The organism is Leisingera sp. ANG-M1 (genome assembly GCF_000813745.1).
In the GTDB taxonomy this organism is placed as follows: Bacteria; Pseudomonadota; Alphaproteobacteria; order Rhodobacterales; family Rhodobacteraceae; genus Leisingera.
This window is the reverse complement of record NZ_JWLC01000025.1, coordinates 56,727-111,634: the sequence shown is the minus strand read 5'-3', so window position 1 is coordinate 111,634 and position 54,908 is coordinate 56,727. Positions and strand designations below refer to the sequence as shown.

The window sequence follows — 54,908 nt, the reverse complement described above, 5'->3', positions numbered from 1 at the left end:
TGGTCACATAATTCAGGTCCAGATACTGCCAGTCGGTGACATTCGGCACAGCCATGCCGATGAAGTCCTGCGTGGAGGTGTAGCCCTTCTCATCCATCCAATTGGACAGACCCGAAATCATCTCCTTCACCACGTTGAAGCCATAGGTCATCGCGGCGGTGCAGACTTGCACGTTGCCTGCGCCCATCGCCATGAACTCAGCCGCATCGCGCCAGGTGGTCACGCCGCCAATGGCAGAGATCGGCAGGCCATGGGTTTGCGGGTCGCGGGCGATTTCGGCGACCATATTCAGCGCAATCGGCTTCACCGCCGGGCCGCAATAGCCGCCGTGCGTGCCCTTGCCGCCGATGGTCGGCTCCGGCGCCATGCTGTCGAGATCCACCGAGGTGATCGAGTTGATGGTGTTGATCAGGCTGACCGCATCGGCATTGCCCGCATTTGCAGCCCGCGCCGGGTGGCGGATGTCGGTGATATTCGGGGTCAGCTTCACAATCACCGGCTTGGAGTAGTATTTCTTGCACCACTCGGTGACCATCTGGATGTATTCCGGCACCTGCCCCACAGCAGAGCCCATGCCGCGCTCGGCCATGCCGTGCGGGCAGCCAAAGTTCAGCTCGATTCCGTCGGCGCCGGTGGCCTCCACCTGCGGTAGGATATCTTTCCAGGCCTGCTCTTCGCAGGGCACCATGATCGAGACAATGACGGCGCGGTCCGGGTAGTCCTTCTTGACCCGGGTGATTTCCTCAAGGTTGGTCTGCAGCGGCCGGTCGGTGATCAGCTCGATGTTGTTGAGGCCCAGCAGACGGCGGTCAGCCCCCCAGATCGCGCCGTAGCGCGGACCGTTCACATTGACGACTGGCGGACCTTCAGAGCCCAAGGTTTTCCAAACCACGCCGCCCCAGCCAGCTTCAAAAGCGCGGCGGACGTTGTATTCCTTGTCGGTTGGCGGCGCCGAGGCCAGCCAGAACGGGTTGGGGGATTTGATCCCCAAAAATTCTGTTGTCAGATCAGCCATTTGATCTCTCCTCTTAAGGCTAGCTTGGGTCGCAGCTGCGCTGCGCCCGAGCTGGCTCAGCCCATCAGGCTGGAGTGAATGTCCATTGCAGCATCGCGGCCTTCGGCCACGGCGGTCACGGTGAGGTCCTCGCCGCCCGAGGCGCAGTCACCCCCGGCCCAGACCCCGGCCAGCGAGGTGCGCCCGGTCTCCGAAACCTTGATCTTGCGGCCCTCAAGCTTCAGCGCATCGGGCTGGCCCTCCAGGGTCTGGCCAATTGCCTTGAACACTTGATCGGCGGCCAAACGCACGGTCTCGCCGGTGCCGGAGACCTTGCCATCTGCAACCGCAGTATACTCCAATTCGATTTCGGCGGCTGCGCCATTTCCGTGCACCGCCTTGGGCATGACGTTGAACATCAGCTTCACGCCCTTGGACGCGGCCAGATCCTGTTCGAACCGGCTTGCGCCCATGTCATCGCGGCTGCGGCGGTAGGCGATGGTGACGTTTTCGGCGCCCAGCAGTTTCGACTGCACCGCGGCATCCACAGCGGTCATGCCGCCGCCGATCACCACCACATTGCGGCCCACCGGCAGCATGGTCAGGTCCTCGGCTTGGCGCACATCGGCGATGAATTCCACCGCGTCGCGGACGCCATCCTTGTCCTCGCCCGGGGCGCGCAGGGCGTTGACCCCAGCTAGGCCAATGGAGAGGAACACGGCGTCATACTCCGCTGTCAAGGCGTCCAGTGACAGTTCCGCGCCCAGCTTCTTGCCGTAATCCATTGTAATGCCGCCGATTTGCAGCAGCCACTCAACTTCGCGCGCGGCAAAATTATTGGTGGACTTATACGCGGCGATGCCGAATTCGTTGAGACCGCCGGCCTTGGACTTGGCGTCATAGATCACCACGTCATGGCCCAGCATGGCCAGCCGGTGCGCTGCCGCCAGGCCTGCGGGTCCGGCGCCGACCACGGCGGCCTTCTTGCCGGTCGAGGCAGCGCGGGTGAAGGGGTGCTCCCCCTTCTCCATCAGCGTGTCGGTGGCGTAGCGCTGCAGGCGTCCGATCTCAACCGGCTTGCCTTCGGCGGTTTCGCGCACACAGGCCTCTTCGCAGAGCGTCTCAGTCGGGCAGACCCGGGCGCACATGCCGCCCAGGATGTTCTGCTCCAAAATGGTGCGGGCGGCGCTTTCGGCGTGACCTGCCTGGATCTCCCGGATGAACTGGGGAATGTCGATGCTGGTCGGACAAGCGGTCATGCAGGGCGCGTCATAGCAGAAATAGCAGCGGTCCGCCGCCACCGCGGCCTCATGCGCGTCATAGGCTGGATGCAAGTCCGAGAAATTCTCGGCGATCCCGGCAGCGTCCAAACGCGCTGCCTGAATGCCGGATGCCTGATGGCTGGTCGCCATTGGGTGTCTCCCTGATTGTCTGTTCTTCTTGCCTATCAGAGTGCCACAGTCTGATTTTTTATCAACTGGTAAAATTTTGATCATGGCAAAAAATAAGCCGCCCCGGCAGGAGCGGCTTGCAAGGATTTGTTTTTACGCCAGAAACTTTTCGGCGCTTTAAGCACCCATTTGCGCGAGATGACCGGTTTTCATCCAGACTTGCGCCCCTTCCGGGCCTGCAATGGCGTTGAACCGGCTGCCGGGCGGCAAGCGCAGCCAGTCCCAGCGGCTGAACTCCTCGCCGTTTTCACGGTAGCTTCCAGCCACCACAAAGGCCTCAATCCCGCCGGGCGCGCCTAAGCTGACCGCCTGCCCCGGCCCCCAGTTTTGCAGCGTCACGGCCTCGGCGGTATCCTGGAACAACTCCTGCACTGGAGTACTGGCGCTGGTGGCAACGGTGACTTCGGTTCGGTCATCCGGATCGAACTGATGCAGCTTCACCAGGATCACCGCCCCCTCTGCGGCGGCAGGCGTGTGGCTGGTGGTTGGAGGATTGCGGACGTAGGTGCCGGCCGGAAAGTCGCCGTGCTCATCCTGGAACACGCCGTCGAGCACCAGAAACTCCTCGCCGCCATCATGCACATGCGGTGCGAAAGCGGATCCCGGCGCGAAACGGACAATGGTGGTGGCCCGGGCCACCTCCTCGCCGATCCGGTCTAGCATCTTGCGCTCCACCCCGGGTGCCGGGCTCGCCACCCAAGGCGTGTCGTCGAAATGCACCGCGGCACGTTTGCTGAAATCGGCGTTGATCCGCATGTGGCTCTCCCTTTGCTGCCGCAAGACATGTGGCGGCTTGCACAGCCCGGCGGAAGAGCGATCACGAAACCGTGTGATCCAGGATTTAGAACGGCAGTACCGCTGTTGCCTCAATTTCCACCTTGGCTTCATCCTCGACCAAAGCCGAGACCACGACCATGGTCATTGCCGGAAAGTGGTAGCCCATCACTGCGCGGTAGGCTTGGCCGACCTCGGCCTGATGAGCCAAATACTCTGCCTTGTCAGTCACATACCAGGTCAGCCGGGTGATATCCGTGGCACTGCCCCCTGCCGCCTCAACCACCTCCAGGATGTTGCGCAGCGCCTGGCTCATCTGGCCGATAAAGTCCTTCGCCTCAAACACCTGGTCCGCCGTCCAGCCGATCTGACCGCCGACAAACAGCAATTTGCCTTCGGCCACCATCCCATTGGCATAGCCCTTGGCTGGCTTCCATCCTTCGGGATGCACGCTAATGGCCGGCATGGAGGGCTCCTTTGTGTTGATGCTCCTGCGGCTGACCTTACCTGCAGGGCCGGATTTATTTCAAGCTTAAAATTTATTCCGGCGGCAGCCCAAATGAAAGGGGCCGCGCAGGTCACCCCTGCGCGGCCCGATATCCGGTAAGGTCAGGCTGGATTACATCCCCAGCGCTTCCTTGTACATTTCCAGCACCGCCTCTTCTTCGGCGATATCGTCCTGGTCACGCTTGCGCAGCGCGATGATCTTGCGCATCACCTTGGTGTCATAGCCGCGCGCCTTGGCTTCTGCCATCACCTCTTTCTGCTGCTCAGCGATGGTCTTTTTCTCTTCATCCAGCCGCTCGAACCGCTCGATAAACTGGCGCAGTTCGCCCGCGGTCACACGGTAGTTTTCGCTTTTTTCGTCTTCGGTGATATCCATCCCGGGCTCCGTCGGCAGGTGCTGAGTTGTTGTCGTCGGAGCAAGGGGATAGCGCCCCGTCCGCCGCGCCGCAAGCGGGGAAAGCAGAACCGGAACCCCGGGCAGCAAAATCCGGCACGCCGGGCAGGACAGCTTGCGCCAGCCGCCAGGATCGGCTAGGCGCGCTTGAACTTATGAACCCGCAGGAGCACGCTTATGTTCGATCTCATCGTCTGGACCGGAGCCGCAGTGTCCGTCGCGGGTCTCCTGGGGCTGATCTGGTGCATCATCAAAGTTGCCAAGGCCCGCCGCCAGAATCTGGGCGACGAGGCCTTGCGCGCTGTGGTGCAATCGGTGCTGCCCTATAACCTGGGGGCGCTGTTGCTGTCGGTCCTGGGGCTGATGCTGGTGATGGTCGGCATCTTCCTGGGCTAAACCCGGCGATGCCCGGCCGATACTTCAAACCGGCATGTTGTCAAACATTTCCTCGACCGCCTCTTCGCAAAGCGCCGCCTCCAAGCGGCGGAACCGCCCGGGAACCTCTTCCCCTTTCTTACGCATGTAATCGAGCAGCCGGATGAATTCTGGCCGCATCGCCAGCCGGTCCGCGCCAGTCTCACTCAGAATCCGGGTCTCCAGCGCTTCTACGGTATGCAGCAGTTCTTCCTTGGTCATGAGCAGTCCTCCCTACGTCATGCGATTGTGCCAGTATTTCGCAACAGGAATACGAAAACCCGCGAAAATTGAGTGCAATGCTTCATATTTGCGCAGGTTTCCCGGCCCTTTGACGGTTTGACGGGCAATTGCTGCGGTGCGGCCAGGATACCGCAATGCAGCAACACCCTGCCTTGACACATATCATGCCGCTGCGATGATTTCCGGAAGCGCCAGCCGGTGCCATCGGAGGCTTGCAAACACATTCCTGAATTTATATATGTATTTTCGAACTAAGGGAGAGTGACAGATGACCCCCGCCGTCAAGGCCTTCTTCGACGAAGCAACCAACACTGTTTCCTACGTGGTGCGAGAGCCCGAAGGCTCTGCCTGCGCCATTATCGACTCGGTGCTGGATTATGACCAGGCGGCCGGGCGCACCTGCACCGCTTCGGCGGATGAAGTCATCGCCTGGGTTAAAGCTGCGGGACTGCGGGTGGAATGGATCCTGGAAAGCCACGTGCATGCCGACCACCTGTCCGCCGCTCCTTACCTGCAGGAACAGCTGGGCGGCAAAATCGGCATCGGCGACCAGATCACCGTAATCCAGGACACCTTCGGCAAGATCTTCAATGAAGGCACCGAATTCCAGCGCGACGGCAGCCAGTTCGACCAGCTGTTCCGCGAAGGCGATATCTTCATGATCGGCCAGTTGCGCGGAGAGGTACTGCACACGCCGGGCCACACGCCTGCCTGCCTCACCTATGTCATCGGCGACGCGGCCTTTGTCGGCGATACTTTGTTCATGCCGGACTTCGGCACCGCCCGCTGCGATTTTCCGGGCGGCTCCTCCGAGGATCTCTACAACTCGATCCAGAAGATCCTGGCGCTGCCGGACGAGACCCGGATCTTTGTCGGCCACGACTACAAGGCGCCGGGGCGCGATGACTATGCCTGGGAAACCACCGTGGGCGAACAAAAGGCGCTGAACGTGCATATCGGCGAAGGCCGCAGCATCGAGGAGTTCACCGAAATGCGAGATGCCCGCGACGCGACGCTGGGAATGCCACGGCTGATCCTCCCGTCGCTGCAAGTAAACATGCGCGCAGGCCAGATGCCGGAACCGGATGAGCAAGGCGACGTGTTCTTGAAAATCCCGGTCAACAAGATCTGACCGGAGCGAGCGGGGAAATCACATGGAATCGGATTGGATCTGGGGGCTCGCCGGCGGCGGGCTGATCGGGCTTGGCGGCGCGGTCTACCTGCTGGGCAATGGCCGCATCATGGGCGCCAGCGGAATCTTAGGCGGTCTGGCGGACCGCAGCGGCTGGAGCACAGCGGCTGAGCGGATCGCTTTCCTCGCCGGAGTGGTTCTGACGCCGCTGCTGATCATCTCGCTGACTGGCAGCACGCCAGCCACGCACGTCACTGGAAATGCTGCAGTGCTCATTATCGCTGGGCTGCTAGTGGGCATCGGCACCCGGGCCGGCAGCGGCTGCACCTCCGGCCACGGAGTCTGCGGTATCTCCCGCCTGTCGCTGCGCAGCATTACGGCCACACTTGGCTTTATGCTGGCAGGCATCCTCACCCTGGCAGTGCTGCGCCAGCTGCTGGGGGTGATCTGATGCTGCGGATGTTTTTTGCCCTGACCGCTGGAAGCCTGTTCGGCGCCGGACTGATGCTGTCCGGCATGACCGACACCGCCAAGGTACAAGGCTTTCTTGACCTGTTCGGCGCCTGGGATCCTACTCTGGCCTTTGTTATGGGCGGCGCCCTGCTGCCTATGGCGCTGGCCTGGCGGCTAGCAAAGTCGCGCGCGCCGCTGACCGGCGGCAGCTTTCCTGCCCCACCGCAGGCTGGACTGGACCGGCGGCTGATTCTCGGCGCCCTGCTGTTTGGCGCGGGCTGGGGGATGGCCGGGCTTTGCCCAGGGCCGGCCATTGCCTCGCTCAGCTACAACGGCTGGCAGGGCGCGCTGTTCCTCGCCGCGATGATCTGCGGCATGATTGCCGCCCCTGGGCTCATCCGGCATCTGGACCGGCGCCCCGCAAACGCGTAAAGGGATTGGCATGGATGCACGCGTAATCACCCCCCGCTATTCGGTCTCGCCGCAGATCTCGGCTGAGGACCTGCCCGCCATTGCCGCCGCAGGCTACAAGACGGTGATCTGCAACCGTCCGGACGAGGAAGTGCCGCCCAGCCATCAGGCTGAAGCCATCCGCGCCGCCGCCGAAGCCGAGGGGCTGCGGTTCGAGGTGCTGCCGCTGACCCACCAGACCATGACACCGGATAACGTGGCGCTGCAGCGTGAACTCTACGAGGGCTGCGAAGGCCCGGTTCTGGCCTATTGCGCCTCTGGCACCCGCTGTTCAGTTGTTTGGGCGCTGAGCCAGGCCTGCGATATGTGCGCCGATGATATCCTCGAAAAAACCGGCGCAGCGGGCTACCAGCTGGATGGCCTGCGGCCGGCGCTTGAAACACTGGCGGAGGACTGATCCCCGCCAGCGCACGCCGACTGCCTGCCCGGGCAGCCGGTGTCCACTGCAGGACGCCTGAACAATCCCTGCCCTCGGAGCGTCTTCGCCGCTCGCATGTGTTCTAAAAACAGTGCCGCTATTCTTCCTGACTAAACCGGAACACAATCGAGGCTGAGCCAGCGCTCCAAACCCGGCGAAATACTTGAGTTTGTCCGTGCTGTATCCGGGGCACTGCTAGCAGGCGCTGCGCCGCACTTCACCCGGAGCAACCCGGCACCGGCGTGGCAATGTCTGCGCAGCTGTACTGCCGGATCAGCTGTTTTCCGGCAGGACCCCGTCCAGCCCCGCCAGTTGCGAGATTTCCGCAGCTGCGTCGCCAGCATCGAAATCACCCATTCCGCCGCCCGGCAGGTCAGGCAAATCGGGGAGGCCGCCATCCAAGCCATCCATGGCCAGCGCGCCGTCACCGCCAAGCCCGCCCAGATCCATCGGATCCATGGCTCCATCCAGGCCGCCGTCCAGCCCGCTCATGAGATCCGCAGCACCGCCGTCAAAATCCATGCCGCCGCCCAGTCCCGGTGCAGCCTCCAGCACAGGCAAGCCCGCATCATCCATCGGGTCCTGCAGCCCTTGGGCCGCGATTCCCATATCAATGGCCGGAGGCATCGCCGCGGCCGGCTCCGGCCCTGCTCCGTCTGAGAATCCGGCATCCAGCGCACCCGCATCACCTACAAGCTTGGTCCTCGGCTGATTCAGCCGCACCGCCCGTGATCCGTTCATCTGGCCCAGGCGCCCCTGAGCAATCGGCTGGCCGCCAATGGTCAGCAGATCGGTTTCATAGAGGAAGGCCTGATCCAGCGGCAGGGTGTCGCCAACTTTCAGACCCGCGAATTCGTTCAGCGGCACCCGCATCTTGCACAGAACTGCCGACAGCTCTGCGCGGATCGATCCCATGTTACCGCCCAGCGAGGGGCCATTGGCACCGTTGCCGCTGCTCTCCTGCAGCTCTTCGGCGGTAGGTTCGGGAAGAATCAGCTTCATCACGCCCTGCATGGCTCCGCAGGCGAGATCCAGGGTCAGCTCGATCACCCGGTAATCCTCGGCCTCCATCCCCAGCACCAGGCTGCGCACATTCTCGACCTGGGCGCCAAAGCGGTAGCCGGTAAAGATTGCCTGATCCGCATGCCCGTCCAGCATCGCCACCACCTTGGTAAAGGTGCGTTCCAGGAACTCGGACGTCATTGCCGCGTCAGTAGGAGTATAGTTGCGTTCATCCGGGGCTTTGCCCATCACGGTGCCAATCGTCTGCTGCTGGATCAGCGCCGTCACTGTTGCGGCATCCATGCTGGCCGCGCCCATACGTCCATGCGGGCAATCCAGCACTACCAGCAGATCCTTGTCCGACAGGTTCTGGGCAAGATCTTCGGGAATACGGTTGGCCTGGCGTGCCGCCAGCACCGCCATCGGCAGATCGCACAAGTCGGCTGCTGCGCGCGCAACAGAGCGGCGCAAAGCCTTCAGCGTCAGGGAACTGCTGAGCGCCCCTACGCCTTCCTTTGTCGCTGCGAGCTTGCGTGCCAGCACTCCCTGCTTGCCGCTGCCCGCCTCTGCTGCTTCTGTTTCAGACATAGTCTGGGTAACCTGCCTAATTTAGCGCCCCGTTTTCATGGTTTTACCTGAAAGGAGGTTAACAACTTCTGTACTTTGGAGCGCCTCACGCCGCCTTTTCACTCGCTGCAGGTATGGAAACCCGGAAAGCGCCGCCATTGTGGCCGGGCAAATAGAAAACATCGCCTCCCAACCGCTGCATCACTTCGCGGCAAATCGCCAGCCCAAGCCCGGCACCGCCGGCGCGCTCAGGGCTAACCCGCGAGAATTTCTCAAAAATCATCTGCTGGAAATCCGCAGGCACGCCGCTGCCGTTGTCAGTGAAGTCGATCAGCAGCTGGCCGCCGGCGGCCGTGGCTGTGATGGTCAGCTCCGGCTCCTCCGCATCGCAGTATTTTTGCGCATTTGCGATCAAGTTGATGAAGACTTGCGCCAGCCGGTCGAGATCCGAAGAAATCCGGAACCCCTCTGCCTCGGGCGCGCGGCGGACCTTGAGCCCGCGTTCCGATCCGGCCAATGCGGTAGAGACCGCATGATCCAGCACTTCTGTCAGCGTGCCTGCCGTCATGTTCAGGCTCACCTGGCCGTTTTCCAGTACACTGAGGTCCAGCAGATCGTTCAGCAGCCGCGTGAGCCGCAGCGTTTCGTCATGAATGATGCCCGCATAATGGCGCTGCTCCTGCGCATTCAGCTGGCCGTCATCGCGCAGAATCTCGGAAAACGCACGGATCGACGTCATCGGTGTGCGCAGCTCATGGCTGACCTGGCTCAGGAAAGCATCCTTCTGCTCGGAAATCTGAGTGAGCTTCTCGTTTGTTTCCCGCAGTTTGCGGGCCGTAGCGGATAGCTCGGCGGATTGGGCTTCAAGGCGGCTGGAATATTCCAGCATCTGCGCGGTCTCATCCGCCACCGCCAGCAGGTCCTGCACCGAAACCGAGGAGCCGCCAACAATCTGGCCGATCATCGCGTGTGCCGCAGCGGCGCCAATGGAGGCGCTGAGTTCACGCTCCAGCCGCTCCAGAAAGGCTGGTGTTGGTTCCGGCAGCGGGCCGCGGCCGCCCTGGCGCAGCCGCTCGCGCTGGAAAAAGGCCTGCGCCTCATGGGCGCCCAGGATGCGCTGCGACATAATCATCAGGTCTTCGCACTGCGCCACCGAGCCGGTCCAGCCGCGCGGACCTGCGGAATGCTCAAACACGTTGACGAATTGCGCGCCTTGCAGCCGTTCGATCGGGCTAGGGAAGCTCATCAGCGAGACCAGACAGAAAGACAGCGCATTGAGGCTCATCGACCACATTACCGCATGCACGGTCGGATCCAGCCCTTCGATCCCAAACAAAGCCTGCGGGCGCAGCCAGCTGAGCCCAAACAACCCCTCCCGCAGGATGTGGTCCGGCAGCAGGCCTCCGCCCAATGCCGGCAGCAGCATGGTGTAAAGCCAGATCGCGAACCCCACGGTCAGCCCGGCCAGGGCACCGCTGCGGGTGGCGCCGCGCCAGAACAGCCCGCCCACCAGAGCCGGCAGGATTTGCGCCACACCGGCAAAGGAGATCAGGCCAATGGCAGCCAGCGCCGCGGCACCGCCGGAGAGGTGGTAGTAGAAATACCCCAGCGCCATAATCACAGCGATCGACACCCGGCGCGAAAACAGCACGATATCGCGCACATCGCCCGAGACCGAGGCTTGGCGGCTCTGCAGCCGCAGCCACAGCGGCATCACGATATGGTTCGACACCATGGTCGACAGTGCCATCGCCGCCACGATCACCATCGAGGTCGCCGAGGAGAACCCGCCCAGGAACGACAGCACCGCCAGCCCCTGCTGCCCCTGCTGCAAAGGCACCGTCAGAACAAACATGTCCGGATTGGCGCCCGCGGGCAGCAGCTCCAGCCCGACGACGGCGATCGGCACCACAAACATCGAGATCAGCAGCAGATACAATGGAAACGCCCAGGAGGCGATCCGCAAGTGGCGCTCGTCCTCGTTCTCGACCACCATCACCTGGAACATCCGCGGCAGGCAGACAAAGGCCGCCGCTGCCAGGAAGGTGATCGTGGCCCATCGGCTGCCGTCCACATTCCACTGACCGATCTGCGAGGCATCAATGCGCTGCAGGGTTTCGCCTACACCGCCGGCCACGCCCCAGACCACAAAGACGCCGACCGCCAGCAGTGCCGCCAGTTTGACGATGGCCTCCAGCGCCACGGCGGTGACTACCCCATGGTGGCGCTCGTTCGCATTAAGGTTGCGGGTGCCGAACAGGATGGCAAAGACCGCAAGCCCCACCGCCACCCAGAGGACGGTGGAGGATTCATTGTAGCTGCGCAGCGGATCAGCCTCAGCAAAGATTGCAAAAGACAGCGTAATCGACTGAAGCTGCAGAGAAATATAAGGGGTGACACCAATCACCGCGAGGATGGTCACGCCGGTCGCCAAAAGGTTCGACTTGCCATAACGCGAGGACAAGAGGTCGGCGATGGAGGTGATCCGCTGGCTGCGCCCGATCCGCACCAGCTTGCGCAGACCCCACCACCAGCCGATCATCACCAGCGACGGGCCAAGGTAGATGGTCACAAACTCCAGCCCCGAACGTGCCGCGTATCCCACTGCCCCGTAGAAGGTCCAAGCGGTGCAATAGATCGAAAGCGACAGCGTGTAGAGCAGCGGAGAGCGCATCCAGGCGGCGCTTTTGCCGCGGGTTGCCATGCGGTCGGCCCAAAAGGCGATAAAGAACAGGAAGGCCACATAAGCCAGGCAGACAAAGGCAAGCACGTTGAGGGAGGCCATCAGCTGTCCTCCGTCCCGCCGGGCGCCCCTGCCCCGTCCGGCCCGCCGCCCGTCCAATGATCAGCCCATTTCTGAACTGCCAGGCTGAAGGCGAAACAGGCACCGATCAGCGCAACCCACACCGCAAAGACATAGATGATGGCAGTGGACATACTGACGCCATCGCGCGCTGCCGGATGAGTCGAGGCTTCGGGCCACAAAAGCGGCAGTGCCAGCAGCACGGCGCCCAGCACCGGCAAGAGGCGGGCAATATCCATCAGCCTGCGGCGGCGGTAGGTCTGGCGTTCCGCGCGGGTGCCGGTCTGCTCCTCGCCGCCGGTCCGGGTCATCCCTGGCTGGCCTGGGCGTGCAGATCACGCACCGCTGTCAGCACCTCGGCATTGGAGAAGGGTTTGGTCATAAAGCGGGTAACGCCGGCCTTTTCGGCCATCTCGCGGTCGCGCATCTGGCCGCGGGCGGTCAGCATCAGCACCGGCAGCGCCTGCATGTCCTCTTGCGCGCGCAACTCCCGCACGATCTCCAGCCCGCTTTTGCCCGGCAGCATCAAGTCCAGAATCACCAGGTCGGGATCGGCGTCCTGAATCACTTCGACCGCCGTGGCGCCATCGGTATGCGCATCCACGCTCCAGCCGTCGCGCGTCAGCAGAAACCGGATGGCCTCAGTGATATTCGGCTCATCCTCGATCAGAACAACATGCCTGCCCATCAGCAGAATTTCCTCCCGGCGCTGTCCCCCGGCCTCGCCGGTCCGCAGACGCATTCAATTTCACGCAGGTTACCCGCGAGGCCTTAGTGCTGTCAAAACTCTTCCTTCAGAATCGAAGGCTCGCGCCGCGCGGCACACCCCTGGCGCGGGCAGATCCGGCAGCTGGCGCCAACCGGCTGCGGATCCTCCGCGTCCTTGCCGCCGGGCAGGATCAGCATCACTGCCCGGTACATCGGGTCCTGACCGAAATCCGGTATTTCCTGCGCCCAGGCCACTGCCATGCAATCAAAGGCAGCTGCATTGCGGCCATGCTGCACAACGTTGCGCCGCACCGGCACATTCGGATGCACCAGCGCAGTATACAGCGGCCAAAGCGGACAGGAGGCCCCGAACCGCGGCATCGCAAAACCGGTCACAGGTTTACGGAACAACAGGGTGCCGGAGGCATCACAGATGACCATCCCGGCCTCCTGCCCCAGCATCTCCTCCGGCAGCGCGGCCAACCGCCGCAGCACCTGGGGCAAGGTGCAACCAAAGCGCCGCGCCAGCGACACCGGAGCAATACCCTCGCTGGCAAGCGCCTGCCCGAGATCTTTCAGCGGCAGAGCCCGTGCATCGGCCTGATATTGCTCCAATGCCGCTAGCGCCAGGCTGCGGGCGGCATCGCTGACCAGCAAGGGCGCCTCCTGCAGCAAATCTTCCGGCGCTGCAACTGCTTCCTCCAAAGCCGGGAAATGAAATCCATTTTCCTGAAAGAACGCTTCCGCCTCTTCCTGCGGCATGCCGCGGCGGTCCTCACCGGTGTCGCCCTCATCAAGGAAGTTCACCAGCTCCCGGCTGCTCTCAGCCAGCCGCAGGGAGTCCTCGTTGAGGTTCTTGTGGAAACGGTCCAGCCACTCGGCTTCCAGCTCGCCGGTCTCCGCCAGGATCGAGGCGGTGGAGCGGATCGCGGCGGCGGTGGACAGCACCTCATGCACCGAGGCCGCCAGATTAGGGTCATGGGTCAGCCGGTCCGACAATGTTTCCACTGTGCGCTCAAGCGTGGCAATACGCCGGTGGCCGGTGGCCAGCACCTCGGCCCAGCCGGGGAACCGTCCCGCAAATTCATCCACCCGGTCCAGCTCCGCCACCGGCACGCCGCTGTCCGCCGCCGCCTCGCGCAGGGTCGAGATCAGCGCCGCCTCCGCCCCTTCGCTCAGCATCGAGGGCTCCACCCCCAGAACACCGGCAATATCGACCAGCAATTTCCCGCCGATTCTGCGCCGGTTGTGCTCAATCAGGTTGAGGTAGGAGGCCGAAATCCCAGCCTCCCGCGCCAATTCGGCCTGACGCAGTCCAAGAATGAGCCGCCGCTCGCGGATCCGGCTGCCGGTCAGGGTGTCGCGTGCCATTCCGCTGGCTCTCCCAAAACACTTCCAATTCAAGGGCTTTCTGCAACGCAATATAAGTTTGTTTACAGAATGCCACAGAATACTGTTCAGTTATTTACAGAATTTTCAAGTGATAAAAGGGTTTTATTGCCTGAATTTACATGACCCCCGCATACTGATTTTGCACGAATTGTGCTGGTACCGCGCAGAAGTGAGGAGCTGCAAGGGACCAATCATATTAGGGAGGAATACATGTCTAAACTCGACGTTTCGCGCCGTGGTCTTTTGCGGACCGGTGCCGTGGCAGGCGCAGGGCTTGCGCTGCCGACAATCTTTACAGCGCAAAGCGCGCACGCATTTACCAATGAACCGACCGGCGGCACCGTCACACTCGGCTTCAACGTTCCCCAGACCGGCCCCTATGCCGACGAAGGCGCCGACGAGCTGCGCGCCTATGAGCTGGCGGTCGAGCATCTGAACGGCGGCGGCGACGGCGGCATGATGAACACCTTCAGCTCTAAGGCGCTGCAAGGCAACGGCATCCTGGGCAAGAAGGTGCAGTATGTCACCGGCGACACCCAGACCAAGTCCGACGCCGCCCGCGCATCGGCAAAGTCGATGATCGAAAAGGACGGCGCCATCATGATCACCGGCGGCTCGTCCTCCGGTGTGGCTGTGGCGGTTCAGGCGCTCTGCCAGGAGGCAGGCGTGATCTTCATGGCGGGCCTGACCCACTCCAACGACACCACCGGAAAGGACAAGCGGGCCAACGGTTTCCGCCACTTCTTCAACTCGTACATGTCCGGCGCCGCTCTCGCGCCGGTATTGGCCAATGCCTATGGCAAGGACCGCAAGGCCTATCACCTGACTGCGGACTACAACTGGGGCTACACCACCGAGGAAGCGGTCAAATCTTCGACCGAAGCCATGGGCTGGGATACGGTTGCTGCAGTAAAAACCCCGCTGACCCAGACCGACTTCTCGTCTTACATCGCTCCGGTCCTCCAGTCGGGCGCCGACACGCTGGTTCTGAACCACTACGGCGGCAACATGGTGAACTCGCTGACCAACGCAGTGCAGTTCGGCCTGCGCGACAAGCAGGTGAACGGCAAGGACTTCCAGATCGTTGTGCCGCTCTACTCGCGTCTGATGGCCAAGGGCGCCGGCGCCAACGTGAAAGGCATCTTCGGCTCCACCAACTGGCACTGGACGCTGCAGGATGAGGGCTCCAAGGCGTTTGTCCGCTCCTTCGGCACCAAATACGGCTTCCCGCCGAGCCAGGCCGCGCACACCACCTATGTGCAGACCCTGCTCTATGCTGATGCGGTGGAACGCGCCGGTTCCTTTGCACCCTGTGCTGTCGCCGAAGCGCTCGAAGATTATGAGTTCGACGGACTGGGCAACGGCAAGACGCTGTATCGCGGCGCCGACCACCAGTGCTTCAAGGACGTGCTGGTCGTGAAAGGGAAAGAGAACCCGACTTCGGAATTCGACTTGCTCGAAATCGTCGAAGTCACCCCGGTTGAACAGGTCACCTATGCGCCTGACCACCCGCAGTTCTCCGGCGGCGCCCTGGGCACCTGCAACAACGGCGCATAAGCGGCCGCTTGATCTGCACCTGAACAGACGGGCGGCGGGCTTTCCAAGTGATAGCCCCCGCCCCCTGCTGCTCCCGCAAAAGCCGCCCTGTGACGGGCCCTACCGCTTTATGCACTCACACTTTCAGAGGGTGGGACAATGGACGCCATAATCCTCCAAATCCTGAACGGGCTCGACAAGGGCTCAGCCTACGCGCTGATCGCGCTGGGCCTGACACTTATTTTCGGCACTCTGGGCGTCGTGAACTTTGCCCATGGCGCATTGTTCATGATCGGTGCCTTTTGCGCCGTAACCCTGAGCCGCATCCTGACGCTCAGCCACACAATCATAGACGAAACACAGAAGGACTTCCTCGGCAATCCGCTGAAAGTTGAGGTCCCCTACGTGCACGACATGTTCGGCCAGGCCACAGGTGATGCAATCATCGATTGGGCAGTGCCGCTGTCCGTGCTTTTTGCCATTCCGATCATGATCCTGGTCGGCGTGGTGATGGAGCGCGGCCTGATTAAGCATTTCTACAAGCGCCCCCATGCGGACCAGATCCTTGTGACCTTTGGCCTCGCCATCGTGCTGCAGGAAGTCATCAAGTACTTCTACGGCGCCAACCCGATCCCGACCCCGGCCCCCGCGGCCTTCAAGGGCTCGCTGGACTTTGGCGCAATGCTGGGCTTTGACCCGAACCTGATCATCTATCCCTACTGGCGGATCATCTACTTCGGCTTTGCCGCAGTGATCATCGGCGGCGTCTTTGCCTTCCTGCAGTTCACCACCTTCGGCATGGTGGTCCGCGCAGGCATGGCCGACCGCGAGACCGTCGGCCTGTTGGGCATCAACATCGACAAGCGGTTCACCATCATGTTCGGCATCGCCGCCGCCGTCGCGGGCCTGGCCGGTGTCATGTACACGCCGATCAACTCCCCCAACTACCACATGGGCATGGACTTCCTGGTGCTGTCCTTCGTCGTCGTGGTTGTCGGCGGCATGGGCTCTTTGCCCGGCGCGGTGCTGGCAGGCTTCCTGCTGGGCGTGCTGGAAAGCTTTGCCTCGATGCGCGAAGTCATCGACATCATCCCGGGCATCAACCAGATCATCATCTATCTGGTCGCCATCATCATTCTGCTGACCCGCCCGCGGGGCCTGATGGGCCGCAAAGGCGTGATGGAGGACTAAGACCATGTTCAACCTGAACAAAAAAGACCTGAGCCTCCTGATCATCGTCGCGGTGCTGACCCTGTTCGCACCGTTCATCCTGAACCCCTTCCCCGCCGGCAGCGCGATGGCACAGTTCAACGCGGGCTATCCGGACCTGATGCAGCGGTTTGTGATCTTCGGGATCTTCGCGATCGGCTTCAACATCCTCTTCGGCCTCACCGGCTACCTGTCCTTTGGCCATGCGGCCTTCCTGGGTGTCGGCTCTTATGCAGCTGTCTGGATGTTCAAGCTGCTCAGCATGAACGTCATCCCGGCGATCCTGCTGGCGGTGATCGTCTCCGGCCTTTTCTCGCTGCTGATCGGCTTTGTCTCGCTGCGCCGCTCGGGCATCTACTTCTCGATCCTGACGCTTGCTTTCGCGCAGATGATGTTTGCCCTGGCCTATTCGGTGCTGACGCCCATCACCGGCGGCGAGACCGGCCTGCAGCTGGCCCTGAATGACCCGCGGATCCTGGGCGTGAGCCAAACCGCAGAAGGAAACATCCCGGTTCCCGGCCTGTTCGGGCTGGAGATGCGCGACAGCGCGGATCTTGTCATCGGCGGCTGGGTTTTCACCTTCAATGTCGGCTACTACTTCTGCGCACTGGTGCTGCTTGCCTCCTTCTACCTGGCGATCCGCATCTTCCGCTCACCCTTCGGCATGATGCTGCGGGCGGTGAAATCGAACCAGCAGCGGATGAACTATACCGGCCTGAACACCCGGCCCTACACGCTGGCAGCCTTTGTGATCTCCGGCATGTATGCAGGCCTGGCAGGCGGGCTGATGGCCTCGATGGACCCGCTGGCAGGCGCTGAGCGTATGCAATGGACCGCCTCCGGCGAGGTAGTGCTGATGACCATCCTGGGCGGTGCCGGCACGCTGATCGGCCCGGTGCTGGGCGCAGGCTTCATCAAGTACTTCGAGAACATCTTCTCCAAGATCAACGACAACGTCCTGCACAGCTGGTTCAGCTTTCTGCCGGACGGCCTGGAAGATGCGGTGGTCTTCATCATCCATCCCTTCATCGGCAAAGGCTGGCACCTGACCCTGGGCATCCTGTTCATGCTGGTGGTGATCTTCCTGCCCGGCGGCCTCGTCGAAGGCGGACAGCGGATCCGGAGCTGGCTCAAGAACCGCAAGACCAAAGACAACGGCTCGGCCTCCCATGAAACCAACCCTGCGGAATAAGGAGACAGACAGATGAGTATCCTTGAAGTCAAAAACGTGGGGAAACGGTTCGGCGGCCTGCAGGCGCTGTCCGAGGTGAACCTCAGCGTAAAGGAAAACTCGGTGCACGCGATTATCGGGCCGAACGGCGCGGGCAAGTCCACCCTGCTGAACTGCCTGGTGGGCAAGCTGATCCCCGACACCGGTTCGGTCATGTTCGACGGCCAGTCAGTGCTGGGCCGTGCCCCGTACGAGATCAACCAGATGGGCATTTCCCGCGTGTTCCAAACGCCTGAGATCTTCGGCGATCTGACGGTGCTGGAAAACATGATGATCCCCTGCTTTGCTAAGCGGGACGGCGCGTTCGAATTGAATGCCCTCTCCGCAGTGCTGAGCCAGAAGGACATCCTGGAGAAGGCCGAGCACATGCTGGAAGAGATGAACATGGCGGACAAGCGGCACATGCATGCCGCCGCCATGTCCCGCGGCGACAAGCGGCGGCTGGAGATCGGCATGTGCCTGAGCCAGGAACCGCGCCTCTTGCTGCTGGACGAGCCCACCGCCGGCATGGCGCGGGCCGATACCAACAACACCATCGACCTGCTGAAGCAGATCAGCGACGAGCGCGACATCACCATCGCCATCATCGAGCACGACATGCACGTGGTGTTCAGCCTCGCCAACCGGATCACCGTGCTGGCCCAGGGCACGCCGCTGGTCGAGGACGACCCGCAGAACATCCGCGGCAACCCCAAGGTGCGCGAAGCCTATCTGGGCGAGTCGGCGTAAGGAGGAACCAAAATGAACGTCAAACCCGATTTCTCCAAGAACGCCAATGTGGCCTCCACCGCACCGGCTTTTCTGTCAGTCTGGGATGTGCACGCCTACTACGGCGAGAGCTACATCGTGCAGGGCATCAACTTCAACGTCCATGAGGGCGAGATCCTGGCTCTCTTGGGCCGCAATGGTGCCGGCAAGACCTCAACCCTGCGCTCGATCGCCCGCACCGGCTCGCCAATGGTGACCCGCGGCGAGATCTGGCTGGACCACAAGCCGCTGCACAAGATGTCCTCGTATGAGGCCGCCGCCGCGGGCCTGGGCCTGGTGCCCGAAGACCGCCGCATCATCCCCGGCCTGACGGTGGAGGAAAACCTGCAGCTGGCGCAGATCGCGCCACCCATCGGCTGGTCGCTGGAGCGTCTCTATGACCTGTTCCCGCGCCTTGGCGAACGCCGCAAGCAGGAAGGTGTCACCCTGTCCGGCGGCGAACAGCAGATGCTGGCAATAGCCCGCGCCCTGGCCCGCGACATCAAGGTGCTCTTGCTGGATGAACCCTACGAGGGCCTTGCCCCGGTGATCGTGGACGAGATCGAAAAGACCCTCATCCACATCAAGGAACAGGGCATGACCACCATCATCGTCGAGCAGAACGCGGTGCGTGCGCTGGAGCTGGCCGACCGCGCGGTGATCCTGGATACCGGCGGTATCGTCTTTGACGGCACCGCCGCCGAGGTGCTGCTGAACGAAGAACTGCGCTCCGAATACCTAGCGATCTGAACCTTTAAAGAATTCATCTCCGTCGTGCCGGCCACCCGCGTGCCGGCACTGGCTGACTGAGGCCGGCTCTTCCCAGGGCTGGCCTCTTTTTTCGCCTGAGCTGCCCAGGCGTCTGCAATCACCTGTTTCCGCGCCATAAACCCTGGTTATACGCACCTGATTTGCGGCCTTCTGCAACCCTGCGCCTATTCCGCTCTGCCGCCGCTGCGCCGAAGTCTCTGACACGGCCCGCGGGTTTTGCTGCGGGACCACGACCAACGCAGAAAGGACCATACCATGCGCACTTCCCTGAAACTCCTCGCCCTGGCCATTGCCCTGCCCGCAGCTGCCGCTTCTGCGTCCGGCGGCTCCGTCAGCCCTGAAGCCGAAATCAAGCTCCGCGACCTGCTGACCGGCCAAGGCTATGAGGTGACCGAGATCGAAGCCGAGGACGGTATGTTCGAGGCCGAAGCCACCAAGGACGGCAAGGCCTATGAATTCTACATGAATGACCAACTCGAAATCGTGAAGATCGAAGAAGACAGCGACGACGACTGATCCCAGCCCACTGCTCCGGGCACCTGCAACCGGCGCCCGGGGCGGGAAGGATAGACCATGCACAATTCTTATGTCTGGGATCCCCTGGTGCGGCTGTTTCACTGGCTGCTCGCCGGCAGTTTCATTGCCAACGCCCTGTTCACGGATCCCGACGGCACCCTGCACCAAAACATCGGCTATTTCATTGCCGCCCTTGTCGTCGCCCGCATCCTATGGGGGCTGATCGGCAGCCGCTACGCCCGGTTCTCCAGCTTCCCGCCAGACTTCAAAGCGGCAGCCGGGCAGCTGGAAGACATTGCCGTCTGGCGCAGCGGCTGCCGCAAGGGCCACTCGCCCCTGGGCGCCCTGATGATCTACAATCTGCTGGCCACCATACTGGGCATCGCCCTGACCGGCTGGCTGCTGACCTTCGCCCCTTTAAGCACCGCTGTCTGGCCGGAAGCGCTCCACGAAATCCTGGTCCATTGGGCCGAGGCCTCGGTGCTGCTGCACGTCGCTGCGGTGCTGTTCGAAAGCCGCCGCACCAAAGTCAATCTGGCGCGGGCCATGGTCACCGGCTACAAGGAACTGCCTGACACCAAAGCGGAGCCCAGCCAATGAGCCAGAACCGGCAAGACCCGGCCAAGCCCTGGATCCTGATTGCCGTCATCGCCGTGCAGGCCCTCTGCGCGGCGGTGTTCCTAGGCGACATGTTTGCTGATCTCGGCGGGCTCGAGGGCGCTGAGCCGGAACAGGGCGAAGGGCCGCACGCCTATGTTGAGGGACTGGCTGCCATTGCCCTGCTGGCCGCCATCGTGATCGAGGTCCGCATCCTGCTGTGGCTCTTGCGGCGCAAGGCGCATCTGGAGGAAAGCCTGAGTTCCGCCCAGGCCGCGGTACAGGATGTGATCGACGCCGAATTTGCGAACTGGGGCCTGACACCGGCTGAGCTTGACGTGGCCAACTTCCTGGTCAAAGGCCTGTCGACGGCCGAGATCGCCGCCATGCGCGGCAGCGCCGAGGGCACTGTCAAGGCGCAGCTCAACGCCATTTACCGCAAGTCCGGCACCAGCAACCGCTCCGAACTGATGAGCCTGATGATTGACACCATGATGGGGCAGCGCCAAGCGGATCCGGACGCAGGGGAAGCCGTCCGCTCGGCCTGACGTCCCCTACAGCATTTTGCGCAACTCTGTCTTCAGTACCTTGCCATAGTTGTTCTTGGGCAGCGCCTTGATGCGGAGATAGGCCTTGGGCCGTTTGAACCGGGCGATCTGAGTGTTGCACAGCTCATCCAGTTCACCGTCCGGCGCGCCGCCGACGACAAAGGCCACCACTTCTTCGCCCCAATCCGCGTGCGGACGCCCCACGACCGAGACTTCCTGCACATCCGGATGCATCAGCAGCACCTCCTCTACCTCGCGCGGGTAGACGTTTGAGCCGCCGGTGATGATCAGATCCTTGGACCGGTCCTGCAGCGTCAGATAGCCGTCCGCATCCAAGACGCCCATATCGCCGGTCATCAGCCAGCCATTTACCAGAGTTTTCGCTGTCGCCTCAGGGTTATTCCAATAGCCGGGCATCACTGCATCGCCGCGAACCATGATCTCGCCATGACTGCCCGCGGGCAGCAGCTCGCCCTCTGGCGTGCCGATACGCACCTCAACCACGCTCTGCGCTGTGCCGACGCTGGCCAGGCGTTCCTTCCAGCGCGCATGAGTACGGTCCTGTACATCGTGCCGCGAAAGCGCAGTAATCGCCATCGGGCATTCCCCCTGGCCGTAGACTTGCACGAAGACTGGGCCAAAATGCTCCACCGCCTCCATGATATCGGCCACATACATCGGACCGCCGGCATACACCACGGTGCGCAACCCGTCGCCTTTGCGGCCCAGTTGCTTGGCCACCGCCGTCATCCGTGTGACCATCGTCGGCGCGGCAAACATGTGGACCCGGCCAAAATGCGCGGCGAGGTCAAAGATCTCTGCTTCGTCAAACCCGCCCGACACCGGGCAAATGTGGGCGGCGCCCGCCAGCACATGCTGGATTGCATAGATCCCGGCACCATGACTCATAGGTGCCGCATAAAGCGCATGATCCTCGGCACTCACCTGATCCACGTCCGCGAAATAGGCCAGCGCCATGTTCATCAGCATACGGTGGGTGATCATCACCCCCTTGGGCCGCCCGGTGGTGCCCGAGGTGTAGAACAGCCAGGCCAGATCTCCGGGCGCGCGGGAAACCGGATCTGCTACTGGGTCAGACCGCAAGGCAGCCGCGTAGTCCGCGCCGGTGATATCCACGCAGCGGGCGTCAGCCTCTGCATGCGCAACCGCATCGGTCAGCCCAGGCGAAGTAAAAACCAGCCGAGCGCCCGAGTTCTGCAGGATGAACTCGGCCTCCTTGCCGTGCAGCTTGGCATTGATCGGCACCGCCGCCGCGCCGGCCGTCCAGATGCCATAAAGCGCAATCAGATAATCCGGGCAGTTCTTCATGAAGATGCCAACCCGGTCGCCGGGCCGAATACCCTGCGTCTGCAGCCAGCCCGCCACCGACGCCGCTCGCGCACGGAAACCGGCATAATCCGCCACCAGGTCCTGACCAAGGTATAGCGCAGGCCGCGCACCCTCTGCCGCTGCAACACGCTGCAGCCATACTGCCAAGTTCATATGCCCATCCTCTCCGACTTGCCCCGCGCCGCGCAACGTGGCACGCAGAGGCAGCCCCCTTCAATTCCGCAGAAATACCCGGGTAGAACTACCATATGAGCGATCTTGCCTTTGACCACGCCCCTGTGGGCCTCGCGGTGCTGGAACGCCGCGTCATCACCCGGTGCAACCTGCAGTTTGCCGCGACCTTCGGCGGCGACCCCGGTGAATACACCGGAATGCCGGTGGCAGAACTCTACCCCAGCCGGGAGGATTACCAGCGCATCGGTGCGGTGCTGCAGCAGCCCGAGGCGCAATCCGGCAGCTACAACGACGAGCGCATCATGCGCCGCCGCGCAGGCGAACTGTTCTGGTGCCGGGTGCGCGGCCGCTCGGTCACGCCCGAGGCGCCATTTCAAACCGGGGTCTGGTCCTTTGCCGATATTTCCGAGGACCGCCCGGTTGTCTCGCTCACCCCGCGCGAGCGTGAAGTGGCGATCTTCACCTGCAAGGGCCTCTCGGCCAAGGAGATTGGCAAGCAGCTGGATCTGTCCTACCGCACGGTGGAAAGCCATCGCGCGCATCTCTTGCAGAAATTCGGTGCCCGCAAGCTGCCCGAGCTGGTAGCCAAGCTCACAGGCATGCCGCTCTGACACAAAAAACCGGCGGGCAATTGCAAATCCGTCAATCTGTCTCCATGTTACGCCATGCATCGACAGCGCTTCACTTGCAGGAAAGCTTGCCGTATAAGCGCGCTAATTTCCTGCCTGGCGGGCCTTTCAGGCCCAATCAGGCGCGTCGGAACCGGCTTGAGGACAAAATGACGAACAAATCTCACGAAGCGGATGTGGCCTTCATCAAGGCGCTGGCGGAACTGCTGCGCGACAACGACCTGACCGAACTGCAGGTGAAGCGCGAATACGGCGAAGAGGACAGCCTGAATGTGCGCGTCTCCCGCCAGACCGCCATTGCCGCGCCGGTGCAGGTTGCCGTGCCTGCCGCTGCTGCCGCGCCGGCCCCTGTTGCCGCCGCTGCAGCCCCCGCCGCTGCTCCGGCTCCGGCAGCAGCTGCCGCCACTGACGATCCCGCCAGCCACCCCGGCGCCGTGACTTCGCCGATGGTCGGCACCGTTTACCTGGCCCCGGAACCCGGCGCCGCTGCCTTTATCTCGATCGGCCAGCAGGTCAGCGAAGGCGACACCCTGCTGATCGTCGAAGCCATGAAGACCATGAACCACATCCCGGCGCCGAAATCCGGCACCGTGAAGCGCATCCTGGTCGAAGACGGCGCCGCCGTGGAATTCGGAACCCCCCTGGCCATCATCGAGTAAGGATCTGCAATGTTTGACAAGATCCTGATTGCCAACCGGGGCGAAATTGCCCTGCGCGTGATCCGCGCCTGCCGGGAAATGGGCATCAAGTCGGTTGCGGTGCATTCCACTGCTGATGCCGACGCGATGCACGTGCGCATGGCCGATGAATCGGTTTGTATCGGCCCGCCGTCGGGCACCCAAAGCTACCTGTCGATCCCGGCCATCATCTCGGCCTGCGAGATCACCGGCGCCCAGGCGATCCACCCGGGCTATGGCTTCCTGTCGGAAAACGCCAACTTCGTGCAGATCATCGAGGACCACGGGCTGACCTTCATCGGCCCCTCGGCCGAGCATATCCGCATCATGGGTGACAAGATCACCGCCAAGGAAACGGCCAAGAACCTTGGCATTCCGGTTGTTCCGGGTTCCGACGGCGGTGTTCCGGACGTGACCACCGCCAAGAAGGTGGCCGCGGACATGGGCTACCCGGTGATCATCAAGGCCACCGCCGGCGGCGGCGGCCGCGGCATGAAGGTTGCGCTGAACGAAGCCGAGCTGGACATTGCATTCTCCACCGCCCGTTCCGAGGCCAAGGCCGCCTTTGGCAATGACGAAGTCTACATGGAGAAATACCTCCAAAAGCCGCGTCATATCGAGGTGCAGGTTTTCGGCGACGGCAAAGAGACCGGCATCCACCTGGCAGAACGCGACTGCTCGCTGCAGCGCCGCCACCAGAAGGTCTTTGAGGAAGCCCCCGGCCCCTGCATCACTCCGGAAGAACGCGCCCGCATCGGCAAGATCTGCGCCGATGCCATTGGCAAGATGGGTTATGCCGGCGCCGGTACCGTCGAGTTCCTCTATGAGGACGGCGAGTTCTATTTCATCGAGATGAACACCCGCCTGCAGGTGGAGCATCCGGTGACCGAGGCCATCTTTGGCGTCGACCTGGTGCGCGAGCAGATCCGGGTGGCCGAAGGCCTGCCGATGTCCTTCACCCAGGACGATCTGGAGATCAACGGCCACGCCATCGAGGTCCGGATCAACGCCGAGAAACTGCCGAACTTTGCCCCCTGCCCAGGCAAGATCACCGCATTTCACGCCCCCGGCGGGCTGGGCGTGCGGATGGATTCGGCACTCTATGACGGCTACTCGATCCCGCCCTATTACGACTCGCTGATCGGCAAGCTGATCGTGCACGGCCGCGACCGGACCGAGGCGCTGGCGCGTCTGAACCGCGCCCTGGGCGAGCTGATTATCGACGGCATCGATACCACCGTGCCGCTGTTCCATGCGCTGTTGCAGGAGCAGGACATCCACACCGGCGACTACGGCATCCACTGGCTGGAGCGCTGGCTGGAAGAAAACACACCGGGGTAAAACCTCACGGGGCGCGCCGCTGGCAGCGCCCCGTTTTACATTTCCGCTCATTTTCCGTTTATACTGCCCGCTACCATGAGCTTGACTGCGGATCTCTTGCTGCACGCCTATTCCGCCGGTGTTTTCCCGATGGCCGAACACCGCGACGATCCCGAAGTGTTCTGGGTCGACCCCAAGCGGCGGGGAATTCTGCCATTGGACGGCTTCCGCATCTCCCGTTCGCTGGCCAAACGCATCCGCAATGGCGGCTTCCAGGTCACCGTGAACCGGGATTTTGCCGGCGTGGTGGACGGCTGCGCCGACCGCGCGGAAACCTGGATCAACAGCGAAATCCGCAACCGCTATCTGGACCTGCACCTGATGGGCAACGCCCATTCTCTGGAGGTCTGGCTACACGGCGAATTGGCAGGCGGCACCTATGGCGTCTCGCTTGGCGGCGCCTTCTTCGGTGAAAGCATGTTCTCCCGCCAGCGCGACGCGTCCAAAGTGGCGCTTGCCTATCTGACAGACCGGCTGGTGCAGGCGGGCTATGTGCTCTGCGACACCCAGTTTCTCACGCCCCACCTGGCCTCATTGGGCGGGATTGAAATCACCCGGGCCCGCTACCGCGCCATGCTGCGCGAAGCTCTGTCTAAAGATGCGGATTTTGCCAGGCCTGCAGTGCCAACGCCTCAGCTGCTGCTGCAGCGCATGACCCAGACATCGTAACGGCTGTGGTCCAGCGCATTCAATGCCGGGCTGGAGGCAATCATCCAGCCCTGGAAATGGGTTGCGCCATCGTTGGGATCACGGACCGACAGGAACGCAAACGCATCCCCGGTCGGGTTCTCCGCCGGATAGCGGCAGTCGGCCACGGTGACCAGCAGGCCGAACATCTCGGCGCTGGCGCCAATGGCCACCTCAGCGTCCATCGTGTGGCCGTTGACTTTGTCCAGTGCCCGCAGAACCGCAGCATTGCCCTGCGCCGCCTGTTCCTGCCCCCAGGCAGGCACAGCCAGCAAAGCAGCCGCGAATGCAGCGGCAAGACGCCTCAAGACTCGTCCCCGCTTCCGGCCACAAATTTCACTAGCAGCGAAATCAGGCTGACAGCGCCCTGGGTGTCCTCGATCTCATCGCCCGCCTCAAAGGCAAAGGGCGAGCCGCCCGGCATGATCTCGACGAAATTACCGCCCAGCAGGCCTTCGGAAGAGATGACAACTGCGCTGTCGTCAGGGATCTCGATACCGTCCTGCACCGCAAACCTAGTGTCTGCGCGGAAAGTCTCGGGGTTCAGGTCGACACCGGTCACAGTGCCGATCTTGACCCCGGCCAGCCGCACATCGGTGCCCACGCTGACCCCTTCCAGCGAGCGGAACGAGGCACTCAGATCATAGGTTGCGCCTGCGCGCGACAAGCCGGCCGCCTGGCCGGCATATACGGCAAAGCCAATGGCTGCAGCCAGCACAACACCGCCGGCAAAAACTTCAGTAGGATTGTGGGACATGTAACCAGCCTTCTGGCAGATGTTTTATTCGGGCACCCAGGCTTCGTAATCGCTGCGTTCCTTGGGCGCACCGCCTGCCCGGATCGAACCTGCCGGCGCATAGGCCATCATGGTGCCGGTCAGGTTTTCCTGATGCGGCTTTTCCCAGGCCTTGTGCTTCAAGGGCTTTTCGCTCGGCACTTCGTCAAAAGTGCGGTGCAGCCAGCCGTGCCAGTCAGGGCTCACCCGCGAAGCCTCGGCCTCGCCGTTGAACATCACCCAGCGCTTGCTGTCATCCGCATTGCGGTAGAACACGTTGCCCTGGTCATCCTCACCCACCTTGACGCCTTTACGGCGGGTATAAAGCGCCGTGTTCAGGGTGGAGCCGTTCCACCAGGTCACAGCGCGCAGAAGAGAGTTCAGGATTCCCATGGGTGCCTCCGGATTTTTCCAGCTCTGATATGGCCCAATTTCCCGCCGGGGTCCAGTGGCTTGCGCCCCGGCCGCGCGATGACGCAAAACTTCTCCGGTTGTTGCACATTCAGGCCACAATACCCGCGCATCTTCCTCGCGATTAGTTAATTTCTTGTATCGGAAAAATTATGAGACTCATTCTCTCCCTTGTCGCGTCACTGGCGATGACCGTTGTTATCGTGGACCTGACCGACGCCACCCAGTTGCTGATTAAGAGCGGCACCGCCCAGCATCAGGGCGCCAAGACCATCAAACTGCAGCAAGAAGAGGAAGAAGGGTTCTTCACCTCGGCAGCCGCCAAGACAGTGCGCGCAGCCAAAGTCATGCTGGGCATTCGCGATGAGGAACCCCCAAAAAGCGAATTGCAGCAGTTGATGGACCGCCGCCGCAAGGAAACCACGCCGAAACAGGGCTTTTTCTTTTAACTGATTTGGCCGCAAGGCAGAAGTCCGCCGTATTGCCCGCCCGCACTGCAACCCGCTGCAGGCCGTCCACGCGCAAAGCCGTCTTGGCCGTCCGTGGCGAATCTCTCCGCAACCGGCTCTGGCAGTGAATGGGGATAGTCGTAAGTCAGAGGGCCTTCGCGATGCAGGACCTAAGTCCTGGAGCCCGCCAGGGCGGCCAAAACCCGTGCAACCGTTTCCTGCTGCAGCCCGAAGGCCTTACCAGTTTATCTTTGACGGCAGCCCAGACCTTCCTGGCACCGCCCCAAAAACCCATCGCTGCGGCAATCCTGGCGACGAGCGCAGCGGGCAGCTTCTGCTACGTTAGCTTGGCCCGGCTTGTCCACCGGGCCAGTGTAAGTGCCGGTGTCACCCTTGCGGCGCCAGCGCGGTCACTTCGATCTCAATGCGGAACTTGGGATCGATCAGATTGCACTCGATCATTGTCGCCGCCGGCGGGTTGGCGCCAAAGGCCTCTGCCAGAACCGGCCAGCAGGGTTCGAACTCGGCCGCATCCGGCAGGTAGTAGTTGACCCGCACCACATCGGCAAAACCGGCACCCGCTTTCTCCAGCGCGGCGCCAATGGTTTCCAGCGCCGACTTGCACTGGGCCACAACATCGTCGCCCTGCCCCACGGTGCCCGCCACATGCACAAACCCGCCGGCCACAACAGCCCGGCAATAACCAATCTTGGCCTCGAATTCTCCACCGGAAGAAATCCGCTTGATCATGTCTCTCTCCTCAACATGAAAACGGCGCGGAAATGACCGCGCCGCTTTGATAAAACGTTCTGCCTGTCAGCCCGCCGAAGCCGGCTCCTTCTCGGCATCCGCGTGGATCATCAGCGGCTGCGCGTCCGAGGTCACCGCCTCTTCGTTCACAACCACCTTGGTCACGCTGTCCATGCCCGGCAGGTCGAACATGGTATCCAAGAGGATATCCTCCATGATCGAGCGCAGGCCCCGCGCGCCGGTCTTGCGTTCGATCGCCTTGCGGGCAATTGCCTTCAGGGCCTCGTCGGTGAAGTCCAGCTCGGTGTCTTCCAGTTCGAACAGGCGCTGGTACTGCTTGACCAGGGCGTTTTTGGGCTGGGTCAGGATGATCACCAGCGCGTCTTCGTCCAGGTCTTCCAGCGTTGCCAGAACCGGCAGGCGGCCGACAAATTCCGGGATCAGGCCGAATTTCAGCAGATCTTCCGGCTCAAGGTCCTGGAAGATCTCACCGACGCCGCGCTCGTCATTGTCGCGCACATCGGCGCCAAAGCCCATCGCAGAGCCCTTGCCGCGCTGCGCGATTATCCGGTCGAGGCCTGCGAATGCGCCGCCGCAGATGAACAGGATGTTGGTGGTGTCCACCTGCAGAAATTCCTGCTGCGGATGCTTGCGGCCGCCCTGCGGCGGAACGGAGGCCACCGTGCCTTCCATCAGCTTCAGCAGCGCCTGCTGCACACCCTCGCCCGAGACGTCACGGGTGATCGAGGGGTTTTCAGACTTGCGGGTGATCTTGTCGACCTCGTCGATGTAGACGATGCCGCGCTGCGCCCGCTCGACGTTGTACTCAGACGCCTGCAGCAGCTTCAGAATGATGTTCTCGACATCCTCGCCCACGTAACCGGCCTCGGTCAGTGTGGTCGCATCCGCCATGGTGAACGGCACGTCCAGGATCCGCGCCAGCGTCTGCGCCAAGAGCGTCTTGCCGCAGCCGGTCGGGCCGATCAGCAGGATATTGGATTTCGCCAGTTCGATGTCCGAGCCCGCTTTCTGGGCGTGGTTCAGACGCTTGTAGTGGTTGTGCACCGCAACCGACAGCACCCGCTTGGCAGTGGCCTGGCCGATCACATAGTCATCCAGCACCTGGCAGATGTCCTTGGGCGTCGGCACACCGTCGGTGGCCTTCAGCCCCGAGGCCTTGGTTTCTTCGCGGATGATGTCCATGCAAAGCTCTACGCATTCATCGCAGATGAACACGGTGGGGCCTGCGATCAGCTTGCGTACTTCATGCTGGCTCTTGCCGCAGAAGCTGCAATAGAGAGTGTTTTTGCTGTCGCCGCCTGAATTCGTCGCCATGGTCTACCTTTCAGTCCGCCCAGTCTTCTGCGCCTGTGCTTCTGCGCCCGCGCTTTGGAGCAATCCATCTTTCGGCCAGCTTAAGCCACTGCTTAGGCCGCCACAATGTGAAAGTGTGCCCCAATTATTCCGCAGGGGCACACGGGTGTTCACAAAAGAAAGCTTACGCTTCCTGGTCATCGCCCTTGGCACGGTTCTCGACGATCTCGTCGATCAGGCCGAATTCCTTGGCGTCCTCGGGCGACATGAAGTTGTCCCGCTCCAGCGCATCGACGATGGTGTCGTATTCCTGGCCGGTGTGCTTGACGTAGATCTCGTTCAGGCGCTTCTTCAGCTTCAGGGTTTCCTCGGCGTGGATCATGATGTCGGTCGCCTGGCCCTGGAAACCGCCCGAGGGCTGGTGCACCATCACGCGGGAGTTCGGCAGCGAGAAGCGCATGCCCTTCTCACCGGCCGTCAGCAGCAGCGAGCCCATCGAGGCCGCCTGGCCGATCACCAGGGTCGAGACCTTGGGCTTGATGTACTGCATGGTGTCATAGATCGACAGGCCCGAAGTCACCACGCCGCCAGGGCTGTTGATGTACATCGAGATTTCCTTGGACGGATTTTCCGCCTCAAGGTGCAGCAGCTGCGCCACGATCAGCGAGCTCATCCCGTCGTGAACCGGACCATTCACAAAAATGATCCGCTCCTTCAGCAGGCGGGAAAAAATGTCATAGGCCCGTTCGCCCCGGCTGGTCTGCTCAACCACCATCGGGACCAGGGTGTTCATGTATGTTTCTCTGGGATCAATCATTTCGACCTGCCTGCGTTGATTTATGTCCGGCACCATACCCGACAGAGTATTACCCGAGTCTTAGTATCGCCACTTTTGACCTGCAAGGGGCGGCGGGCAATTTCACGCTGCCGCAAACCTGCGTCCGGTGTCGCAATCCGCTGGAACGCTGTCGCTATTCTCGGGCTGCGGGACGCATCGGCGCCTTAGGAACCTCAATCAAGTCTGAATTCCGTGCCGGGGTCCCGCCATGACCGATGACAGTTTCGTTCAGAAAGGCGCCGCTGCCAATCTCGCCGTTCCGTTCGAAGGCGAGCCGCAGGATTTTTATTTCCTGCTTTTGCCCAAAGCGACCATGCTGCCGGTGGCCGCCGCCATCGAGCCGCTGCGCATTGCCAACCAGGTAACCGGCACCCGCCTGTACCGCTGGTTCATCATGACCGAGGACGGCGCGCCAGTGCATTGCTCCAACGGCATGGTGATCACACCGGATCAGCCGCTGCAGCCGCTGCCCTCAGATTCGCTGGGCTTTGTTTGCGCCGGCGTCGAGCCGCATAACGCGGCCAGTGAAGTCACCCTGAACTGGCTGCGCCGGGAAAGCCGCTTTGGCCGGTCCATCGGCGGCGTCTGTACCGGGGCCTTTGCGCTGGCCCAGGCCGGTCTGATCAAGAACCACAAGTTCACCCTGCACTGGGAGAACCAGCCCGGTTTCCTGGAGAGCTACCCCAGCCTGACGCCATCGCCCAACATTTTCGAAATCTCCGGCCCCCTGATGACCTGCGGCGGCGGTAATGCCGCGACCGACATGATGCTGCACCTGATCGAGGAGCGCCACGGCAAGCAGCTGGCAATCATCGTCGCCGACATGTGCCTGCACGTGCGCTCAGGCGGTCAGGCGGCGCCGCAGAAATCGAACTATGCGGTGGCCATCGGCAGCCGCAACCAGCGCCTGCTGAACGCGCTGCAGCTGATGCAGGAGTCGATCGAGGAGCCACTGTCGATCGGTGAGCTCTGCGATAAGCTGGACATTTCCCGCCGCCAGCTGGAGCGGCTGTTCTCGCGCTACCTGAACCAAAGCCCGATGCATGTCTATTTCGACATGCGCCTCAGCCATGCCTTTGCACTGATGAACGAAACCTCGATGAGCGTCACCGAAATCGCGCTGGCCTCCGGCTTTAACTCAGCCACGCATTTCTCGCGCCAGTTCAAGCGAAAGTTCGGCGCTTCCCCGCATTTCTTCCGCAAGGGCTGGAGCTGACGGCGCCGGTTTGATCCAGCGCAAATCGCATCCGGTTCAGCCGGCGTAAAGGAGCACCTCAAACACTCCTTTACGCCAGGCCTGACTGATGACCACCAAGCGCTCTGAACTGCTGATGCCCGCGGGCAATCTGCGCAAACTGAAGATGGCCGTTCTATACGGGGCTGATGCCGTCTACCTCGGCACCCCCGACATGTCCCTGCGCACCAAGTCCGAGTTCTCGCTGGAAGAGGTGATCGAAGGGGTGAAGTTCTGCCACCGGCACGGGCGGCGCGCCTATCTGACGCTGAATCTGTTCTCCCACAACAAGGACATCCCCAAGTTGGACGAGTACATCGAGACCGTCCGCAAGGTGCAGCCGGACGGGCTGATCATCGCCGACCCGGGCGTCTTCCAATATGTGAAGGAGCGCGCGCCCGAGATCCCGCTGCATGTTTCCACCCAGGCCAATATCTGCTCCTGGCTGTCGGTGAAATTCTGGCAGGACCAGGGCGCCGATCTGGTGGTTCTGGCGCGCGAAGTCTCCTATCCGGAACTGGTGGAGATCCGCGGAAAATGTCCGGATATCAAGCTCGAAGCCTTTGTGCATGGCGCCATGTGCATGACCTATTCGGGGCGCTGCCTGCTGTCTAATTTCATGGCTGAGCGCGGTGCCAACCAGGGCAACTGCGCCAACTCCTGCCGCTGGAACTACGGCGTCCGGATGCGGCTGAAGGACGGCACCGTGCAGGAGCTCGACATCAACGAGAGCAACGCCGGCATGTTCGAATTCCTGCTGGAGGAAGGCTGCCGCCCCGGCGAGCTGATGCCTATCGAAGAGGACGGCCGCGGCTCCTACATCCTCAATTCCCGCGACCTCTGCATCATGCCGAAACTGGACGACTACCTGAAAATCGGCGTCGACAGCCTCAAGGTCGAGGGCCGCGGCAAGTCGGAGTATTACGCCGCCATCGTTGCCCGTGCTTACCGCATGGCGATTGACGACTACTATGCCGATCCCGAGCGCTGGGACCCCAAGCCCTACATGCGGGAGCTGGAGGCCGTCGGAAACCGCGGCTACACGCTGGCCTTCCACGACGGGCGGCTGAACAACCTGGCGCATGACTACGAACACACGGCATCACTGGCGCAATGGGAATATGCCGCCGTGGTGACCGAAGTGGCCGAGGATGCCTTCCACGTTCTGGTGAAGGCCAAGCTGACGGCGGGCGAAGTGCTGGAGTTTGTCTCACCCATCGCCCGCGAAACCGTGCTGCTGCGGGTCTATGACTTTGAGGCTGCCAAAGACGGCACCCGCACGGAGGTGGTGCACGGCAGCACTCAGACCGTGATCCGCCTGCCATTCTCCCTGTTCGATCACGAGGACATCGAGGTCCTCAAGGCCCGTTTCCCGGCCTATACCGTCCTGCGCAAGGAACGCGCCCTGACCGAGGAACAATGGAATCGCATCCGCTTTGACAAGCTGACGCAAACCATTGAAGTATCAGGCAAAGGCAACCCAAAGGCCTACGCCCGCCGCCGTGACGCGCTGGCAGACAGCATCGCGCAGGACAGTAACGAAAAACGCTTCAAGACCAACCGCATCGGCACTGAGGGCTGCTGCGGCAAGGGCTGCAACGGCTGCCTGATCTTCTGGCAGGACCCGCAATATGAGCTGGCCCGCATTGCTCTGCAGAAACGCAAGCAGGGAGAAATGCTCAGCCGGGCCGAAGCCTCTGAATTAAAGCTGGCAGCAGGTGAAACCATGTGACGGGGGCGCCAGCAGCGCCCCCTTTCAATCCATGGTCAGCCGAACATGTCGGAGGTAATCCCGGCATACCAGCCGATGCTTTCCTCATAAGTCGCCTGGCGCAGCTCAGCGTCTTCGCCGGTCTGGCTGATGAACCCGTCCACCTTGGCAATCTTCTCATCCGTCGCCTGATAGGTCGCCCCCACCTTCACACCGTCATTGGTGCCGATCAGCGACCAGCAGGTGTTGGAGAATTTCGCCGGGAACACTTTGCTGTCAGTCAATGCCCCGCGCACCGCCATCGCCGCCACCTTGGCCTGGGAATTGGCCGAGAAGCCGGATTTCGGCATGTCGCCCTGCGCGCAGGCATCGCCCAGCACATGGATATTCTCATCCAGCCGGCTCTGCATCGTGTGGCCGCTGACCGGCGCCCAGTTGCCCTCGGTGATGCCGGCCATCTCGCAGATCCGCCCCGCCTTCATCGCCGGGATCACGTTGCAGGCATCCACCTTGGTCACTTCGCCGTCAATGGTCACCGTCATCGCATCCGGGTCCACCGAGACATTGCCGCCGCCGAACTCCTCGCCGATCCAGTCGATCATGCCGTCGTAATGGCTGCCCCAGCCCTCCTGGAACAGCGCCATCTTGGAGAACTTCGGCTTGGGGTCGGCAACAATGATCTTGGCCGTGGGGTTCCGCTGCTTCAGCACATGCGCCACCATCGACACCCGCTCATAAGGTCCCGGCGGGCAGCGGTAGGGGTTGGGTGGAGCAACCATCGCAAAGGTGCCGCCTTCCGGCATCGCCTCGATCTGCGCTTTCAAAAGTTCCGACTGCGAGCCCGCCTTATAGGCATGCGGCATCTTGTTCTGGGAAGTGATGTCCCAGCCCTCCACCGCGCCGTCGACAAAATCTATCCCCGGCGACAGGATCAGCCGGTCGTAGGGCAGCATCCCGCCGCCCGCCAGGCTGACGGTCCTTGCATCCCGGTCGATCCCCACCGCCCAGTCATGCACCACATTGACGCCGTACTGGCTGGCCAAAGTGCCATAGCTGTGGGCAATGCCCGCCAGGTCCTGAAAACCGCCGATATACAGATTGGAGAAGAAGCAGGTGTAGTAGGTCCGGGTCGGCTCCACCAGGGTGACGTCAATCGCGCCCTTGCTGTCCTTGGCAATATAACGCGCCGCAGTCGCACCGCCTGCACCGCCGCCGACAACCACGACACGCGGCTTGCCCGCGCCCAGAACCGCCGGCGCCTGCAAGGCCGCCGCCGCAGCCGCTCCGGTGCCAAGAAACTTACGTCTGTCTACAGCCATTTTACTACCCTCCCTTTCAAAACAACAAAGCGCCGGAGATCACTCCAGCGCACCAAAATACGCGGCCAGTGCTGCGATCTCCTCGTCCGACAACCGCCCCGCCATCATCTGCATCACCGGATGGGGCCGGATCTTGCGTTTGTAGGCGTGCATGGCGATGACAAAGTCCTCATTCGGCCAGCCGATGACCGAAGGGATGCCATCATAATCCCCGTCGGTCTGGTGGCAGGTGGTGCATTCGCTTGAGAGATACTCGCCATAGTCCCGGTCCCCCACAATGGCGAGCGTCTCAGGCGGCAGCGCCACTTCAACCTTGCGCACAGTCGGCTCGGCCTCCGGTATGTCCTGCGGGTTGTCCGAGAACCGGCGCAAGTATGCCAGCACATCCCGGCGGTCCTGCGGTTCCTTGAGGCCGCGGAAGGCCATCCGCGTGCCGCTCACCAGCGCCTTAGGGTTTTCCAGATAGGCGTCCAGATGCTCCAAGTCCCAGACCATCCCGTCCTTGCGGGCACGCACGATGCTATTGGAATACTTGAAATCCTCGAACTGCGCCACCTTGCGGCCGAAAACCCCGTTCAGCAGCGGCCCGTTCTTGTGGCGGGCCCCTGGCCCGACCTCATGGCAGGACGCGCATTGCTCAAACACGTTTTCGCCCCGCTCTGGATCGCCGATCGGCACGGCGCCCTCGCTGGCCTGGGCCGCGCCTGCCAGCGCAGCCCAGACCGGGATAACCAACGCCAGACGGCGCTGCATGTTACTGGGAATAGGACTTGAGGTAGGCAATCACCGCCTCGATGTCCCCTTCCTTCTTCAGTCCTGCAAAGGACATCTTGGTCCCCTTCATGTATTTCTTCGGTTTCGCCAGAAAGGCCGCCAGTTCGGCCTCATCCCAGACCAGCCCGCCTTCGGCCGCAGCCTTCATCGCCTTGGAGTAACGGAACCCCTCCACGTAGCCGGCAGGCGCTCCGATGATGCCGTTCAGGATGGGCCCGGTCTTGGACTTGGCCCCGTCGCCGACCTGGTGGCAGGCCTTGCACTTCTTAAAGGTCTTCTCACCTTTCGCCACCAGTTCCGGGTCTAGAACAGCTGCCACTTCGACAGGCTCCTCCGCCTCCTCAACCGGCGCGGCATCACCCGAAGCCGCGGCGCTCTCTTCCTCCGGCGTCACGTCCAGCACCATGGCGCGCATGGTGATCTCGACGTCGTCCTTGCAGTTCTCCATGCACGGCTCCGGGTTCCAGAAGTGCTTCTCCGCCTCCAGCCGGTCATCCAGGATGAAGCCTTCCGCATTGGGCAGCTCCACATCTGCAAAAGTCCCGTCCGACAATACGAACTCGTCATCCACCAGATCGTTGGAATAGAGGATATAAGCCACAATAGCATAAACCTCGTCCGCGGTCAGAGACTGCGCATCGCCAAACGGCATCGAGCGGTTCACATAGTCCCAGGTGGTCGAGAGATACGGCCAGTAGCTGCCCACTGTCTTCAGCGGATCGTCATGGTCCAGCGTGTCCTGCCCGCCCGCGAGCTTGGGCCAATTGCCGACACCTTCGGCAAAGTCGCCGTGGCAAACGGCGCATTTCTCGGCAAAGACCTCTTCGCCGGTGAACACATCGCCCGAGCCTGCGGGCAGGCCGGTGCCATCGGGGGCCACATCCAGATCCCAGGCGGCAATTTCCTCCGGCAGTGCAGGACGGCCCAGGCCGAACTTCTCTGCAGCCGCCGGTGAAACAACTGCCAAAGAAAAAATAGCAGCTGCAACAACGTACCGCCCGGCCGAAAGGCCGGGCAGCGCCCGTCCGCCCCCCCGGGCGGGCGCTACGCTTTCCGCCCGCGGACGGGAGCTGCCCTCAACGCCCATTTTCACCCCATTAAGATACTTCGACATTTTCCGCCTCCCCGTTAGCCTTGACCCACCAGGTCTGGATGGCGTTGTTGTGATAGATCGAATTCAAGCCGCGCACCTCGCGCAGCTGCGCCTTGGAAGGCTGGACGTAACCGGTGGAATCCTTGGCACGGGCTTGCAGCAGCATCTCGGAACCGTCCCAATTGATGTCCAGGTAGAACCGCGTCAGCGCCTTGTCAGTGCCAGGCGCGGCCAGCCGCGCCTCCTGCCAGCTCTTGCCACCGTCCAGCGAGACATCCACGCCGGTAACCGCACCACGCCCCGACCAGGCCAGCCCGGTGATCACCAGCGGCCCCGGCCCATGTTTGATCGGCGCCTGCGGGCTGGGGCTGGTGACAACGGATTTCGCATCCATCTCCCAGGTCCACTTGCGACTGACGCCGTTGGCCAGCGTGTCGGTATATTTCGAAGTCTCCTCGCGGCTTTCAACCGGCTGGTCCATGACCTCAACCCGGCGCAGCCATTTGACCCACATGTTGCCTTCCCAGCCCGGCACCACCAGCCGCACCGGATAGCCATGCTCCTTGCGCAGCGCCTCGCCGTTGGCCTTGAAGGCGACCAGCACGTCGTCCATCGCCTTTTCCAGCGGGATCGAGCGCCCGTTCGAAGACGCATCCGCACCCTCCACATAGACCCACTTGCCCTCGGGGCTGACGCCGGCCTCTTCCAGCAGCGTCCGCAGCGACACGCCGGAGTATTCCATATTGTGGATCATTCCATGGGTGAACTGCGCGCCGTTCAGCTGCGCACCGGCCCATTCCATGCCTGAGTTCGCGGCGCATTCGCAGAAATAAACGCGGTTTTCGCGCGGGAAGCGCTCCAGGTCTTCATAGGTGAACACCAGCGGCGTCTCGACCAGCCCGTTTATCATCAGCCGGTAGTCTTCCTTGCGCAGCTCGATGGCGCCCGAATGGTGGCGCTCAAAGGCACAGCCCTGCGGCGTGATTGTGCCGTCCAGCGCGTGGATCGGGGTGAAGTTGATCGAGCTGATGGTGTCCGCCGTCAGCCACTCCACGTTGCGGCGCACCACGTCGCCCTCGTATTGGATCGGCATGCCGTAAGGCGTGGCATCCACACCCTCGCCGAGGCCTGAGGCCCATTCCTGCACTTCTGTAATCAGCGGATCGGGCGTGGCCGCCTTAGCGGCACCGGCGGCAACAGCCCCTGCCCCGGCAGCCGCCGCTCCGGTCAGGAACTGGCGGCGCGAGGGCGCCAGGCTCTTGGCGTCATCACTCATCTTTCTTTGCCTCCTTATATCGATAAATTCACTTTCGTGAATTCAACTGAGCAAAATTTTTTACGGTTCCCCGTCAGGGGAAGATTGTCCTGCCCCGCCGGGGCGGGCGCCGCTTAAGCGCCTGCCACCTGCACGGAAGTGTTCGGGTTCAGGGTCACGGTGCCAAGCTTGCGGATATGATCCTCGACCACATCCCAGATCATCGGCCCTTCGGTGCCCTCGTTCACGCTGGCCCAGCCGGCCACGACGTAGGATTTCGCCGGATCGATCGCCTCGCCGGTCTTCAGAAGCGTCATATCGGTGATCCGCTCGCCTTGCGGCTTGGTGATGTCGATCCGGTAACCCATGCCGCCGATCCGCACCATGTCGCCGCCCTGCTGGTAATAGGGGTCCGGGTTGAAGATGTTGTCGGCTACATCCTCAAGGATCACTTTGATGAACTCGCCGGTCATCTCCGACCGGTAGGCCTGCCCGTAAGACATCGAGGTCACGTTCCAGATATCCTCGCGGGTGATATTGTCGCCCGGCACCAGCGACGGTCCCCAGCGCACGCCCGGCGACATGGCAATATCCGCCTCCCGCTCGCTCAGCAGCGCATCGCAGATCAGGTCGTCCCAGGTGCCGTTGAAGTTGCCGCGGCGGTAGAGCAGCGTATCGGTCTGGCCGATCACCTCCTCCAGCTGCGCCTTAAAGGGCGCGCGCTCCGCATCAATCAGCTGCGCCACTGCCGGGTCCGGCGCGATCACATCCGAGAACACCGGGATCAGCTTGTGCCGCAGCCCCATCAGCTGGCCGTCGCGCACATCCAAATCAACACGGGAGACAAATTTGCCATTAGACCCAGAAGCAATGATATGGGTTTTGCCCACCAGGACCGGCTCGGGCAGCGCGTCATGGGTGTGGCCCGACAGGATCACGTCAATCCCCTGCACCTTGCCGGCCATCTTCTTGTCGACGTCAAAGCCGTTGTGGCTGAGCACCACCAGCAGATCTGCGCCGGCCGCGCGCACCTCATCCACCATCGCCTGCATGTTCTCATCGCGGATACCGAACGAATACTCCGGGAACATCCAGCCCGGGTTGGCAATCGGCATATAGGGGAAGGCCTGGCCGATTACCGCCACCTTGGCACCGCCGCGTTCGAAGAACTTGTAGGGTTTGAACAGTTCGGCCGGCTCGTCCCACTCGGCGTCAAAGATGTTCTGGCCAAGCGCCGCAAAAGGCAGGCCCTCGACGATCTCATTGACCCGCTCAGAGCCCAGAGTGAACTCCCAGTGGAAGGTCATCGCATCCGGTTTCAGCGCGTTCATCACATTGACCATGTCCTGGCCTGCCGTGTGATGGCAGGTGTAGGAGCCGTGCCAGGTGTCGCCGCCGTCAAACAGCAGCGCATCGGGGCGGTCGGCGCGGATGGCGTTGATGATCGTTGCCATCCGGTCCAGCCCGCCGACGCGGCCATAGCCCTTGGCGAGCGACGAGAAGTCATCATAGGTCAGCGCATAGGCCGAAGGGCTGCCGTCAGCGATGCCATAAGCCTTGCGGAAGTCGGCGCCGGTGATATGCGGCACATGGCCCTTGTTGCCGCCGACACCCAGATTGATCGACGGCTCGCGGAAATAGATCGGCTTCAATTGCCCATGAATATCAGTCACATGGATCAGGCTGATGTTGCCGAAGGTGTCAAACTCCAGAAGCTGGTCCTGGGTCAGCGACTGCTGCGCAGCCAGCCGCGCCCAGTTGCCAAAGCCTGACGCCCCCACCATGGCCGAGGCGGCCATGGAAACCTGCAGAAAATCGCGGCGCGAGATCATGTGTACCGGTATCCTGTGTGCTTGCGCGACATATTCGCACAAATGAATGTTTCAAAAGAGACACGCCCCGCGCCTGTCAACAGGCGCGGGGCGCAAAGATCAGTTGCGGACAGAGGGTGCTTCGACCGACAGCCCGTTGCCGCGCGAGGCCACATAGAGCTCCAGCGCCACGAAGTCCGCCGAACCCGGCTTGTAGGTCTCGGCGCGGGTGTCGCGCACGCAGCCCTTGAAGCGCGCATGGGCGGTATTCAGCTTGGTGTTCTTCAAGCGGTAGACCGGGAAGCCGTTGATCTGGCCCTGGCTCAGGTGGTCGGCGCGGATCATGTTGCCATAGTTGTCTTCATGGCAGTTCGCACAAGACAGCTCCAGCTGGCCGGTGCGGGTGTAATACATCTCCTTGCCCTTCTCCCAGGTCGACTGGGCCGGGCCGTCGATGGCCACATCCACCGGCATACCGCGCGACTGGACCGAGATCAGCGCTTCCATCGCCGACATCTTGCCGCCTGTGTACTTCCACTTCTCGGCACCCATGTGGTTTTCGCGGCAGTCGTTGATCTGCATGTTCAGGGTGCGGACTTCACCGGCGGCCTCGCTCCATTTAGGATAGACCGCGCGCACGCCTTTCATGCTTTCCTCGACATCATCGTGGCAGGAAGCGCAGGACTTGCCCTCGGAGCCTTCGACAGTGCTCCAAGCATCCAGGGCCTGATCGACAAAGATCATCGCCGGGTTTTCAAAGTCGTCCATCTGCAGGGCCTGGGTTTCATCCTTGCGGAAGTGCCAGCCCGACATCACCTCGTCCATCACATCCGCGATATGCGCAGGTGCGGCGGCCTTGGTGACCATCTCGATTTCCTCGTTGACCACCAGCGTGTCGTCATCGGGGCCTGCACCTGCTGCCATAGGCAGCGCCAGCACGGCGGCAATTGCTGTGATTGCCTTCTTGTTCATTCCCTGTCCTCCCTTGGGTGCCTGCTCTGCCCGGCGCAAACCGGACAGAACGCGTGCCTAAAGATCCGGAACGGATCAGCCGATGGCGATTTTTTTCTTGGTGTCGTAGACCGAGCCGTCGTCGTCATACCAGGTGAAGACAAATTCACCGGCTTCCGGCACGACAGCGTCGAACTCGAAATAGGGGTTGGTGGAGATCGCGGGCTCCATCGCCACGTCCAGCACGGTCTCGCCGTTGAAGGCGCAGGTGAAGCGGTTGATGATCGAGCGCGGGATCAGGTTGCCTTCCTTATCCTTGCGCTGGCCGCTTTCCATCTTGTGGCTGATCAGGGTCTTGATGGTGACCGTATCGCCGGCAGCAGCGGTTTTCGGGACCTTGACGCGGGGTTTAACACCGGATGCCATGTCTTTAATTCTCCTTAAGAATTCCGTTCAGGGAGCAGGCAGCCTCAGCCGCCGCAGCCGCCGATGGTCACTTTGACGGTGGCGCTTGCCTTGGCGAAAGAGCCATCGGCCAGCTTGGCCACCGCAACAACGTCCTGGGTGCCCGCAAGGCGGATCCGGGTCGAGGCCGACTGCTGCGCCGCACCGGGGCCGAAGTTGAAGGTCGCCACACCGGGTTCCGGGTTGCCGGTGGCCAGCACCAGGATCGCGGTGGCGCCAGGCGCCTCAACCGAGATCGGAACAGTATTGCCGTTCTCGGCAATCTCGGGCGCGTTCAGGGTGACGCCGCCCTCGGCCATATCGGCACCGCCGGTAAAGGCAGCGATCCGGTCGTCTGCTGCGGCGTTCACCTGGAACGGCAGCACGGTTACCACGGCAGCGCCCAGGCCCAGGGCCAGGGTCTCACGGCGTGAGAACTCCATCATATCTCTCCTATTCATTCACACAGGCTGCAGCACCGGACGCGAGGCCCGGCCCGCGCCTCACTCTTCTTTCAGCGTCGCGAGGAACGCGACCACATCCTCGATCTCCTGCGCCGTCAGGATCGGCGGCAGCGGCTCGGCCCCGGCCTTGCCGGTATAGGCGTCGCCCGGGCGGGTGAAGCCGTCGACCTTGTAGAAGGCCGGCATCATGGTGCCCTCAAATGTCATCTTGGCATTGGCCACCAGGCCGCGCAGCTCTTCCTCGCTCCAGCGGTCGCCTGCGCCGTCCAGCGACGGGCCGATCTCGCCATGGAACGGCACATCCGCCAGCGCGCTCAGCTGATGGCAGGCCACGCAGTTGCCCTTGGACTTGGAGCCGACCACAACGGCGCCATTCTCCACGTCCCCGGCAACCCCGGTCAGCGAGGCGGCCACTTCGCCGTATTCGCCGTACTGCACCGCTTTCGGAGCAACCTCTCCGGCCATCGCCGCGGCACCCGCCAGGCTCAGCGCCAGTGTCAGAGATGTAAGCTTCATGTATCCTCCCAATGGCTGCCGCATCTGTGTGCGGTTGCTTCGTTGCTGCATACCGTAGGCCACAGCCGGACCATTACGCAACAACAAATTCATTATTGTGAATTTTTGCATTTTGTGCGCCGGACCCCTAGTCTGCGGATCCATTATTGCGCTCTTGGATCATCCGCGCGTGGTAGCGCTGGAAATCTTCCCCGTTATCAAGCGCATACCGCTTTTCATTGACCCATGTAAACATGTCCAGCGTGGTTCCCGCGCCAAAAGCGCCCGGCATCATCGCTACCGCCGCTTCGGGGGCTGTGGCTTCTTCGGCAACCTCCTCCGGCAGGAACAGAATCGTCGGTGTGAACAGCACTCCCCATTTGCGTGCCATCTCTTTCTCCGGCAGCGCTTGGCCGTCGAAATCGGTGACCTCCACATCGCCATAAAGGTTCAGCTGCACGACAAAGAAGTTCTCTTCGATGTACCGGCTGATTTCCGGCCGGGGAAAGGTCTCCTCATGCATCTTGGTGCAGTAGATGCAGCCACGCTGTTCAAAGATCAGCGCCAGCCGTTTGCCCTCGCCATTCGCCTCATCCAGATCCTCGCGCAGATCCTTGAAGGTCTCCCGCATCCAAGAGGTCTTGTGCAGACCGTCATCCCCCAGTTCTGCCGCAGACAAGGGAATGGCCATGGGCACGGCCAGCACCGCCGTCATTAACACTTTCGCAAGACTTCTCAGCATGTTGGCCTCCACATTTCATTTATCCAATTGAGCTGAACCCCGGCATCCAGCGGATCATCGCCTCGGCAATCAGCCGCACCCCGCCGGTGGCGATCAGCACCGCAAACAGCACCAGCATCGCGCCCATGCCCTTTTCGACCCAAGCAAAGGCCGTGCGGTGCCGCGCCACCCACCCCAGAAACGGTTTGGCAAACAGCGCCGCCACGACAAAAGGCGCTGTCATCCCCAGCCCGTAGACCAGCAGCAGCACCCCTCCGCGCCAGATGTCGCCCATGCCCGACGCGATCATCAGGATCGAGGCCAGCGCCGGCCCCACGCAAGGTGTCCAGCCAAAGCCAAAGGCCAGCCCCATCAGATAGGCGCCCAGCACAGTCGAGGGTTCCGCCGCACTTTCTAAGCGGGCCTCGCGGTACAGCAGCGGGATCTTTACCACGCCCAGGAAATGCAGCCCGAACAGCAGCAAGAGCGCCGCCGCACCATAAGACAGAACCTCCAGATACTGTCCGAACAGCTGCCCCAGCGCCGTCGCCCCCATGCCCATCAGCATGAACACTGTGGTCACCCCGGCGGCAAAACAAACCGCCGACACCAGCAGCCGCCGCTGTGCTCCTGCGTTTATTGCACCGTCTCCGCGCAATTCCGCCATCGACAAGCCGCCCATGTACGAGAGGTAAAACGGCACCATCGGCAGAATGCAGGGGGTGAAAAAGCTCAGCAAACCTGCGATCAAGGCGCTAAACAAGGTAATCTCGAGCATTGCCTCCCCCTGGCCCACGCGAACGTTATCCGGCCCTGGCTTGTGTCATTCACATATTCGAATTATGTTGTATTATGCAGACCCGTCAACAGGTGGAATGACATAGATGCGCGTGATCCGGCAACTGGCTGCAGCCGCGGCCCTGACCCTCACTGCCCTGCCCGCCTGGGCGGCCGAGCTGGTAATGGTCGAGCAGCCAGGCTGCGAATGGTGTGCCCGCTGGGACGAGGAAATCGCCCCGATCTACCCCAAAACGGCCGAAGGCAAGCACGCCCCGCTGCGCCGGGTCGACCTGCGCAATTTGCCGGATGACCTGCAGGTGAGCCGCAGGGTCATGTTCACCCCCACCTTTCTGGTGGTTGAGGACGGCAAGGAACAGGCCCGGCTCGAAGGCTACCCGGGCGAAGATTTCTTTTGGCCTTTGCTTGCAGATTTGCTAACGGCCCATACAGGGTTTGTTGATAATACGCACACTCAGGGCGGCAGCTGACGGCCCGAACGGGGCAAAAAGAGGAGTGCGGCGCCCGCGCGCCGCTCAGGAGACGACAGATGGCACTACCGCAGTTTTCCGCGGACATGGATCCGGCAGAAATGGACAAGATGGTCGACAACGCGACCAAGGCCTCCAATTTTCTCAAGGCGATCAGCCACGAGGGCCGCCTGATGATCCTGTGCCACCTGGTTTCGGGCGAGAAATCGGTGACCGAGCTGGAGGAGCTCCTGTCGGCCCGCCAGGCCGCCGTCTCCCAGCAGCTCTCCCGCCTGCGGCTCGAAGGCCTGGTCATTCCCCGGCGCGAAGGTAAGGCAATCTATTACCGCCTGGCTGACGACAAACCCCGCCGGATGCTGGAAACAGTCTATGACCTGTTCTGCAACGATGGCAGCTAAACACCTGAAGTAAGTCAATGTTTGAGCTCCTGACAGAACACCAGCTAGCCGCCTTTTTCGGGCTGCTGGGCGGTGTTCTTCTGGGACTGGCCGCACGGCTTGGGCGGTTCTGCACCCTCGGCGCGATCGAAGACCTGCTCTATGGCGGCTCTTCGCTGAGGATGCGGATGTGGGGTGTGGCGATCGGTGTGGCCGTCACAACCAGCTTTTCTCTGATCGGTCTTGGGCTGGTGGACGCCGGCCAATCCTTCTACCTCTCGATCCGCTGGATGCCCGCCGCTTCGATCCTCGGCGGGCTGATGTTCGGCTATGGCATGGCGCTCAGCGGCAACTGCGGGTACGGCGCCATCGCCCGGCTCGGCGGCGGCGACCTGCGCAGCTTTGTGATCGTGCTGGTGATGGGGGTATCAACCTACGTGGTGCTGGCAGGCCCCCTCGCCCCATTGCGAAACATCTTCTTTGAGCAGCAGGACGTCACCACCGACATCCCCCCGGGCCTGGCCCACTACGCCGCCGCCTGGAGCGGGCTGCCGCTGGCCGCAATAGGCGTCACTGCCGGCATACTGATCCTCTTCGCTTCCCTCGCCAATGCGGAAATCCGCAAGGACAAACAAGCCCTGTTCTGGTCCGCCGTCGTGGGCATTGCCGTCACCTCGGGCTGGGTCGGCACCACATACGTCAACACCGAAGGCTTCGAGGCGCTGCCGGTGGTCTCCCATTCCTTCTCTGCCCCCTTGGGCGAGACCATCCTTTGGACCATGACCGGGTCCTTGCGCCCGCTGTCTTTTGCTGTCGGCTCCATCGCCGGGGTCTGGACAGGCGCCTTTATCGGCTCGCTGATCAAAGGCCATTTCCGCTGGGAGGCCTGCGAGGACCCGCGCGAGCTGCGCCGCCAGATCATCGGTGCCGCCATCATGGGCGCAGGCGCGGTGATCGCCATGGGCTGCACCGTCGGCCAGGGCCTCAGCGCCTTTTCCCTGCTGGCAGTTTCGGCACCAGTCACCATGCTAGCAATCTTTGCCGGCGCCGCCATCGGCCTGCGCCAGCTCATCGAAGGGTTCCGGCCCGCAGAGTAACCCGCTGTCCCCGCGGGGACAGGCCGCCAAACCTGCCTTTGCCCCAAAGGGGAAACGGCCTGCTCTTCTTCTGGCGGGAAATATCCCGGGGGTCCGGGGGCAGCGCCCCCGGGCTGCAAACAGGCAGAACCTAAAGCCCGCCTCATGTGACAATTCAGTTAATCAGCATTAACCTTTATGCATCTGTTACAAGCCTGCCCATGATGACCCGGGTCCGCCGCATTGCGGCAAAGACTGATGAGAATTTGGAGCCAGCCATGGACCGCAAGCAGATCATTGAAGACCCGGAAACCGGCAACAAGGCAGAAGCCTTTGAAGCCTTTGATGATATTCCCTCCAACCCGCGCCTCAGCGGCTCCATTGGCGATGTGATTGCCTCCCGTTATGGCCGCCGGGAGATGCTGACGGGCCTGCTCGGCGTTTCCGCCTCGGCTGCTTTGTTCGGTGCCTCGGCCCTCGCCGCGCCGCGCCCGGCCGGTGCTGCAAACGCCGCGCGCGAAAGCCGCTATGCCTTCAATGAACTGGCCTGGGGAAATGATGAAACCCATCATGTGGCCGAAGGGTATGAGGCGGAAATCCTGCTGCGCTGGGGCGATCCGGTTGTTGCGGACGCCCCGGAATTCGACGTGATGAATCAAAGCGCCGAAGCGCAGTTGCAGCAATTCGGCTACAACAACGATTACACTGGCTTCCTGCCGCTGAACGCCGACGGCTCCCGCGGGCTTCTCTGCGTGAACCACGAATACACCAACGAGGAGATGATGTTCCCGGGGCTGGGCCGCCAGGACAAGGCCGAATTCGCCGGCATGACCAAAGAGCTGGCGGATATCGAGATGGCCGCGCATGGCGGCACTGTTGCAGAGATCATCCGCGGCGCGGACGGCAAATGGGCCGTAGTCCTGAACAGCCCTATGAACCGGCGCATCACACCGCTGACCACCGCGATGACCCTGGACGGTCCGGCGGCCGGCCATGCCAGGCTGCAAACCAGCGAAGACCCTTCGGGCACCCGCGTTCTCGGCACGCTCAATAATTGTGCCGGCGGCATGACGCCCTGGGGCACATGGCTGATGGCCGAAGAGAATTTCCACGGCTATTTCTGGACAGACAAGCTGGATGCGGACGGAAAGCCGGATCTGTCGGACCAGCCCGAGGCTGCGCAGATGAAACGCTACGGCGCACCGGGGCTCTGGTATGCCTGGGGCAAATTCCACGGCCGCTTCAACATCGACAAGGAACCCAATGAGCTGAACCGCTTTGGCTGGGTCGTCGAGGTGGACCCGCGCGATCCGGCGGCCATGCCGGTGAAACATACCGCACTTGGCCGTTTCCGCCATGAAGGTGCTGAAACCACCACTTCGAAGGAAGGCCGTTTGGTGGTCTACATGGGTGACGACGCGCGGTTCGAATACCAGTACAAATACGTCTCCGCCGGCACGGTTTCAAAGGACCCGGCCGCCAACTCCAAGTTGCTGAGCGACGGCACCCTGTACGTGGCCCGGTTCGACGAGGGCGGCACAGTCCACTGGCTGCCGCTGGTGCATGGCACAGGGCCGCTGACAGCCGAAAACGGTTTTGCAAGCCAAGCGGATGTTCTGATCGACGCGCGGCTTGCGGCCGATGCCCTGGGCGCCACTCCAATGGACCGCCCGGAAGATGCCCAGCCGCGCGGCGACGGCACCGCCTATATCATGCTGACCAACAACACACGCCGCGGCGCATCGCAGCTGGATGCAGCCAATCCGCGCGCAAAATCAGCCTTTGGCCATATCATCGAGATCAAAGAAGACGGCGGCGACCATGCAGCCACGAAGGGCACCTGGTCGATCCTGGTGAAATGCGGCGATCCGCAAATTGCCGGGGTTGGAGCCGAGTGGAACCCGGAAACGTCGGAAAACGGCTGGTTCGCCTCGCCGGACAACTGCGCCTTTGACGCGGACGGGCGCCTGTGGGTCGCCACCGACCAGGGCAGCAAATGGGGCAAGACCGGCAAATCGGACGGGCTTTACGGAGTCGAGACCGAAGGCGTTCTGCGCGGCCACTCCAAGCTGTTCTTCCGCTGCCCGGCCGGCGGCGAACTCTGCGGACCGGTTTTTACGCCGGACGGGGAAACCCTGTTTCTGGCGGTGCAGCACCCCGGAACAGACGGGACTAAGGCGCTGAAAGGCTTTGAGCGCGCCTCGACCTTCGAGGACCCCGCCACCCGCTGGCCGGATTTCGACCCGAACATGCCGCCCCGGCCCTCGGTTGTTGCCGTGACCCGCAAGGGCGGCGGCAAGATCGCCATCTGAACCGAAATCCGCTGTTATCAGGCGGAGCGCGCCCCGTTCGGGGCACGCGCAGGCTTCAGCCCTGGCGGGCGGATTGCCGCTTGCCGCACAGGATTGTGAAACACCGCCCGGCCTGCTTGGCTTAAACAAGGACCCAAGCAAACCGGAGACATTGCATGTATTTCAAGCGCCTGACAGCCGTTCTTGCCCTGGCAGCCTCTGCCGCGGCCGCAGGAAACATCGCGCCGCGTGATGGCTGGGCAGTGCATGAAACCTCCAAGACCTATGAACAGCTGATCCAGGATGTCAGAACCGCCGCCAAGGCCGAAGGCATGGGCGTGGTTACGCAGGCAGGCCCGACCAAGGCCGCCGCCGCCCGCGGCATCACCATCCCCGGCAACCGGGTGATTGGCCTCTTCAACAATGACTTCGCTGTGAAAATCCTGGCGCTCTCCACCGCTGCGATGATCGAAGCCCCGGTCCGCATATATGTGACCGAAGAAGCGGACGGCAGCGCCACTCTGGCCTACAAGCTGCCCTCCTTTGTCTTTGCGCCTTACGCCGGCGAAGGCGGCGAAGAGCTGGTAAATCTGGCGGCCCAGCTTGACCGCCGCTTTGCACTGATCGCCGAGCGGGCCCGGAAATAACCCTTGCCGCTTCTTTCTGGTCTCAAATACCTAATCCCCTCATTTGCGCCAAATTCCGCCGCAGCAATTCTCACACTGGCGTGAGAGGGCTTGCGCGCGCGCACAGCCTCGGCAATCTGGCGGCAAATCAACGGATTGGACAGACAAGATGACAGAACCCTTGCGTGCGGCTGACGTTCTGGCCCGGCGGCTTTACGAGGCGGGCTGCCGCCATGCATTCGGCATGCCCGGCGGCGAGGTGCTGACCCTGGTGGATGCGCTCACCAAGGCAGGCATCGCTTTTCATCTGGCCAAGCATGAAAACTGCGCGGGCTTTATCGGCGAAGGTGTGCATCATGCCGATGGCGCGCCGGTCATTCTGGTCGCAACCCTTGGGCCTGGCGCGCTGAACGGCATCAATGTGGTGGCCAACGCCCATCAGGACCGGGTGCCGATGCTGGTGCTGACCGGCTGCGTCGATGCCGCCGAGGAGCAAAGCTACACCCATCAGGTGCTCGACCACCGCGCTGTCTTCACGCCGATCACCAAGGCCACCTTCCGGCTGGACGCTGAAGCGGCTGACCTGATCGCCGACAAGGCTGTTGCCATTGCAACTGAACCGCGCAACGGGCCGGTTCATATCGACGTGCCAATCTCAACCGCAGACGCGCCGGCCAGGGAGCGGGGCATCCGCCGCGCGCCTGCAAGTGCAAGCGCGCCAAGCGGCGAAGCATTGGCGCAGGCGCGTGCCTGGCTGGCGGCCTCGGCGCGGCCAGTGGCGGTGATCGGCCTTGATGCGCTGCAGGAAAATGCCGGGCCCGCTATCCGCGCATTTGTCGAGAAACATCAGATCCCGTTCATCACCAGCTACAAGGCCAAGGGGATCATCCCCGAGCACCACCCCCTCTGCCTGGGCGGAGCGGGCCTGTCGCCGCTGGCCGACAAGCACCTGCTCCCGCTGGTGCAGGAGGCGGATCTGGTGCTTTCCATCGGATACGACCCGATTGAGATGCGGCCCGGCTGGCGCAACGTCTGGGACGTGGAAACCCAGAACGTCATCGACATCGCGCCCGAGGCCAACACCCACTACATGCATCAGGCGGGTCTGAACTTCCTGACTGCGATTGCCCCCACAGTGGATGCGCTCTCGCTAGGCACCCCGGCACGTGAGACTTGGGACAATGGCCGCCCCATCGCCGTCAAAGCTGCCTTGGCCGAAGCCTTCCCGCAGGACAGCACCTGGAGCCCGGCTGGCGTCATCGCCGAATGCCGCGCCACCCTGCCGCCCGAGACGCTGGCCACCGCCGACAGCGGCGCGCACCGGATCCTGCTCAGCCAGATGTGGGGCTGCCAGGAACCGCGCGGGCTGATCCAGTCCTCGGCGCTCTGCACCATGGGCTGCGCGGTGCCGATGGCGATCGGGCGCAAGCTGGCGCAGCCGGAGCGGCCGGTGGTCAGCTTTTCGGGCGATGCCGGCTTCCTGATGGTCGCAGGCGAGCTGTCTACCGCTGCCGAGTTGGGAGTGGCACCCATTTTCGTAGTCTTTGCCGATGCCAGCCTTGCGCTGATCGAGCTGAAACAGCGCCAGCGCCAGCTGGCCAATGGCGGTGTCGACTTTGCCGAGCATGACTTTGCTGCCATGGGCCGAGCATTCGGTGGCAACGGGGTGACCGTCACCAGCCAAACCGAGCTGCGCACCGCCCTGCAAGAGGCCATGAAATCAGATAAATTCACCGTCATCTCGGCAGTGATCGAACGCGGAGGCTATGATGGCCGGATCTGATCTTCTCCCCCATGGCGCGCTGAAGGGCGTCAAGGTCCTGGACCTCTCGCGCATTCTGGCAGGCCCTACCTGCACTCAGCTTCTGGGCGACCTTGGCGCCACGGTGATCAAGGTAGAAAACCCCAAGACCGGCGGCGATGACACAAGGCAATGGGGACCGCCCTATGTGGTGGACGCGGGAGGCCAGCAATCCGACCTCTCGGCCTACTTCATGTCCGCCAACCGCAACAAGCGTTCGGTCGCCATCGATATCGCTACGGAAGAAGGCCAGCAGGCCATCCGCCGCCTGGCGTCTGAGGCCGATATCCTGATCGAAAACTTCAAACCCGGCGGGCTGGCCAAATACGGGCTGGACTATGCCAGCCTCAAGGACGATCTGCCCGGCCTGATCTACTGTTCGATCTCCGGCTACGGCCAGACCGGCCCCAACAGCCACAAGCCCGGCTATGACATCATGGCCCAGGGGTTTGGCGGCATCATGTCCCTGACCGGCGAGCCCGAGGGCCAACCGATGAAGGCCGGCGTCGGAATCGCCGACGTGATGTGCGGCATGTATGCCTGTATCGGCATCCTCTCTGCCCTGCATCACCGCGAAAAAACCGGTGAGGGCCAGCAGATCGACCTCGCCCTGGTCGACGCGCAGATCGCCTGGCTGATCAACGAAGGCGTTGCTTATCTGAACACCGGCAGCATCCCAAAACGCCGCGGCAATGAGCACCCCAGCATCATGCCCTATGGCGTCTATGAAACATCAGACGGCCATGTGATCCTGGCAGTGGGCAATGACAGCCAATTCCAGCGCTTCATGGAGTTCCTGAAGCTGGAAGGACTGGCCGGGGATCCGCGCTTTGCCACCAACCCTGCCCGGCTGCAAAACCGCGATGCGCTGAACGCCGTCCTCATCCCCACCGTGCAGCGCTACTCCACGGATGAAATGCTCGCGGCGATGGAGGCCCGCAAGGTGCCCGCTGGACCGGTGCAGAATCTGGAAACGCTGTTTGCCACTGATCAGGTCGAGGCCCGCGAGATGTCCATCCCGATGGAAACTGCGGCAGGCCCGGTGAAACTCCTGGGCAACCCGCTGAATTTCTCCCGCACGCCTGTAACATACCGGCACGCACCGCCCCGCTGCGGTGAAGGAACGGAAGAGATTCTGGGCGCGGATGCCCCCTTCGGGACCGGCTAAGCCCCTAAAACACGGCAGCTTTCCGCCAAGTGTTACAATTTCCGGCAAATCACCGCCAAACCGGTGGTGGTTTCGCCGCCCGTTAACCATTCCTGTTGCAGAAATTTCGACGGAAATCTTACACATCCGGCGAAATTTACCGCCAAACACACACAGGCCATCACCAAAGCGCGAGCGGGGTTCGCCGGCACCAATCTGATGATCTAATCTTCAGCAGGACACGGAAACCGCTTTCATAATCAGAACAAAGATTGGACTCCCATGACGCATGATATCTTCGGCCAAGACAGCAGCCTGACCGATGCAGCCGCGCTGCAGGATTGGAATGCGGTTCAGTTGGGTGTTCTGGCCCATGCTGCCGTGACGGCCGATCATCTGGGCGCGGTGCTGAAGGCAGCGCCGGATTTTGCCCTGGCCCATGCGATCAAGGGGCTGTCGCTCTTGATGCTGGGCCGCCGCGAGCTGCTGCCGACCGCACAGGAAGCCCTGCGCGACGCCAAGTCCTTTTATGAAGGTGCCCTGCCGCGCGAGCGCAAATATGTCGACGCACTTGAAAACTGGCTGGCCGGGCAGCCCAGCCAGGCGATCCGCCGGATGGAAGAAGTGCTGGACGTCTTCCCGCAGGACACGCTGGCGATGAAGCTCAGCCACGGCATCCGCTTCATCATGGGCGATCCCGAAGGCATGCGTGCCTCAATCGAACGGGTGATGCCGGCCTATGCTCCTGACCACGCCGGCCGCGGCTACCTCCTGGGCTGCCACTCATTCGCCCTGGAGGAAACCGGCGATTACGAGCGCGCCGCCAATGCCGGCCGTCAGGCCCTGTGGATGGCGCCGGACGATGCCTGGGGCCTGCACGCCGTGGCGCATGTGCATGACATGACCGGCAACGCCAAATCCGGCCTCGAATGGCTGCACGGCCGCGAGGAAGCCTGGGCCCATTGCAACAATTTCCGCTACCACGTCTGGTGGCACAAGGCGCTGATGCATCTGGACCTGGGCCAGATGGACGAGGCCATTGCGCTTTATGATACCGAAGTGCGCAAAGACAAAACCGACGACTACCGCGACATTTCCAACGCCACCTCGCTGCTGGTCCGGCTGGAACTGGAAGGTGTCGACGTCGGCGCCCGCTGGGAGGAGCTGTCGGAACTTTGCGCCAACCGCACTGAAGACGGCAGCCTGATCTTTGCTGATCTGCATTATTTGCTGGCGCTGACCGGCCACCGCAAGGAAGATGCCCACAAGATGGTGCAGCGCATCCATGCTGACGCCGAAAAGGGCGGCTCGGAGGCTTGCGACCGTATGGGCAACCCCGGCTGTGCTGCCGCCGACGGGCTGGAAGCCTTTGGCGAGGGCAATTACAAATCGGCGTTCGCGCATCTGTCGGCTGCCCGCGGTACTATGCAGCTGGCCGGCGGCAGTCACGCGCAGCGCGATGTTTTTGAACGGATAACCATTGATGCGGGCCTGCGCGCAGGCCAGCTTGACGCGGTCGAAACAATCCTGGATGACCGCCGCAGCAAACGCGGCGGCGCCGAGGACAATTACGCACTGGCCCGCCGCACCCTGATCGCCCAGGGCCGGGACAATTCCGGCGCTGCCAGCGTTCCCGCCGAATAAGACCTCAAGGACGACACCACTCATGTCCAGCGTTGCGCCCTTCCCCGGGCCTCAGACCGATCCCAATGCTGCCAACCGGCCTGCACCGCCGCCGCAAGCGGCACAGCCGCGCGTGCGCGATCCGCGGCTCGACTTCTACCGCGGCATTGCCATGTTCATCATTCTGATTGCCCATATCCCGGGCAACCGCTGGACCGGCTGGATCCCCGCGCGGTTCGGCTTTTCCGATGCCACCGAGATCTTTGTGTTCTGCTCCGGCATGGCCTCAGCGATTGCCTTTGGCGGCTCCTTCGACCGCCGCGGCTGGTTTTTGGGCACCGCCCGGGTGATCTTCCGCTGCTGGCAGGTGTTCTGGGCCCACATCGGCCTGTTTGTCTTCATCGCCGTCTCGATGGCCGCCATCGACCTTTATGGCGGGTTTGAAAAGAGCTATGTCAACTCGCTGAACCTTGGCCATTTCTTCAAGGACCCGATGACCCAGCTGGTGGGGCTGTTCACCCTCACCTATGTGCCCAACTACTTTGACATCCTGCCGATGTACCTGGTGGTGCTGCTGATGATGCCCCTGATCATGGGGCTGGAGAAGGCAGGCCTCTGGGCCGTGGGCATGGCCTCGGTGCTGATCTGGCTGACCGCCAACCCCTATATCATCGGGCTGGGCCCCGACGGGCTGTCGCTGCCGGCGGAACCCTGGTCCGAGCGCGAATGGTTCTTCAACCCCTTCGGCTGGCAGCTGCTGTTTTTCACCGGCTTTGCCTTCATGAAGGGCTGGCTGCCGAAACCGCCGGTCTCCAAGGTTCTGATCGTCCTTTGTGCCGCCTTCCTGATCCTGTCGGCGCCTTACGGCTCCTGGAAAGTCTTCACTTGGGTCAAGGCCGCAAGCCCCGAGCTGGCAGACCTGATCAAGCCCGGCCGCGACGCCATCGGCGAATGGCGCGAAAAGACCGATTTCGGCCTGCTGCGCTATACCCATTTCCTGGCGCTGGCTTATCTGGGCTGGGTGGCAGCGGGCGAAGGCGGCAAACGGCTGATCGCCTCCGGCTCCTCCGCCGCTGCGCGGGTCTGGGAAGTTCTGCTGAAGATCATCACCAAGGTCGGCCAGCAGTCGCTTGCGGTGTTTGTTTTCTCGATGGCGCTGGCGCGTTTCATCGGCTTTGCGCTTGACCAGACCGACCGCGCGGTTATGACCACCGCATTTGCCAATCTGGTTGGCTTTTCTTTAATCATTGGTTGCGCTTACGGCGCTGCCTGGTTCAAGTCGCAGCCGTGGAGAGCCAAGAAATGAGCGCTTTGACCCGCCGGTCCTTTCTGACTGCTGCCCTGGGCAGCACCGCCCTGGCCGCCCTCTCCGGCTTTGCCAGCGAGGCGATGCCCTTCACCCATGAATTTGTGGTCGCCAAGGCCCGCGCACTGGCGGGCAAGGCTTACGCCGAACGCCCAATGGTGCCGCAAGACTGGCTGGATCAGTCGTATGACGACTATAAGGCGCGCTGGTTTCGTACATCGGATGCGCTATGGTCAAAGACTGACCGCAGCTACAACGTCGACTTCTTCCTCCCCGGCCTCTACTTCCCGCGCGCGGTGCAGGTGCATGCGGTCACTGATGGCATGGCCGAGCATGTGCCGTTCGACATTGATCTGTTCGACAAGAACAAGAAGGCGCCCGATCTCACAACCGAGGGCCACCTGGGCTATTCCGGACTGCGCCTGCGCACCGATCTGGGCCACCCCACCAAGAAGACTGAGTTCGCGGTGTTCCAGGGCGCCAGCTATTTCCGCGCCATCGGCATCGGCAACAACTACGGCCTGTCCGCCCGCGGCCTGGCCCTGAAAACCGCCGACCCTGAGGGCGAGGAGTTCCCCGAATTCACCGACTTCTGGCTTGAAGCCCCCGCCCCCGGCCAGCGCTCGATGGTGGTGCATGCGCTGATGGATTCACCCTCTGTTACCGGCGCTTACCGCTTCACCATCACCCCCGGCAGCAGCGCGGTGATGGATGTGGAAGCCACTCTGTTCGCGCGTGAGGAGCTGACCCACGCAGGCCTCGCGCCGCTGACGTCGATGTTTCTGTTCGACTCCACAAACCCGGGCCGT

59 protein-coding genes (2 of these 59 cut by a window edge) are annotated in these 54,908 nt (G+C 62.4%); 30 read left to right on the top strand and 29 right to left on the bottom strand.

The features are described 5' to 3' along the window. From preA to RA19_RS19880, 5 genes are all read right to left on the bottom strand, one after another. A protein-coding gene (gene preA, locus RA19_RS19900) for an NAD-dependent dihydropyrimidine dehydrogenase subunit PreA (protein ID WP_039166042.1) crosses the window boundary here: on the bottom strand, nt 1-1,015 show its 5' portion. It extends 290 nt beyond the left edge of the window; the window shows 1,015 of its 1,305 coding nt (coding positions 1-1,015); its start codon is at nt 1,013-1,015; its stop codon lies off the left edge, out of view. Between the two features lie 56 nt (nt 1,016-1,071). Then, nucleotides 1,072-2,406, bottom strand: a complete 1,335-nt coding sequence (locus RA19_RS19895) for an NAD(P)-dependent oxidoreductase (RefSeq protein WP_039166041.1) — start codon at nt 2,404-2,406, stop codon at nt 1,072-1,074. 156 nt (nt 2,407-2,562) lie between these two features. Further along, nucleotides 2,563-3,201: a cupin domain-containing protein gene (locus RA19_RS19890; protein ID WP_039166040.1), complete on the bottom strand. Its 639-nt coding sequence runs from the start codon at nt 3,199-3,201 to the stop codon at nt 2,563-2,565. A gap of 85 nt (nt 3,202-3,286) precedes the next feature. Further along, nucleotides 3,287-3,685, bottom strand: coding sequence for a RidA family protein (locus tag RA19_RS19885; protein ID WP_039166038.1), 399 nt, complete (start codon nt 3,683-3,685; stop codon nt 3,287-3,289). 153 nt (nt 3,686-3,838) lie between these two features. Further along, nucleotides 3,839-4,102, bottom strand: coding sequence for a DUF2312 domain-containing protein (locus RA19_RS19880; RefSeq protein ID WP_039130241.1), 264 nt, complete (start codon nt 4,100-4,102; stop codon nt 3,839-3,841). A gap of 195 nt (nt 4,103-4,297) precedes the next feature. On the opposite strand from RA19_RS19880, the gene RA19_RS19875 reads away from it, so the two are divergent. After that, nucleotides 4,298-4,516, top strand: coding sequence for a hypothetical protein (locus RA19_RS19875; RefSeq protein WP_039166036.1), 219 nt, complete (start codon nt 4,298-4,300; stop codon nt 4,514-4,516). A 24-nt stretch (nt 4,517-4,540) separates the two neighbouring features. Here RA19_RS19875 and RA19_RS19870 read toward each other — a convergent pair whose 3' ends face one another. Beyond that, nucleotides 4,541-4,756, bottom strand: a complete 216-nt coding sequence (locus RA19_RS19870) for a hypothetical protein (protein WP_039166032.1) — start codon at nt 4,754-4,756, stop codon at nt 4,541-4,543. Between the two features lie 289 nt (nt 4,757-5,045). Between RA19_RS19870 and RA19_RS19865 the strand changes: the two genes are divergently transcribed. From RA19_RS19865 to RA19_RS19850, 4 genes are read left to right on the top strand one after another with little or no spacing between them, the layout of a single operon-like run. Then, a complete protein-coding gene (locus RA19_RS19865) occupies nt 5,046-5,909 on the top strand; it encodes an MBL fold metallo-hydrolase (protein ID WP_039166029.1) in 864 nt (287 codons plus the stop codon). A gap of 22 nt (nt 5,910-5,931) precedes the next feature. Then, the gene (locus tag RA19_RS19860) at nt 5,932-6,360 is read left to right on the top strand and encodes a YeeE/YedE family protein (protein ID WP_039166026.1); all 429 of its coding nucleotides are present in this window, start codon (nt 5,932-5,934) and stop codon (nt 6,358-6,360) included. Continuing rightward, nucleotides 6,360-6,794 (top strand): DUF6691 family protein, encoded by a 435-nt coding sequence (locus RA19_RS19855; protein ID WP_193748306.1) that lies wholly within the window; start codon nt 6,360-6,362, stop codon nt 6,792-6,794. The genes RA19_RS19860 and RA19_RS19855 overlap by 1 nt, the downstream gene beginning before the upstream one ends. A 10-nt stretch (nt 6,795-6,804) precedes the next feature. Beyond that, on the top strand, nt 6,805-7,230 hold the full coding sequence (locus tag RA19_RS19850; protein WP_039166023.1) for a TIGR01244 family sulfur transferase: 426 nt from the start codon (nt 6,805-6,807) through the stop codon (nt 7,228-7,230). Nucleotides 7,231-7,524: 294 nt separating this feature from the next. Here RA19_RS19850 and RA19_RS19845 read toward each other — a convergent pair whose 3' ends face one another. The 5 genes from RA19_RS19845 to RA19_RS19825 all read right to left on the bottom strand — a co-directional run bounded on the left by RA19_RS19845 (nt 7,525) and on the right by RA19_RS19825 (nt 13,702). Continuing rightward, complete coding sequence (locus RA19_RS19845) at nt 7,525-8,841, bottom strand: FliM/FliN family flagellar motor C-terminal domain-containing protein (protein WP_039166019.1); 1,317 nt, start codon at nt 8,839-8,841, stop codon at nt 7,525-7,527. 85 nt (nt 8,842-8,926) lie between these two features. Continuing rightward, nucleotides 8,927-11,605, bottom strand: a complete 2,679-nt coding sequence (locus RA19_RS19840) for an ATP-binding protein (RefSeq protein ID WP_039166016.1) — start codon at nt 11,603-11,605, stop codon at nt 8,927-8,929. Further along, on the bottom strand, nt 11,605-11,934 hold the full coding sequence (locus RA19_RS19835; protein WP_052261949.1) for a hypothetical protein: 330 nt from the start codon (nt 11,932-11,934) through the stop codon (nt 11,605-11,607). Before RA19_RS19835 ends, RA19_RS19840 begins: the two co-directional genes overlap by 1 nt. After that, nucleotides 11,931-12,311, bottom strand: a complete 381-nt coding sequence (locus RA19_RS19830; protein ID WP_039166594.1) for a response regulator transcription factor — start codon at nt 12,309-12,311, stop codon at nt 11,931-11,933. The genes RA19_RS19835 and RA19_RS19830 overlap by 4 nt, the downstream gene beginning before the upstream one ends. Before the next feature lie 92 nt (nt 12,312-12,403). Next, entirely contained in the window at nt 12,404-13,702 is a 1,299-nt protein-coding gene (locus tag RA19_RS19825; RefSeq protein WP_039166014.1) for a helix-turn-helix transcriptional regulator, read from the bottom strand. Between the two features lie 231 nt (nt 13,703-13,933). On the opposite strand from RA19_RS19825, the gene RA19_RS19820 reads away from it, so the two are divergent. From RA19_RS19820 to RA19_RS19785, 8 genes are all read left to right on the top strand, one after another. Then, nucleotides 13,934-15,280 (top strand): substrate-binding protein, encoded by a 1,347-nt coding sequence (locus RA19_RS19820; protein WP_039166011.1) that lies wholly within the window; start codon nt 13,934-13,936, stop codon nt 15,278-15,280. A 138-nt stretch (nt 15,281-15,418) separates the two neighbouring features. Then, nucleotides 15,419-16,450, top strand: coding sequence for a branched-chain amino acid ABC transporter permease (locus tag RA19_RS19815; RefSeq protein WP_039166008.1), 1,032 nt, complete (start codon nt 15,419-15,421; stop codon nt 16,448-16,450). 4 nt (nt 16,451-16,454) lie between these two features. Further along, nucleotides 16,455-17,660: a branched-chain amino acid ABC transporter permease gene (locus RA19_RS19810; RefSeq protein ID WP_039166006.1), complete on the top strand. Its 1,206-nt coding sequence runs from the start codon at nt 16,455-16,457 to the stop codon at nt 17,658-17,660. Between the two features lie 12 nt (nt 17,661-17,672). Continuing rightward, entirely contained in the window at nt 17,673-18,428 is a 756-nt protein-coding gene (locus tag RA19_RS19805) for an ABC transporter ATP-binding protein (protein ID WP_039130272.1), read from the top strand. Between the two features lie 12 nt (nt 18,429-18,440). Further along, nucleotides 18,441-19,196 (top strand): ABC transporter ATP-binding protein, encoded by a 756-nt coding sequence (locus RA19_RS19800; RefSeq protein WP_039166003.1) that lies wholly within the window; start codon nt 18,441-18,443, stop codon nt 19,194-19,196. A gap of 276 nt (nt 19,197-19,472) precedes the next feature. Then, nucleotides 19,473-19,733 carry a PepSY domain-containing protein gene (locus tag RA19_RS19795; protein ID WP_039166000.1) on the top strand — a complete coding sequence of 87 codons (261 nt, stop codon included), beginning with the start codon at nt 19,473-19,475 and terminating at the stop codon, nt 19,731-19,733. Between the two features lie 57 nt (nt 19,734-19,790). Continuing rightward, nucleotides 19,791-20,333, top strand: a complete 543-nt coding sequence (locus tag RA19_RS19790; protein ID WP_039165999.1) for a cytochrome b/b6 domain-containing protein — start codon at nt 19,791-19,793, stop codon at nt 20,331-20,333. Beyond that, a complete protein-coding gene (locus tag RA19_RS19785; protein ID WP_039165997.1) occupies nt 20,330-20,878 on the top strand; it encodes a helix-turn-helix transcriptional regulator in 549 nt (182 codons plus the stop codon). The genes RA19_RS19790 and RA19_RS19785 overlap by 4 nt, the downstream gene beginning before the upstream one ends. A 6-nt stretch (nt 20,879-20,884) precedes the next feature. Here RA19_RS19785 and RA19_RS19780 read toward each other — a convergent pair whose 3' ends face one another. Then, nucleotides 20,885-22,381, bottom strand: a complete 1,497-nt coding sequence (locus tag RA19_RS19780; protein ID WP_039165994.1) for a class I adenylate-forming enzyme family protein — start codon at nt 22,379-22,381, stop codon at nt 20,885-20,887. Between the two features lie 95 nt (nt 22,382-22,476). Here RA19_RS19780 and RA19_RS19775 point away from each other — a divergent pair, with 95 nt between their 5' ends. The 4 genes from RA19_RS19775 to aat all read left to right on the top strand — a co-directional run bounded on the left by RA19_RS19775 (nt 22,477) and on the right by aat (nt 25,757). Beyond that, nucleotides 22,477-23,013 carry a PAS and helix-turn-helix domain-containing protein gene (locus RA19_RS19775; protein WP_039165992.1) on the top strand — a complete coding sequence of 179 codons (537 nt, stop codon included), beginning with the start codon at nt 22,477-22,479 and terminating at the stop codon, nt 23,011-23,013. A 167-nt stretch (nt 23,014-23,180) separates the two neighbouring features. After that, nucleotides 23,181-23,690 (top strand): acetyl-CoA carboxylase biotin carboxyl carrier protein, encoded by a 510-nt coding sequence (gene accB, locus RA19_RS19770; protein ID WP_039165990.1) that lies wholly within the window; start codon nt 23,181-23,183, stop codon nt 23,688-23,690. A 9-nt stretch (nt 23,691-23,699) separates the two neighbouring features. Next, complete coding sequence (gene accC / locus RA19_RS19765) at nt 23,700-25,049, top strand: acetyl-CoA carboxylase biotin carboxylase subunit (RefSeq protein WP_039165988.1); 1,350 nt, start codon at nt 23,700-23,702, stop codon at nt 25,047-25,049. Nucleotides 25,050-25,124: 75 nt separating this feature from the next. Beyond that, entirely contained in the window at nt 25,125-25,757 is a 633-nt protein-coding gene (aat, locus tag RA19_RS19760) for a leucyl/phenylalanyl-tRNA--protein transferase (RefSeq protein WP_039165986.1), read from the top strand. Here aat and RA19_RS19755 read toward each other — a convergent pair. Genes RA19_RS19755 through RA19_RS19745 form a run of 3 tightly spaced genes read right to left on the bottom strand, consistent with a single transcriptional unit; the run spans nt 25,721 to nt 26,943 of the window. Next, entirely contained in the window at nt 25,721-26,083 is a 363-nt protein-coding gene (locus RA19_RS19755; protein ID WP_039165984.1) for a DUF2155 domain-containing protein, read from the bottom strand. The genes aat and RA19_RS19755 overlap by 37 nt on opposite strands. Next, a complete protein-coding gene (mlaD, locus tag RA19_RS19750) occupies nt 26,080-26,532 on the bottom strand; it encodes an outer membrane lipid asymmetry maintenance protein MlaD (RefSeq protein ID WP_039130300.1) in 453 nt (150 codons plus the stop codon). The genes RA19_RS19755 and mlaD overlap by 4 nt, the downstream gene beginning before the upstream one ends. Before the next feature lie 24 nt (nt 26,533-26,556). Further along, on the bottom strand, nt 26,557-26,943 hold the full coding sequence (locus RA19_RS19745) for an NADH:ubiquinone oxidoreductase subunit NDUFA12 (protein WP_039130303.1): 387 nt from the start codon (nt 26,941-26,943) through the stop codon (nt 26,557-26,559). A 170-nt stretch (nt 26,944-27,113) separates the two neighbouring features. On the opposite strand from RA19_RS19745, the gene RA19_RS19740 reads away from it, so the two are divergent. Then, nucleotides 27,114-27,410, top strand: a complete 297-nt coding sequence (locus tag RA19_RS19740) for a hypothetical protein (RefSeq protein WP_039165982.1) — start codon at nt 27,114-27,116, stop codon at nt 27,408-27,410. 387 nt (nt 27,411-27,797) lie between these two features. Here RA19_RS19740 and RA19_RS19735 read toward each other — a convergent pair whose 3' ends face one another. From RA19_RS19735 to RA19_RS19725, 3 genes are all read right to left on the bottom strand, one after another. Then, entirely contained in the window at nt 27,798-28,160 is a 363-nt protein-coding gene (locus tag RA19_RS19735) for a RidA family protein (RefSeq protein WP_039165981.1), read from the bottom strand. 66 nt (nt 28,161-28,226) lie between these two features. Then, entirely contained in the window at nt 28,227-29,495 is a 1,269-nt protein-coding gene (clpX, locus tag RA19_RS19730) for an ATP-dependent Clp protease ATP-binding subunit ClpX (RefSeq protein ID WP_039165979.1), read from the bottom strand. 163 nt (nt 29,496-29,658) lie between these two features. Further along, nucleotides 29,659-30,291, bottom strand: coding sequence for an ATP-dependent Clp protease proteolytic subunit (locus tag RA19_RS19725; RefSeq protein WP_039166591.1), 633 nt, complete (start codon nt 30,289-30,291; stop codon nt 29,659-29,661). A 229-nt stretch (nt 30,292-30,520) separates the two neighbouring features. Here RA19_RS19725 and RA19_RS19720 point away from each other — a divergent pair, with 229 nt between their 5' ends. Together RA19_RS19720 and RA19_RS19715 are read left to right on the top strand one after the other, a co-directional pair. Further along, nucleotides 30,521-31,528: a GlxA family transcriptional regulator gene (locus RA19_RS19720; RefSeq protein WP_039130311.1), complete on the top strand. Its 1,008-nt coding sequence runs from the start codon at nt 30,521-30,523 to the stop codon at nt 31,526-31,528. A gap of 88 nt (nt 31,529-31,616) precedes the next feature. Continuing rightward, the gene (locus RA19_RS19715) at nt 31,617-33,278 is read left to right on the top strand and encodes a peptidase U32 family protein (RefSeq protein WP_039165977.1); all 1,662 of its coding nucleotides are present in this window, start codon (nt 31,617-31,619) and stop codon (nt 33,276-33,278) included. Between the two features lie 35 nt (nt 33,279-33,313). On the opposite strand, the gene RA19_RS19710 is transcribed toward RA19_RS19715, so the two are convergent. From RA19_RS19710 to RA19_RS19660, 11 genes are all read right to left on the bottom strand, one after another. Continuing rightward, nucleotides 33,314-34,576: an NAD(P)/FAD-dependent oxidoreductase gene (locus tag RA19_RS19710; RefSeq protein WP_039165976.1), complete on the bottom strand. Its 1,263-nt coding sequence runs from the start codon at nt 34,574-34,576 to the stop codon at nt 33,314-33,316. A gap of 39 nt (nt 34,577-34,615) precedes the next feature. Continuing rightward, nucleotides 34,616-35,329, bottom strand: a complete 714-nt coding sequence (locus tag RA19_RS19705) for a c-type cytochrome (RefSeq protein WP_039165974.1) — start codon at nt 35,327-35,329, stop codon at nt 34,616-34,618. A 1-nt stretch (nt 35,330) separates the two neighbouring features. Beyond that, complete coding sequence (locus tag RA19_RS19700; protein ID WP_241479109.1) at nt 35,331-36,317, bottom strand: c-type cytochrome; 987 nt, start codon at nt 36,315-36,317, stop codon at nt 35,331-35,333. 130 nt (nt 36,318-36,447) lie between these two features. Continuing rightward, nucleotides 36,448-37,719 carry a sulfite dehydrogenase gene (gene soxC / locus RA19_RS19695; RefSeq protein WP_039165972.1) on the bottom strand — a complete coding sequence of 424 codons (1,272 nt, stop codon included), beginning with the start codon at nt 37,717-37,719 and terminating at the stop codon, nt 36,448-36,450. A 113-nt stretch (nt 37,720-37,832) separates the two neighbouring features. Beyond that, nucleotides 37,833-39,530, bottom strand: a complete 1,698-nt coding sequence (gene soxB / locus RA19_RS19690) for a thiosulfohydrolase SoxB (RefSeq protein ID WP_039165970.1) — start codon at nt 39,528-39,530, stop codon at nt 37,833-37,835. A 99-nt stretch (nt 39,531-39,629) separates the two neighbouring features. Beyond that, nucleotides 39,630-40,481: a sulfur oxidation c-type cytochrome SoxA gene (gene soxA, locus RA19_RS19685; protein ID WP_039165966.1), complete on the bottom strand. Its 852-nt coding sequence runs from the start codon at nt 40,479-40,481 to the stop codon at nt 39,630-39,632. Nucleotides 40,482-40,556: 75 nt separating this feature from the next. Further along, a complete protein-coding gene (soxZ, locus tag RA19_RS19680; RefSeq protein WP_039130330.1) occupies nt 40,557-40,886 on the bottom strand; it encodes a thiosulfate oxidation carrier complex protein SoxZ in 330 nt (109 codons plus the stop codon). A gap of 44 nt (nt 40,887-40,930) precedes the next feature. Further along, nucleotides 40,931-41,347: a thiosulfate oxidation carrier protein SoxY gene (gene soxY, locus RA19_RS19675; RefSeq protein ID WP_039130332.1), complete on the bottom strand. Its 417-nt coding sequence runs from the start codon at nt 41,345-41,347 to the stop codon at nt 40,931-40,933. Nucleotides 41,348-41,407: 60 nt separating this feature from the next. Continuing rightward, complete coding sequence (soxX, locus tag RA19_RS19670; protein ID WP_039165964.1) at nt 41,408-41,884, bottom strand: sulfur oxidation c-type cytochrome SoxX; 477 nt, start codon at nt 41,882-41,884, stop codon at nt 41,408-41,410. Between the two features lie 127 nt (nt 41,885-42,011). After that, complete coding sequence (locus tag RA19_RS19665; RefSeq protein WP_039165961.1) at nt 42,012-42,605, bottom strand: thioredoxin family protein; 594 nt, start codon at nt 42,603-42,605, stop codon at nt 42,012-42,014. 19 nt (nt 42,606-42,624) lie between these two features. Beyond that, on the bottom strand, nt 42,625-43,362 hold the full coding sequence (locus RA19_RS19660; protein ID WP_039165957.1) for a cytochrome c biogenesis CcdA family protein: 738 nt from the start codon (nt 43,360-43,362) through the stop codon (nt 42,625-42,627). A 106-nt stretch (nt 43,363-43,468) separates the two neighbouring features. Here RA19_RS19660 and RA19_RS19655 point away from each other — a divergent pair, with 106 nt between their 5' ends. The 10 genes from RA19_RS19655 to RA19_RS19610 form a co-directional block, all read left to right on the top strand. After that, nucleotides 43,469-43,852, top strand: coding sequence for a hypothetical protein (locus tag RA19_RS19655; protein ID WP_039165955.1), 384 nt, complete (start codon nt 43,469-43,471; stop codon nt 43,850-43,852). Nucleotides 43,853-43,911: 59 nt separating this feature from the next. Then, a complete protein-coding gene (locus RA19_RS19650; RefSeq protein WP_039130344.1) occupies nt 43,912-44,250 on the top strand; it encodes an ArsR/SmtB family transcription factor in 339 nt (112 codons plus the stop codon). Nucleotides 44,251-44,267: 17 nt separating this feature from the next. Then, nucleotides 44,268-45,326 (top strand): YeeE/YedE family protein, encoded by a 1,059-nt coding sequence (locus tag RA19_RS19645; protein WP_039165953.1) that lies wholly within the window; start codon nt 44,268-44,270, stop codon nt 45,324-45,326. Between the two features lie 257 nt (nt 45,327-45,583). Then, nucleotides 45,584-47,617 carry a PhoX family protein gene (locus tag RA19_RS19640; RefSeq protein ID WP_039166587.1) on the top strand — a complete coding sequence of 678 codons (2,034 nt, stop codon included), beginning with the start codon at nt 45,584-45,586 and terminating at the stop codon, nt 47,615-47,617. A gap of 155 nt (nt 47,618-47,772) precedes the next feature. After that, nucleotides 47,773-48,243: a DUF302 domain-containing protein gene (locus tag RA19_RS19635; RefSeq protein ID WP_039165948.1), complete on the top strand. Its 471-nt coding sequence runs from the start codon at nt 47,773-47,775 to the stop codon at nt 48,241-48,243. A 148-nt stretch (nt 48,244-48,391) separates the two neighbouring features. Further along, nucleotides 48,392-50,005 (top strand): thiamine pyrophosphate-binding protein, encoded by a 1,614-nt coding sequence (locus RA19_RS19630; RefSeq protein WP_039165947.1) that lies wholly within the window; start codon nt 48,392-48,394, stop codon nt 50,003-50,005. Further along, nucleotides 49,989-51,191 carry a CoA transferase gene (locus RA19_RS19625; protein WP_152615833.1) on the top strand — a complete coding sequence of 401 codons (1,203 nt, stop codon included), beginning with the start codon at nt 49,989-49,991 and terminating at the stop codon, nt 51,189-51,191. The genes RA19_RS19630 and RA19_RS19625 overlap by 17 nt, the downstream gene beginning before the upstream one ends. Nucleotides 51,192-51,452: 261 nt before the next feature. Continuing rightward, entirely contained in the window at nt 51,453-52,814 is a 1,362-nt protein-coding gene (locus tag RA19_RS19620) for a tetratricopeptide repeat protein (protein ID WP_039165944.1), read from the top strand. 22 nt (nt 52,815-52,836) lie between these two features. After that, nucleotides 52,837-54,099, top strand: coding sequence for an OpgC family protein (locus RA19_RS19615; protein ID WP_039165943.1), 1,263 nt, complete (start codon nt 52,837-52,839; stop codon nt 54,097-54,099). Beyond that, nucleotides 54,096-54,908 carry the 5' portion of a glucan biosynthesis protein gene (locus RA19_RS19610; RefSeq protein WP_039165942.1) on the top strand. Its footprint extends 696 nt past the window's final position, so 813 of the gene's 1,509 nt are visible here — the first part of the coding sequence; its start codon is at nt 54,096-54,098; the stop codon falls past the right edge of the window. The genes RA19_RS19615 and RA19_RS19610 overlap by 4 nt, the downstream gene beginning before the upstream one ends.

Excerpts from the sequence above, each read along its gene's own strand:
- RA19_RS19845 (WP_039166019.1), bottom strand. The coding sequence starts at position 8,841 with ATGTCTGAAACAGAAGCAGCAGAGGCGGGCAGCGGCAAGCAGGGAGTG.
- RA19_RS19640 (WP_039166587.1), top strand. The coding sequence starts at position 45,584 with ATGGACCGCAAGCAGATCATTGAAGACCCGGAAACCGGCAACAAGGCA.
- RA19_RS19625 (WP_152615833.1), top strand. The coding sequence starts at position 49,989 with ATGATGGCCGGATCTGATCTTCTCCCCCATGGCGCGCTGAAGGGCGTC.
- soxB (WP_039165970.1), bottom strand. The coding sequence starts at position 39,530 with ATGATCTCGCGCCGCGATTTTCTGCAGGTTTCCATGGCCGCCTCGGCC.
- aat (WP_039165986.1), top strand. The coding sequence starts at position 25,125 with ATGAGCTTGACTGCGGATCTCTTGCTGCACGCCTATTCCGCCGGTGTT.
- RA19_RS19725 (WP_039166591.1), bottom strand. The coding sequence starts at position 30,291 with ATGATTGATCCCAGAGAAACATACATGAACACCCTGGTCCCGATGGTG.
- RA19_RS19645 (WP_039165953.1), top strand. The coding sequence starts at position 44,268 with ATGTTTGAGCTCCTGACAGAACACCAGCTAGCCGCCTTTTTCGGGCTG.
- RA19_RS19850 (WP_039166023.1), top strand. The coding sequence starts at position 6,805 with ATGGATGCACGCGTAATCACCCCCCGCTATTCGGTCTCGCCGCAGATC.
- RA19_RS19800 (WP_039166003.1), top strand. The coding sequence starts at position 18,441 with ATGAACGTCAAACCCGATTTCTCCAAGAACGCCAATGTGGCCTCCACC.
- RA19_RS19630 (WP_039165947.1), top strand. The coding sequence starts at position 48,392 with ATGACAGAACCCTTGCGTGCGGCTGACGTTCTGGCCCGGCGGCTTTAC.
- soxY (WP_039130332.1), bottom strand. The coding sequence starts at position 41,347 with ATGGAGTTCTCACGCCGTGAGACCCTGGCCCTGGGCCTGGGCGCTGCC.
- RA19_RS19635 (WP_039165948.1), top strand. The coding sequence starts at position 47,773 with ATGTATTTCAAGCGCCTGACAGCCGTTCTTGCCCTGGCAGCCTCTGCC.
- soxC (WP_039165972.1), bottom strand. The coding sequence starts at position 37,719 with ATGAGTGATGACGCCAAGAGCCTGGCGCCCTCGCGCCGCCAGTTCCTG.
- RA19_RS19735 (WP_039165981.1), bottom strand. The coding sequence starts at position 28,160 with ATGATCAAGCGGATTTCTTCCGGTGGAGAATTCGAGGCCAAGATTGGT.
- RA19_RS19855 (WP_193748306.1), top strand. The coding sequence starts at position 6,360 with ATGCTGCGGATGTTTTTTGCCCTGACCGCTGGAAGCCTGTTCGGCGCC.
- RA19_RS19825 (WP_039166014.1), bottom strand. The coding sequence starts at position 13,702 with ATGGCACGCGACACCCTGACCGGCAGCCGGATCCGCGAGCGGCGGCTC.
- RA19_RS19660 (WP_039165957.1), bottom strand. The coding sequence starts at position 43,362 with ATGCTCGAGATTACCTTGTTTAGCGCCTTGATCGCAGGTTTGCTGAGC.
- RA19_RS19880 (WP_039130241.1), bottom strand. The coding sequence starts at position 4,102 with ATGGATATCACCGAAGACGAAAAAAGCGAAAACTACCGTGTGACCGCG.
- RA19_RS19890 (WP_039166040.1), bottom strand. The coding sequence starts at position 3,201 with ATGCGGATCAACGCCGATTTCAGCAAACGTGCCGCGGTGCATTTCGAC.
- RA19_RS19895 (WP_039166041.1), bottom strand. The coding sequence starts at position 2,406 with ATGGCGACCAGCCATCAGGCATCCGGCATTCAGGCAGCGCGTTTGGAC.
- RA19_RS19715 (WP_039165977.1), top strand. The coding sequence starts at position 31,617 with ATGACCACCAAGCGCTCTGAACTGCTGATGCCCGCGGGCAATCTGCGC.
- RA19_RS19780 (WP_039165994.1), bottom strand. The coding sequence starts at position 22,381 with ATGAACTTGGCAGTATGGCTGCAGCGTGTTGCAGCGGCAGAGGGTGCG.
- clpX (WP_039165979.1), bottom strand. The coding sequence starts at position 29,495 with ATGGCGACGAATTCAGGCGGCGACAGCAAAAACACTCTCTATTGCAGC.
- RA19_RS19745 (WP_039130303.1), bottom strand. The coding sequence starts at position 26,943 with ATGGGAATCCTGAACTCTCTTCTGCGCGCTGTGACCTGGTGGAACGGC.
- RA19_RS19740 (WP_039165982.1), top strand. The coding sequence starts at position 27,114 with ATGAGACTCATTCTCTCCCTTGTCGCGTCACTGGCGATGACCGTTGTT.
- RA19_RS19775 (WP_039165992.1), top strand. The coding sequence starts at position 22,477 with ATGAGCGATCTTGCCTTTGACCACGCCCCTGTGGGCCTCGCGGTGCTG.
- RA19_RS19805 (WP_039130272.1), top strand. The coding sequence starts at position 17,673 with ATGAGTATCCTTGAAGTCAAAAACGTGGGGAAACGGTTCGGCGGCCTG.
- RA19_RS19870 (WP_039166032.1), bottom strand. The coding sequence starts at position 4,756 with ATGACCAAGGAAGAACTGCTGCATACCGTAGAAGCGCTGGAGACCCGG.
- RA19_RS19840 (WP_039166016.1), bottom strand. The coding sequence starts at position 11,605 with ATGGCCTCCCTCAACGTGCTTGCCTTTGTCTGCCTGGCTTATGTGGCC.
- RA19_RS19875 (WP_039166036.1), top strand. The coding sequence starts at position 4,298 with ATGTTCGATCTCATCGTCTGGACCGGAGCCGCAGTGTCCGTCGCGGGT.
- accB (WP_039165990.1), top strand. The coding sequence starts at position 23,181 with ATGACGAACAAATCTCACGAAGCGGATGTGGCCTTCATCAAGGCGCTG.
- mlaD (WP_039130300.1), bottom strand. The coding sequence starts at position 26,532 with ATGTCCCACAATCCTACTGAAGTTTTTGCCGGCGGTGTTGTGCTGGCT.
- RA19_RS19615 (WP_039165943.1), top strand. The coding sequence starts at position 52,837 with ATGTCCAGCGTTGCGCCCTTCCCCGGGCCTCAGACCGATCCCAATGCT.
- RA19_RS19830 (WP_039166594.1), bottom strand. The coding sequence starts at position 12,311 with ATGGGCAGGCATGTTGTTCTGATCGAGGATGAGCCGAATATCACTGAG.
- soxX (WP_039165964.1), bottom strand. The coding sequence starts at position 41,884 with ATGAAGCTTACATCTCTGACACTGGCGCTGAGCCTGGCGGGTGCCGCG.
- RA19_RS19665 (WP_039165961.1), bottom strand. The coding sequence starts at position 42,605 with ATGCTGAGAAGTCTTGCGAAAGTGTTAATGACGGCGGTGCTGGCCGTG.
- RA19_RS19620 (WP_039165944.1), top strand. The coding sequence starts at position 51,453 with ATGACGCATGATATCTTCGGCCAAGACAGCAGCCTGACCGATGCAGCC.
- RA19_RS19865 (WP_039166029.1), top strand. The coding sequence starts at position 5,046 with ATGACCCCCGCCGTCAAGGCCTTCTTCGACGAAGCAACCAACACTGTT.
- RA19_RS19835 (WP_052261949.1), bottom strand. The coding sequence starts at position 11,934 with ATGACCCGGACCGGCGGCGAGGAGCAGACCGGCACCCGCGCGGAACGC.
- RA19_RS19815 (WP_039166008.1), top strand. The coding sequence starts at position 15,419 with ATGGACGCCATAATCCTCCAAATCCTGAACGGGCTCGACAAGGGCTCA.
- soxA (WP_039165966.1), bottom strand. The coding sequence starts at position 40,481 with ATGAACAAGAAGGCAATCACAGCAATTGCCGCCGTGCTGGCGCTGCCT.
- soxZ (WP_039130330.1), bottom strand. The coding sequence starts at position 40,886 with ATGGCATCCGGTGTTAAACCCCGCGTCAAGGTCCCGAAAACCGCTGCT.
- RA19_RS19655 (WP_039165955.1), top strand. The coding sequence starts at position 43,469 with ATGCGCGTGATCCGGCAACTGGCTGCAGCCGCGGCCCTGACCCTCACT.
- RA19_RS19820 (WP_039166011.1), top strand. The coding sequence starts at position 13,934 with ATGTCTAAACTCGACGTTTCGCGCCGTGGTCTTTTGCGGACCGGTGCC.
- RA19_RS19885 (WP_039166038.1), bottom strand. The coding sequence starts at position 3,685 with ATGCCGGCCATTAGCGTGCATCCCGAAGGATGGAAGCCAGCCAAGGGC.
- RA19_RS19790 (WP_039165999.1), top strand. The coding sequence starts at position 19,791 with ATGCACAATTCTTATGTCTGGGATCCCCTGGTGCGGCTGTTTCACTGG.
- RA19_RS19650 (WP_039130344.1), top strand. The coding sequence starts at position 43,912 with ATGGCACTACCGCAGTTTTCCGCGGACATGGATCCGGCAGAAATGGAC.
- RA19_RS19720 (WP_039130311.1), top strand. The coding sequence starts at position 30,521 with ATGACCGATGACAGTTTCGTTCAGAAAGGCGCCGCTGCCAATCTCGCC.
- RA19_RS19710 (WP_039165976.1), bottom strand. The coding sequence starts at position 34,576 with ATGGCTGTAGACAGACGTAAGTTTCTTGGCACCGGAGCGGCTGCGGCG.
- RA19_RS19705 (WP_039165974.1), bottom strand. The coding sequence starts at position 35,329 with ATGCAGCGCCGTCTGGCGTTGGTTATCCCGGTCTGGGCTGCGCTGGCA.
- accC (WP_039165988.1), top strand. The coding sequence starts at position 23,700 with ATGTTTGACAAGATCCTGATTGCCAACCGGGGCGAAATTGCCCTGCGC.
- RA19_RS19795 (WP_039166000.1), top strand. The coding sequence starts at position 19,473 with ATGCGCACTTCCCTGAAACTCCTCGCCCTGGCCATTGCCCTGCCCGCA.
- RA19_RS19785 (WP_039165997.1), top strand. The coding sequence starts at position 20,330 with ATGAGCCAGAACCGGCAAGACCCGGCCAAGCCCTGGATCCTGATTGCC.
- RA19_RS19860 (WP_039166026.1), top strand. The coding sequence starts at position 5,932 with ATGGAATCGGATTGGATCTGGGGGCTCGCCGGCGGCGGGCTGATCGGG.
- RA19_RS19810 (WP_039166006.1), top strand. The coding sequence starts at position 16,455 with ATGTTCAACCTGAACAAAAAAGACCTGAGCCTCCTGATCATCGTCGCG.